43 protein-coding genes and 1 pseudogene (1 of these 44 cut by a window edge) are annotated in these 48,098 nt (G+C 69.0%); 29 read left to right on the top strand and 15 right to left on the bottom strand.

Annotated elements, in window-relative coordinates; genetic code table 11:
* The 3 genes from FM105_RS14450 to FM105_RS02360 form a co-directional block, all read left to right on the top strand.
* Nucleotides 1-15 carry the 3' portion of a hypothetical protein gene (locus FM105_RS14450; RefSeq protein ID WP_143275788.1) on the top strand. 234 nt of this gene lie to the left of the window's left edge, so the window shows 15 of its 249 coding nt (coding positions 235-249); its start codon lies off the left edge, out of view; it ends in the stop codon at nt 13-15.
* Nucleotides 16-70: 55 nt separating this feature from the next.
* Nucleotides 71-763: a hypothetical protein gene (locus FM105_RS02355; RefSeq protein ID WP_087004054.1), complete on the top strand. Its 693-nt coding sequence runs from the start codon at nt 71-73 to the stop codon at nt 761-763.
* Between the two features lie 248 nt (nt 764-1,011).
* Nucleotides 1,012-2,664, top strand: coding sequence for a hypothetical protein (locus FM105_RS02360; RefSeq protein WP_087004057.1), 1,653 nt, complete (start codon nt 1,012-1,014; stop codon nt 2,662-2,664).
* A 38-nt stretch (nt 2,665-2,702) separates the two neighbouring features.
* On the opposite strand, the gene FM105_RS02365 is transcribed toward FM105_RS02360, so the two are convergent.
* Both FM105_RS02365 and FM105_RS02370 read right to left on the bottom strand, forming a co-directional pair.
* On the bottom strand, nt 2,703-3,275 hold the full coding sequence (locus tag FM105_RS02365) for an adenine phosphoribosyltransferase (protein WP_087004322.1): 573 nt from the start codon (nt 3,273-3,275) through the stop codon (nt 2,703-2,705).
* 87 nt (nt 3,276-3,362) lie between these two features.
* A complete protein-coding gene (locus tag FM105_RS02370; protein ID WP_087004060.1) occupies nt 3,363-4,304 on the bottom strand; it encodes an SDR family oxidoreductase in 942 nt (313 codons plus the stop codon).
* 179 nt (nt 4,305-4,483) lie between these two features.
* On the opposite strand from FM105_RS02370, the gene FM105_RS02375 reads away from it, so the two are divergent.
* Nucleotides 4,484-5,479, top strand: coding sequence for an FkbM family methyltransferase (locus FM105_RS02375; protein ID WP_087004325.1), 996 nt, complete (start codon nt 4,484-4,486; stop codon nt 5,477-5,479).
* Between the two features lie 66 nt (nt 5,480-5,545).
* On the opposite strand, the gene FM105_RS02380 is transcribed toward FM105_RS02375, so the two are convergent.
* Nucleotides 5,546-5,980 (bottom strand): VOC family protein, encoded by a 435-nt coding sequence (locus FM105_RS02380; protein ID WP_087004062.1) that lies wholly within the window; start codon nt 5,978-5,980, stop codon nt 5,546-5,548.
* Between the two features lie 137 nt (nt 5,981-6,117).
* On the opposite strand from FM105_RS02380, the gene FM105_RS02385 reads away from it, so the two are divergent.
* From FM105_RS02385 to FM105_RS02400, 4 genes are all read left to right on the top strand, one after another.
* On the top strand, nt 6,118-7,041 hold the full coding sequence (locus FM105_RS02385) for a tryptophan 2,3-dioxygenase (RefSeq protein ID WP_087004065.1): 924 nt from the start codon (nt 6,118-6,120) through the stop codon (nt 7,039-7,041).
* A gap of 91 nt (nt 7,042-7,132) precedes the next feature.
* The gene (gene kynU, locus FM105_RS02390; protein ID WP_087004068.1) at nt 7,133-8,521 is read left to right on the top strand and encodes a kynureninase; all 1,389 of its coding nucleotides are present in this window, start codon (nt 7,133-7,135) and stop codon (nt 8,519-8,521) included.
* Nucleotides 8,514-9,401, top strand: coding sequence for a PaaX family transcriptional regulator (locus FM105_RS02395; RefSeq protein WP_179207020.1), 888 nt, complete (start codon nt 8,514-8,516; stop codon nt 9,399-9,401). Before kynU ends, FM105_RS02395 begins: the two co-directional genes overlap by 8 nt.
* Before the next feature lie 59 nt (nt 9,402-9,460).
* Nucleotides 9,461-10,294: an alpha/beta hydrolase gene (locus tag FM105_RS02400; RefSeq protein ID WP_087004074.1), complete on the top strand. Its 834-nt coding sequence runs from the start codon at nt 9,461-9,463 to the stop codon at nt 10,292-10,294.
* Nucleotides 10,295-10,416: 122 nt separating this feature from the next.
* On the opposite strand, the gene FM105_RS02405 is transcribed toward FM105_RS02400, so the two are convergent.
* From FM105_RS02405 to FM105_RS02425, 6 genes and pseudogenes are all read right to left on the bottom strand, one after another.
* The gene (locus FM105_RS02405) at nt 10,417-11,310 is read right to left on the bottom strand and encodes a class I SAM-dependent methyltransferase (RefSeq protein ID WP_087004077.1); all 894 of its coding nucleotides are present in this window, start codon (nt 11,308-11,310) and stop codon (nt 10,417-10,419) included.
* Entirely contained in the window at nt 11,307-12,461 is a 1,155-nt protein-coding gene (locus FM105_RS02410; protein WP_087004080.1) for an 8-oxoguanine DNA glycosylase OGG fold protein, read from the bottom strand. Before FM105_RS02410 ends, FM105_RS02405 begins: the two co-directional genes overlap by 4 nt.
* Before the next feature lie 143 nt (nt 12,462-12,604).
* The gene (locus tag FM105_RS02415) at nt 12,605-14,677 is read right to left on the bottom strand and encodes a DUF222 domain-containing protein (protein ID WP_087004328.1); all 2,073 of its coding nucleotides are present in this window, start codon (nt 14,675-14,677) and stop codon (nt 12,605-12,607) included.
* Between the two features lie 464 nt (nt 14,678-15,141).
* A complete protein-coding gene (locus tag FM105_RS14850) occupies nt 15,142-15,270 on the bottom strand; it encodes a hypothetical protein (RefSeq protein WP_256970161.1) in 129 nt (42 codons plus the stop codon).
* Nucleotides 15,271-15,595: 325 nt separating this feature from the next.
* On the bottom strand, nt 15,596-16,696 hold the full coding sequence (locus FM105_RS02420) for a mandelate racemase/muconate lactonizing enzyme family protein (protein WP_087004083.1): 1,101 nt from the start codon (nt 16,694-16,696) through the stop codon (nt 15,596-15,598).
* 118 nt (nt 16,697-16,814) lie between these two features.
* Nucleotides 16,815-17,000, bottom strand: a pseudogene (locus FM105_RS02425) (LysR family transcriptional regulator); the annotation flags it as partial.
* A 253-nt stretch (nt 17,001-17,253) separates the two neighbouring features.
* Here FM105_RS02425 and catC point away from each other — a divergent pair.
* The 9 genes from catC (at nt 17,254) to FM105_RS02470 (ending at nt 25,603) form a co-directional block, all read left to right on the top strand.
* On the top strand, nt 17,254-17,547 hold the full coding sequence (catC, locus tag FM105_RS02430; protein WP_087004086.1) for a muconolactone Delta-isomerase: 294 nt from the start codon (nt 17,254-17,256) through the stop codon (nt 17,545-17,547).
* Between the two features lie 63 nt (nt 17,548-17,610).
* A complete protein-coding gene (locus tag FM105_RS02435; protein ID WP_087004089.1) occupies nt 17,611-18,135 on the top strand; it encodes a mycothiol transferase in 525 nt (174 codons plus the stop codon).
* Nucleotides 18,136-18,285: 150 nt separating this feature from the next.
* On the top strand, nt 18,286-20,106 hold the full coding sequence (locus FM105_RS02440; RefSeq protein ID WP_087004092.1) for a sugar phosphate isomerase/epimerase and 4-hydroxyphenylpyruvate domain-containing protein: 1,821 nt from the start codon (nt 18,286-18,288) through the stop codon (nt 20,104-20,106).
* Between the two features lie 96 nt (nt 20,107-20,202).
* Nucleotides 20,203-20,745, top strand: coding sequence for a TRAP transporter small permease (locus tag FM105_RS02445; protein WP_179207021.1), 543 nt, complete (start codon nt 20,203-20,205; stop codon nt 20,743-20,745).
* Entirely contained in the window at nt 20,742-22,016 is a 1,275-nt protein-coding gene (locus FM105_RS02450; protein WP_087004098.1) for a TRAP transporter large permease, read from the top strand. Before FM105_RS02445 ends, FM105_RS02450 begins: the two co-directional genes overlap by 4 nt.
* Nucleotides 22,013-22,939, top strand: a complete 927-nt coding sequence (locus FM105_RS02455) for a shikimate dehydrogenase (protein WP_256970162.1) — start codon at nt 22,013-22,015, stop codon at nt 22,937-22,939. Before FM105_RS02450 ends, FM105_RS02455 begins: the two co-directional genes overlap by 4 nt.
* A 35-nt stretch (nt 22,940-22,974) precedes the next feature.
* Nucleotides 22,975-23,958 (top strand): DctP family TRAP transporter solute-binding subunit, encoded by a 984-nt coding sequence (locus FM105_RS02460; protein WP_218777888.1) that lies wholly within the window; start codon nt 22,975-22,977, stop codon nt 23,956-23,958.
* Complete coding sequence (locus FM105_RS02465) at nt 23,955-24,959, top strand: phosphotriesterase family protein (protein ID WP_179207022.1); 1,005 nt, start codon at nt 23,955-23,957, stop codon at nt 24,957-24,959. The genes FM105_RS02460 and FM105_RS02465 overlap by 4 nt, the downstream gene beginning before the upstream one ends.
* The gene (locus tag FM105_RS02470) at nt 24,956-25,603 is read left to right on the top strand and encodes a TetR/AcrR family transcriptional regulator (protein WP_087004107.1); all 648 of its coding nucleotides are present in this window, start codon (nt 24,956-24,958) and stop codon (nt 25,601-25,603) included. Before FM105_RS02465 ends, FM105_RS02470 begins: the two co-directional genes overlap by 4 nt.
* A gap of 91 nt (nt 25,604-25,694) precedes the next feature.
* Here FM105_RS02470 and FM105_RS02475 read toward each other — a convergent pair whose 3' ends face one another.
* Nucleotides 25,695-27,449, bottom strand: coding sequence for an L-aspartate oxidase (locus FM105_RS02475; protein WP_087004110.1), 1,755 nt, complete (start codon nt 27,447-27,449; stop codon nt 25,695-25,697).
* 273 nt (nt 27,450-27,722) lie between these two features.
* Between FM105_RS02475 and FM105_RS14630 the strand changes: the two genes are divergently transcribed.
* From FM105_RS14630 to FM105_RS02485, 3 genes are all read left to right on the top strand, one after another.
* A complete protein-coding gene (locus tag FM105_RS14630) occupies nt 27,723-27,896 on the top strand; it encodes a hypothetical protein (RefSeq protein WP_179207023.1) in 174 nt (57 codons plus the stop codon).
* Between the two features lie 87 nt (nt 27,897-27,983).
* Nucleotides 27,984-29,240 carry an MFS transporter gene (locus FM105_RS02480; RefSeq protein ID WP_087004113.1) on the top strand — a complete coding sequence of 419 codons (1,257 nt, stop codon included), beginning with the start codon at nt 27,984-27,986 and terminating at the stop codon, nt 29,238-29,240.
* A gap of 76 nt (nt 29,241-29,316) precedes the next feature.
* Entirely contained in the window at nt 29,317-30,774 is a 1,458-nt protein-coding gene (locus FM105_RS02485; RefSeq protein WP_087004116.1) for a benzaldehyde dehydrogenase, read from the top strand.
* A gap of 158 nt (nt 30,775-30,932) precedes the next feature.
* On the opposite strand, the gene FM105_RS02490 is transcribed toward FM105_RS02485, so the two are convergent.
* Nucleotides 30,933-31,709: an IclR family transcriptional regulator gene (locus tag FM105_RS02490; RefSeq protein ID WP_087004119.1), complete on the bottom strand. Its 777-nt coding sequence runs from the start codon at nt 31,707-31,709 to the stop codon at nt 30,933-30,935.
* 215 nt (nt 31,710-31,924) lie between these two features.
* On the opposite strand from FM105_RS02490, the gene FM105_RS02495 reads away from it, so the two are divergent.
* The 5 genes from FM105_RS02495 (at nt 31,925) to pcaDC (ending at nt 37,520) form a co-directional block, all read left to right on the top strand.
* Complete coding sequence (locus FM105_RS02495) at nt 31,925-33,133, top strand: 4-hydroxybenzoate 3-monooxygenase (protein WP_087004122.1); 1,209 nt, start codon at nt 31,925-31,927, stop codon at nt 33,131-33,133.
* 94 nt (nt 33,134-33,227) lie between these two features.
* On the top strand, nt 33,228-34,067 hold the full coding sequence (gene pcaH / locus FM105_RS02500) for a protocatechuate 3,4-dioxygenase subunit beta (RefSeq protein WP_087004127.1): 840 nt from the start codon (nt 33,228-33,230) through the stop codon (nt 34,065-34,067).
* Between the two features lies 1 nt (nt 34,068).
* Nucleotides 34,069-34,713: a protocatechuate 3,4-dioxygenase subunit alpha gene (gene pcaG / locus FM105_RS02505; RefSeq protein WP_087004129.1), complete on the top strand. Its 645-nt coding sequence runs from the start codon at nt 34,069-34,071 to the stop codon at nt 34,711-34,713.
* A 15-nt stretch (nt 34,714-34,728) separates the two neighbouring features.
* The gene (locus FM105_RS02510) at nt 34,729-36,156 is read left to right on the top strand and encodes a lyase family protein (protein ID WP_087004132.1); all 1,428 of its coding nucleotides are present in this window, start codon (nt 34,729-34,731) and stop codon (nt 36,154-36,156) included.
* Nucleotides 36,153-37,520, top strand: coding sequence for a bifunctional 3-oxoadipate enol-lactonase/4-carboxymuconolactone decarboxylase PcaDC (gene pcaDC, locus FM105_RS15070; protein WP_087004135.1), 1,368 nt, complete (start codon nt 36,153-36,155; stop codon nt 37,518-37,520). Before FM105_RS02510 ends, pcaDC begins: the two co-directional genes overlap by 4 nt.
* Nucleotides 37,521-37,654: 134 nt before the next feature.
* Here the strand turns inward: pcaDC and FM105_RS02520 are convergent, their stop codons facing one another.
* Nucleotides 37,655-38,797 carry an NAD(P)/FAD-dependent oxidoreductase gene (locus tag FM105_RS02520; RefSeq protein WP_179207024.1) on the bottom strand — a complete coding sequence of 381 codons (1,143 nt, stop codon included), beginning with the start codon at nt 38,795-38,797 and terminating at the stop codon, nt 37,655-37,657.
* Between the two features lie 204 nt (nt 38,798-39,001).
* Between FM105_RS02520 and FM105_RS02525 the strand changes: the two genes are divergently transcribed.
* Complete coding sequence (locus tag FM105_RS02525) at nt 39,002-39,766, top strand: helix-turn-helix domain-containing protein (RefSeq protein WP_087004141.1); 765 nt, start codon at nt 39,002-39,004, stop codon at nt 39,764-39,766.
* A gap of 185 nt (nt 39,767-39,951) precedes the next feature.
* Here the strand turns inward: FM105_RS02525 and FM105_RS02530 are convergent, their stop codons facing one another.
* Nucleotides 39,952-41,187, bottom strand: a complete 1,236-nt coding sequence (locus FM105_RS02530; RefSeq protein ID WP_087004334.1) for a pyridoxal phosphate-dependent aminotransferase — start codon at nt 41,185-41,187, stop codon at nt 39,952-39,954.
* Between the two features lie 188 nt (nt 41,188-41,375).
* Between FM105_RS02530 and FM105_RS02535 the strand changes: the two genes are divergently transcribed.
* Nucleotides 41,376-42,131, top strand: coding sequence for a trimeric intracellular cation channel family protein (locus FM105_RS02535; protein ID WP_087004144.1), 756 nt, complete (start codon nt 41,376-41,378; stop codon nt 42,129-42,131).
* 82 nt (nt 42,132-42,213) lie between these two features.
* Here FM105_RS02535 and FM105_RS02540 read toward each other — a convergent pair whose 3' ends face one another.
* A complete protein-coding gene (locus FM105_RS02540; protein WP_087004147.1) occupies nt 42,214-42,894 on the bottom strand; it encodes a hypothetical protein in 681 nt (226 codons plus the stop codon).
* A gap of 142 nt (nt 42,895-43,036) precedes the next feature.
* Between FM105_RS02540 and FM105_RS02545 the strand changes: the two genes are divergently transcribed.
* Together FM105_RS02545 and otsB are read left to right on the top strand one after the other, a co-directional pair.
* Nucleotides 43,037-43,648, top strand: coding sequence for a DUF308 domain-containing protein (locus tag FM105_RS02545; RefSeq protein WP_087004151.1), 612 nt, complete (start codon nt 43,037-43,039; stop codon nt 43,646-43,648).
* The gene (otsB, locus tag FM105_RS02550) at nt 43,645-46,335 is read left to right on the top strand and encodes a trehalose-phosphatase (RefSeq protein ID WP_087004154.1); all 2,691 of its coding nucleotides are present in this window, start codon (nt 43,645-43,647) and stop codon (nt 46,333-46,335) included. The genes FM105_RS02545 and otsB overlap by 4 nt, the downstream gene beginning before the upstream one ends.
* 98 nt (nt 46,336-46,433) lie before the next feature.
* Here the strand turns inward: otsB and FM105_RS02555 are convergent, their stop codons facing one another.
* Entirely contained in the window at nt 46,434-47,693 is a 1,260-nt protein-coding gene (locus FM105_RS02555; RefSeq protein ID WP_087004157.1) for a sensor histidine kinase, read from the bottom strand.
* Between the last annotated feature and the right edge of the window lie 405 nt (nt 47,694-48,098).

Raw genomic sequence — 48,098 nt, forward strand, 5'->3', positions numbered from 1 at the left:
CCTCGTCAGCCATGAGAGGCCATGCGCTCACAGCATCTGAAGGATGTCCGAGCGTGCTTATATTTCTCGTATGGACGAACACGGGCCGGCCGATCACGAGGTGTACGAGACTTATGAGTCGGAGGCGCCCGTGACTCTCGAGCCAGAAGACGTCCCGCCAGAGAGGCGACACGAATTCCGCTTCGATCCTGTCCTCACGATGTTCGACGGCCCGTGGATCGTGCGGCGGTCTCCCGGAATGGGGACTGCCGTGCGGTGCGCGGCGATCACATTCCTTCTCGCGATCATCGCGCTGATCGCCACCGACCGGACCATCGGCCCCGGGATACTCGACGGGAACATCGTCATGGGGACGCTCATCCTCGGGGCGCTCGCGACCGCGCTGCTGTGGGTACTGGCCGGCGGACTCATGCGGGGGCGCGCACTCCACGTCCCGTCCGGTCGCCGGTACGCGCGGGTCCAGGTCCGCGGATCGGGGGACCACGGGTTCGCCGCGCGAACGTTCACAGAGGTCGCGGCCGGAACGGCCACAGCCGCATCAGTGGTGGGCGACGGACGGATCGGCGCCGACATCGGCGTCGTCCATACCCGCGTCTATCAGTGCAGCAGGCCCGCCGAGGTCTGGGCAGCGGTCCATTTCGTCGCACCCGACGGCGTCATCACCGCCTGGCCGCCCGTGCCGATCACATTCGATGAGGCCATCGCGCTGACGCCGGCGAATAGTGGATCCACGGCAGTGGACGTGAGCGCGATCGGGGACTGACAGGGCGCGACGCCGGTCGGGTGTGCTGGCAGAAGGTGGGTCACGGCTCGGTAGCGCCGGGTGGTCGGGTGGCCCGGTGGCCCGTCAGCTGGATCGACCGATGGCCGGATGGCTGGATGGAGCTGGAGGGACCGGTGTACCGATGCGCCGCACAGCGGCACACATGCACCGGTCTAGAATTGCTCGCTGGGAACGCGTGGACATGCAGTCGCGTGGGCGTTTCCGCACCTGCGGAAGGCGAGGGGACCATGAAAGAGGAATCGACGGCAGCGGGGGATGCGTCCCCGCAGCTCGAACGGGTGCGTACGGTCGCAGTGCTCGGCAGCAGCGGTGGGAACCTCCGCAGCCATGGGGGCGACGATCCGCACCGGCTCCTCTCCGGTGTCGGGAGACAGGCCGCGGCAGCGGGATTCGAACTCGTGGACGTGCAGTTCGTCGCGGCCTCTGCGTCGATGGACGGCATCAGCGCGGACACGTCTGCGCAGCTCTGGACGGTCTCCGCCGACGGAGTGCCATTCGCCTACGTCGACGGCACTCTCGATGAGGTCAATACCGCAGTCCGCGAGCAGGACGCGATACTCGCCGAGCGGATCCGCGCCGGGGAGGTCGACGGGCTGATCATCATGAGCGCCGATCCCACCGATGTGAACGCGCAGGCACTCGCCGCTGCCGCCGAGGCCGGACTCCCTGTCGCGGGGACGGGCGGGAGCTCACTCGCGCAGGCGCAGCAGCTCGGCGTCCGGATGGTCACGGTGTCCGGAACGACGGGGACGACGAGCACGACGCGTGCGGTCGCCTACGTGTCTGGACTCGCCCGTCACTGGTCGGTGAAGTACAGGCCGGTCCTGGGAGGCTCATCGAGCGGCCCCGCGGGCGCAGACGGTCCAGGAGCTGAGGCCCCCGCATGGAGGCGGATCAGCATCCGCGGCATCATGGTCGGCTCGATCCCCGCGTTCATCGCACTCGCTCTGGTGCTCGCGGTCAGCCGCATCCCGGGCGCAGACTTCCTCGCCCCGGTCTTCGACCTCCTCCTCGCGTCGCTGCCTGTGGTCGTCTCCGTGGTCGCAGCGCGGCGGGTCAGCGGGCTCGACGAGGTCGGCGTCGTCGCAGGTGCTCTCGCCGGCATCCTCGCCCAGGAGGGAGGCATCCTCGGTGGTCTGGTGAGCGGCATCCTGGCAGGCCTCGTCGCTCCGACCATCATCCGCTGGACGCTCGCGAGAAGGTTCCCGGCGACGACGGCGAATATCGTGACAGGAGCTTTCGCGGGACTCGTGCCCGGCCTTCTCGTCTACTTCGCACTCGCACCGTTCACCAGTCTGCTGGGCGACTGGGTGAAGGCGGGCATCGAATCCGCCGTCGACTTCAGCCCCCTGCTGGCCGGTGCACTCGCCGGCCTCGCAATGTGGCCCGCGATCATCGGTGGCGTGTACCACTCGGTCATCCTGCCGCTCGTGCTGCTCGAGATGGGGGAGAAGGGGCACAGCTTCTTCGGCGCGATCGACATGGTCTCGCTCGTCATGGTGTCCTTCGGGATCACGCTCGCGAACGTCGTGCGGTCACGGACGTCGGGTGAGCGGGCGCTCGCCGGTTCAGGATCCGCCGTCAACGTCTTCTTCGGCACATTCGTCGAGGCGTCGTATCCGTTCATGTTCGGCGATAAGCGGGTGTTCGCGATCGCTCTCGTCGCAGCGACGGCCGGCGGCACGGTCGTCGGCATCACCGGCGCGGAAGCCTCCGCATACCTTCCGGCGTTCGTCGCTCCGTTCATCTCGACGACGACGTGGGGGATGGTGCTGGCGATGGCAGTGGCGTTCGCCATCGCATTCGCCGCGACGCTGGTTCTGAACATCGTGGTGACGCGGAAGCGGCAGGACGATGCGGTGGAGGCACCCCCGGTGTGAACGGTCGGCCCCGCTCCGTCAGACGGTGAAGAGTTCCGTCAGACAGTGAATACCGTGTGGCAGGCGGGGACGATCGTGCGACCCTTGAGCTCCTCCAGCTCGAGGATCACGGCCGATCCGACGACCGTTCCGCCCAGTCGTTCAACGACTGTGTGTGCGGCCCGCAGCGTACCGCCGGTCGCGAGCACATCGTCGACGAGGAGCACCCGTGCCCCGGTGAGATCGCCGGAGGACTCGACGGCGGCCTCGGCGTACTCCAGTCCGTACTCGACCGTCACCTGCGGGTTCGGAAGCTTCCCCGCCTTCCGGATCGGGAGCACGCCCGTACCGCTAGCGGCGGCGAGGCCGCCGGCCATGACGAACCCGCGGGCTTCGATCCCAGCGACGAGGTCGAACCCCGGCGCGCCGTCGTCCGCGCAGAACGGCTCTGCCATCGCGTCGAGGACCTCCCGATACACGCGCGGATCCGCGAGCAGCGGTGTCACGTCGCGGAACAGGACGCCCGGAGCGGGAAAGTCCGGAGTCGTGGAGATGAGTGCGGAGGCACGCTGAAGCCCTGCGGCATCGCCGTACTGGGTTGCCAGGCCGGGGGCCTGGATGGCGGGGGGCATCTGGGAGTGATCTGTCGGAGTCACGCGCACACTCTACGCGTCGTGCTCCGCACCCACTGCTGAGGCTTCGGAGCCACGAGATCGACGTCAGGTGATGGGCGTGCCGCCATTCACGTGCAGCACCTCGCCGATCACATAGCTGGACTCCGGAGATGTGAGGAACACATATGCCGGGGCGAGCTCCGTTGGCTGTCCTGCGCGTCCGATCGGCGTGTCCTTGCCGAAATGGGGGAGTGCGTCCTTCGGCTGTCCGTCGGAGACCTGCAGCGGTGTCCAGATAGGCCCTGGAGCCACGGCGTTCACCCGGATGCCCGTCTCCGCGAGCTGCTGCGCCAGACTCTTCGTGAAGTTGTCGATCGCGGCCTTCGTCGCGGCATAGTCCACGAGGTGCGGCGACGGCTTGTACGCCTGCACGGATGTCGAGTTCACGATCGTCGAACCGGGCGGCAGGTGGGGGATCGCCGCCTTCGACAGGCGGAAGATCGCACGCATGTTCGTGTCGAACGTGTTCTGCCACTGCTCATCCGACACATCTGTGATGTCCTTGACGGCGATCTGGCGTCCCGCGTTGTTCACGAGGGCGTCGAGGCCCCCGAGGGCATCCGCCGCGTCCGAGACGAGCGATTCGCAGTACTGGGCGTCCGACAGATCACCCGGGAAGAGGAACGCCCGGCGGTCGGCCTCCTCGATGAAGGCGCGGATCTCCTGGGCATCCTCCTCCTCATCGGGCAGATAGGACAGGGCGACATCGGCGCCTTCTCGGGCGAAGGCGATCGCGATGGCCGCACCGATCCCAGAATCCGCGCCGGTGATGAGAGCTCTGCGTCCCTCGAGGCGACCGGTGCCCCGATACGAATGCTGCCCACGGTCCGTCTGCGGGATCAGCTCCTGGTCGAGGCCGGGCTCGGGCTGATCCTGCCGCGGGGGAGTGATGTCGGGGAATCGCGTGACCGGGTTCTGGAACGTCAGCTGGTCGGTGGAGGTCGAGGATGTCTGCAGTGATGTCGTCGATGGTGTCGTGCGAGCCATGGTGAGCCTCCTCTGAGCGGCATCAAGCCGATGGCCACAACGCTTCCTCACGCAAGGTGACCTGTCAATGGGGTGCGGTCGCGCTGCCGGTCGTCCCCCACTGTGGACCTGCGCGACGCCGGTCACAGTCGACCGCATAGGCTGGTACGACGACGGGTTCCCGACGGAGGCGTGTGACCATGAGCGACAACACCGGCACTGGATCTGCATCTGCGGAGCATTCAGGCACGAAGGATTCTGGAACAGCTTCAGCGCTTGCCGATCGTGCGCGGCGTCAGAGCTGGTACGGGGCGAAGCAGCATGTGAAGGCGGTGCTGAGCCATCCGCTCTTCCACCCGATCCTTCGCGCCACTGCTCCGCGTCTCTCGCGGATCCGTGTGGGGCGGTTGCCTGCGCCGCGGGAGCTCATCGAGGTGACGGCCTCGGTGGAGGGCGCTGAGTTCATCATGCTGAGGCCCGACCGCTGCGAGATCGCGAAGGAGCTCTACTGGGGTGACGGTCGTCGGCCGGAAGCGGAGGACGCCTACGCGATCGACCTGATGGTCCGTCTGTCCGGCGACGCCCGCACGTTCTTCGACGTCGGCGCCTACACGGGTATCTTCTCCCTCGCGGCCCTCGCGGCTCACCCCGACCTGCGCGCCCATGCCTTCGACATGGTGCCCCCGGTCGTGCGGATGCTGCGGGCGAACATGGCGCGCAACGGCTTCGTGGGCCGGGTCGTCGTCCACCAGGCTGGAGTGGGCGATCCGGCGCTGACGGCCCGCATGCCATCGGTGGACAGCGGCTCCGCTCTGCCGTCGTTCCTGTCCTCGGACATGGAGTTCGACGACGGGGAGGACGTGGGATTCCTGGCACTCGACTCGCTGACGGATGAGGTCGAAGGGCCTGTCGTCATGAAGGTGGATGTCGAAGGCGGCGAGCCCGATGTCTTCGCGCACGGAAGCGGGTTCCTCGCAGCGCATCAGCCGGACATCCTGTGCGAGGTGCTCCCGGACGCGGACGGGAATCGGCTCGAGGAACTCCTGAGAGTCCACGGATACCGCTACTTCCACGTCGGCGCAGACAGCATCCGGGAGCGTCCCGGCATCGTTCCGGACGATTCCGTCCGCGACTGGCTGTTCACGGTGCGGACTCCCGCGGAGCTGCGGCGGATCGGCGTGACTGTGCTGGACTGATGGCTGTGCTGCGCCGGCTCGACTGAAGACTGTGCTGGGCTGCTGGACTGCTGGGCAGTCGAACCGTCAGGACTCCGGGTCGATGGCGCTGATGTTCATCTGCCAGTTGATGCCGAAACGGTCTCGGAACGCTCCATAGGTGTCTCCCCACATCTGCTTCTGCAGGGGGACCTGCACGGTACCGCCCTCTGACAGCGCGTCGAACGCACTGCGGATGCGCTGCTCGTCATCGCCCATGATCGCGAGAGTGACGTTGTTGCCGGTGGTGAGCGGTTCGGGCGACATCCCTTCGACGTCATCGGAGACATACAGGCGGATGAGGTCGGTGACCTCGAGCGAGCCGTGCATGATCGCACCCGAGACGGGATGGTCCGGTGGGACGGCTCCTGCATCGCCGAACGTGGCGAACTGCGGCTCAGTGCCCAGCGCGGCACCGTAGAACTCGAACGCTTCACGTGCGTTTCCGGGGAAGCGGAGATAGGGGTGGAGTGCGGCGGGCATGGGATGCTCCGTTCGTCGAATACGCGGCAGGCGGATCAGCCTCGGCGATGAGACCAGTAAACCATCGGGAACGGACACCCAACAGGGTCATTGCAGATTCCGTCCGACCGGCGGATAAGTGCAATACGCTGGATGCCATGGACAGTGCCGCTCAGCAGCCCACCGATCAGGACACGACTGCCGCTCGCAATGAGCGGGATATCGAGGAGGGGATCCAGAAGGATTTCCGCAGACGGATGTCGTACGGGTCCTACCTCGACCTCGACCGTCTGCTCGCAGCGCAGCATCCGGTGAGTGAACCCGAGCATCACGACGAGCTGCTGTTCATCATCCAGCACCAGACCACGGAGCTGTGGTTCAAACTGGTGATCCACGAGCTCGAATCAGCCTGCGCCCTCATCGCCGAGGACAGACTCCAGCCGGCGCTCAAACGCATCGCACGCGTCAAGCACATCCAGCGGACCCTGACAGAGCAGTGGTCTGTGCTCGCGACCCTCACACCGTCCGAGTATGTCGAGTTCCGTCAGTTCCTCGGCAGCTCCTCTGGCTTCCAGTCCTGGCAGTACCGGGCCGTCGAGTTCATGCTGGGCAACAAGAACCGCGGCATGCTCGAGGTCTTCGACGCGGATCCGCACGCTCGCGCCGTCCTCACGGAGAAGCTCGAGGCGCCCAGTCTGTACGACGAGTTCCTCCGCTTTCTGGCCCGCCACGGGTACGCGATCCCACCGCACCTGCTCGATCGCAGCGTGAGCGTCGCGCATACATTCGACGACGGGCTCGTCTCCGTGTTCGCGGGGATCTATGACGCACCGGACGCGCAGTGGACGGTCCACGAGACATGCGAGGAGCTCGTCGACCTGGAGGAGAACTTCCAGCTCTGGCGGTATCGCCACCTCCGGACGGTCCAGCGCATCATCGGAGGGAAGCGAGGCACCGGAGGATCCAGCGGAGTGGGCTTCCTGCAGAAGGCACTCGACCTCACCTTCTTCCCCGAACTGTTCGCGGTGCGCACTGAGATCGGCAGCGCGGGCGTCGGATCGTCGCCACCGCACACCCCGTAGATCGCTCACCTTCCGAGCACTCGCGGACCTCTGACAAGACTTCCGATCTCTGCACGTCCGACTTCTGTGTGAGAACCCAAGGAGCATGACCATGACGGACAACCACGGAGTCACCAACAACGCCGGACGCGATACCGGCCGCAGTGCCGAACACAGCGCCGGCGGCAGTGCCGACAGCAACAACAGCGCCGGCCGCGGCGCCGACTGCAGCCCTGACCGCGGTGGCGACCGTCTCGAGGCTCGCGCCGGATCGCTCGACGCCCATGACCCTCTGAGCGCCCATCGCGGCGCGTTCGCAACCGCACCGGGCGTCGTGTCGTATCTTGATGGCAACTCGTTGGGCCGACCGACCGCTGATGCTGCAGAACGGCTGAGGTCGTTCACCGCGGACCAGTGGGGAGGACGCCTCATCCGCGGCTGGGATGAGGGCTGGTTCGAGAAGCCCCTCACGCTCGGCGACCGGCTGGGCGCCGCGACGCTGGGTGCGGGTCCCGGGCAGAGATTCATCGGTGAGTCGACCACCGTGGTCCTCTACAAACTCATCCACGCCGCACTAGACATGCGGCCGGACCGCACGGAGATCATCGCCGACTCTGCGAACTTCCCCACGGACCGCTATCTGATCCACGGCATCGCTGAGGATCGCGGTCTCACTGTCCGCTGGCTGGATCCGACGGAGGTCGAGGCACAGCCGGGCGACGCGTCCGTCACCGGGATCCGACCGGATCAGGTCGCGGCCCTCGCGACCGACTCGACAGCGCTCGTTCTGCTCAGCCACATCGACTACCGCACGGGATACATCGCAGACCTGCCCGCCATCACGGACATCGCGCACCGCGCAGGCGCGCTCGTCGTCTGGGATCTCTGCCACTCGGTGGGAGCTCTGCCGCTCGAACTGGACGATCACGATGTCGATTTCGCCGCCGGCTGCACCTACAAGTACCTGAACGGCGGCCCCGGGGCTCCCGCGTTCGGATATGTGGCATCCCGCCACATCCCCTCTGCAACGCACCCGATCCGCGGATGGATGGGCGTCGCGAACGCGTTCGAGATGGGCCCGTCGTACGAGCCGCACCCGGGTATCCGACGATTCGTGAGCGGCACGCCTGCCGTGCTCGGGATGGTGCCGCTGGAATCCATGCTCGATCTGGTCGAAGGCGTGGGGATGGAGGCGATCCGGGCGAAATCGACTGCTCTCACGGACTTCGTCATCGAGCTCTACGATGAGCTGCTCGCTCCGCTCGGCGTCCAGCTCGGGTCGCCCAGAGACGGATCAGTGCGCGGTGGCCACGTGACGATCCACCATGACCTGTGCGAGGCGGCGCTGCCCGCTCTGTGGGAGCGCGGAATCATCCCCGATTTCCGGAGACCCAACGGCCTGCGGCTGGGGCCGTCGCCGCTCTCGACGGGCTTCACGGAGGTGTACGAGGGCGTCCTCGGCATCCGGGATGCACTGCTGGAGGCAGGTGCGAGTGGATGACGGGGGCCCCGGCGGGCCCGTAGGCTCCGTGCACGGACTCGACGACTTCGACGCGCGGCCCGGCAGCATCACGTCACTGCTGAGGACGTTCGTGGGTCTCCACGTCCGGAAGCTCGGCGGGTGGATCGCAGTCGCGGATCTCGTCGGTCTCCTGCGGGAAGCGGGGCTCACCGCTACAGGGGTGCGATCCGCGGTCTCGCGGGCGAAGGCGAAGGGCCTGCTCACTGCGGAAGTCCGCGGTGGGACTCCCGGCTATGTCCTTCCGGAGGGTGCGTCGCGGATGCTGGAACGACGCGACGCGGCGATCTTCTCCCGTCATCGGCATGCGGTGGAGGACGGCTGGTGCCTGCTGTCGTATTCGGTGCCCGAGGGAATGCGACCTGCCCGCTACAGACTCCGCCGCCTCCTCACCCAGCTGGGGTGTGGAACCGTGGCAGACGGGCTCTGCATCGCACCGCATCGGCGTGCGCGCGGTCTCGAGTCCCACCTCGAGGACGCCGGCCTGCGCCGCTGGGTCACCGTATTCGACGCGGCGGACCTGAGGACCAGCGAGGACCTCGCTGCCGCGTGTGCGCTCTGGTGGGACCTCGACGCGACGGCGACCCTGCACAGGGACTTCCTCGAGCGGTTCTCAGAGGGCGCCGCCGCGCGAGGAACGGATGCACCCTCCGGTCGCGACGATTTCGTCACGCAGCTGAGGGTCGTCGATACGTGGCGTCCCATTCCGTACCTGGATCCGGGACTCGCACTCGAGGCGCTGCCGTCGGACTGGCCGGGTGACGCAGCGGCTGACCTCTTCGCGGAGATCGATGCACGCGTGTCCGGTCCCGCCGCTGAGTATGTCGCTCGCGCAGTGACCGTGTCGTCGACGGGCGAGTGAGCAGGGAGACTGTCAGAGGTGAGCGCGCCACGAACTCGCAGGCGCGACGAGATCTGGGTATGAGAGCCGAGGACGAGGAGTTCGACACGATGACGACCGAAGAGATGACTGCCGACAGCGGCACCGCCCACCCGAACCCGGAGGAGACCCATTTCGGGCGGATGCTGGCCGCCGAGGCCGAGGCCGGAGCTCGAGTCGCATACGGGAACCTGCCCGATCAGTTCTTCGAATGGTTCGGGGATCCGCACACCGCCGGAACCGTCGTGGTCCTCATCCATGGCGGGTATTTCCGTGAGCGGACCACCCTGGCACACGCGCGTCCCATGGCGCATGCGCTCGTGAAGCGGGGTGAGCGGGCAGACCGCGGTGTGGCCGTCGCGCTCATCGAGTACCGGCGTGCCGGCGGCGCGGGTGGCCACCCCCGGACACTGGAGGATGTGGAGACCGCGATCGCCCACATCGCGGAAGGCGTCGACGGTGCTGGGGTGGTGATTGCCGGTCATTCCGCGGGAGGCAGCCTCACGCTCTCGTGGGCGACGCGTCAGTCGGAGGCCGGGCCGCAGGTGCGGGTCCGGCCGCTTGCCCCTGTCACCGATCTCGTCGCCGAGGCCCGTGACGCGCTGGGTGACGGCGCAGTCGTGGACTACATGGGTGCGTCACCGGCGGATGACCTGTCCCGCTACCTCGCGGAGGATCCTCGGTCGCGAGCCGCTCTCATCCCCGCACGTCTGGACGTGCGTCTCATCCACGGGACTGAGGACGCGACCGTCGACATCGCGTTCTCGCGGGGGTTCCCCGCAGCGAGGCTCGAACTGGAGGGGGCAGACCACTTCGACCTCGTCGATCCGCATTCGCCGCATTTCGACACGGTCGTATCAGCACTGCTGGACTGACTGCACCGGAGCGGGGGCCGGGAATGGCCCCGGTGCTGACCTCGGCTCCTGTCCGCGGGCCTTAGTCCGCGGGCCGCAGTCCGCAGTCTGCGGCTGCAGTCCACAGTCCGAGGCTCCAGTCTTCAGTTGCGGACCGCGACCGCCATCTCGGTCGTGGGGCTCTCGCGGAGCCTGCGCGCGAGGGCCCGCTCCACGGGGTACAGCGCGGCGCCCGTGACGTTGCCTGTGACCTCAGTGAGCGTGGCGGCACGGAGGATTCCGCCCCACAGCTTCCGCCACAGCCATGGTGCGTCCACCTGTGCGTTCATGAGGACCAGGTGCGGGATGCGGTGCTCGATGGAGAGCTCCGCATCCCCGAGTGCCTCAGAGATCCATTCGAGGCTGCGGTTCGTCTGGTGGGCTGTCCGATCCTGTGCGCGGTGGAGGAAATTCTCCGTGAACACGAACCGGCCTCCGGGCCTGAGGAGCCGGGAGATGTTCTGGAGAGCGGCGCGGTACTTGTCGTCGTCCGTGATGTGGAAGAGGACGTCCATGCACGACACGACGTCGAAGCTGCCGGGTTCGAACGGGCCGGTGCCGCTGGTGATGTCGAGCTGCTCGATGCGGCTGTCCGGGAAGTGCCCGCGCAGGTTGCGCACGGCCGACGCAGTGAGGTCGCTGCCGACGACTTCAGCAGGCCGCAAGCGGTCCCACCAGCGCAGATACAGGCCGGTGCCGGAACCCACGTCAAGGATCCGCGAGGACCGGCGCACTCCCGTCCGTCCGGCTTCGCGGAGGAAGACCTCTTCCCGCGCCTTGTACATCCACGAGTTGAAGGACAGGCCGAGGGCCTTGTAGCCGACGCCGCTCTCCGTCCAATCCTCGTCGAGGCGGTTCTCCCAGAACTCCGAGTGATCGTCGAGAGCGCGTTCCTCTGCTGCGGGCTTCGCTGTTTCGTGCTGGTCCGTCACGCTCGTCCTCACATTGGGCTGGGCCCACCTCCACGTCGTGGAGGTGGGGGCTCTGTCGCGCTTCATCCTATGGCGAGTTCCTCTGTGACGCGTGAGTCCTGCTCGCCGTCATCGCGGATGAGTCGATAGATCCGATCGCTGACATCGACTGCTCGCAGACCGTACGGCTCACCCCATGCGCTGAGCAGGTCGATGTATCTGCTGTAGTCGTCGGTGCGCCCTGCGCGCAGCCGCAGGAGGTCTCCCTCGGGGGTCGTGGGTGTCCGCCTGACGCGGTCTGTGTGAGCGCCATCTGCATGGGCGCGATCTGCGAAAGGGCCATCGGCGTGAGTGCCAGCTGTGTGAGATCCGCCTGCGTCGCGTCTGGCTTCGTCCGCACCGAGGAAGAGGCAGTGATCCGTGCACTCCGGTGAGGAGGCGTCCGCGTGCCACTTCCTGTGGATGACCGCGGCCTTCTGTGCTTCGTCCTGCGCGAGGCAGTCCTCATCCACGATGCGTGCGTGGGTGTTGAGCCATGCAGTCGCCTGGCTGTCGAGCATAGGTGCAGGTGGATGGGTCGACGTGGACTCCTGACTCAGAGCCAGGGTCCCGATGTGCAACCACTTCGTGAAGAACGAGGGGCCCAGGCCGTAGATTCGTCCGCAGTCGACGCCCACCAGGAGATCCGCGTCGGTGCCCTGGTGGCTCTTCACCTTGTGCGTGCAGTCATTGAGGTAGCTGAACCCTTCGACGGCGCCGTCCCGCATGGCGACCTCGAGTGACGTGCGCAGAGCAGTGCGGACGCGGGGGTTCTCCTCTCTGCCCTCCGGTCGGCTGCTGGCGGTGAGGATGCGGGCGACGCGATAGCCGGCATAACCGGCTCGTTCTCCGTATGCCCACGCCATCGTGGCGGTGAATGCGCCGACAGGGTCATCCGGCCAGTGGGAGGAGAACGCGGCGATGGCGCTGTCGCGGTTCATCCACGCGGGCAGCCCGGCGATCGCGTCCGAGGCGTGTGGAATTTCACCGAACTTCCGGATCCATGATGCTTTGGGGACCGTGAACCTCTTCTGCGGCGTGAGCGGTGCGGCCATGAGCTCTTCCAGCGGTTCTGGAGGTGCGGGGAAGGCCAGGGGCGAGTTCGATGCGGCGCTGGCAGTGCCGTCGGATTCGGGTCCGGTGCTGCGGGCATCCGCAGCTGTGTCGCTGGTGCTGCCGGGCTCGTGGGACGTGGTCATCGTCGCTCCTCTGCGGGGTGATGGTGATCGGTGGGTGATGGTGAATGCCCAGCGGTGCCGGGCTGTCCGGTTCTGTGCACGTACGAGAACGGCATGCGCGGGGGTGAAGCGACCGTCGTCGTTCTGCGGTGACGCGCCCTGGCTCAGGGGTCGAGTGGAAGTTCTGGCGGGAGGTTCACGAGGGCTACCCGGAAGCGAGAGTGGAAGAGGGGCCTCTGCCGGGGATCCACCGATGCAGGTGGAACCCAGGCTGGGAGCCCTCGGAGGAAGACGGACTCCCAGCCCGATCGTTCGAACCATCTGTGGTGGAACGGACAGACGAGGGTGAGGTTGTCGATCTCCGTCGCGCCGCCCTGTGCGAACGCGAGGATATGGTGCGCCTCGCACCATTCGGCGGGAGCATCGCAGTCAGGGAACGTGCAGCCCTGATCTCGCGCTGCGAGGACCGCCATCTGACTGCGTGTGGCGAACCGTCCCTGCGAGCGGACTTCGATGGTCCGTCCACCACCGTCGACGACGTGGACGAACATCTGCGCCGCGTTCGACCAGGTGCTGAGCTGGTGCAGGCTGAGCGGGCTGCCGGCGTGGGTCGAGACCACGTTGTCAGGCTGGATGAGGTCCTCTGGCCTCGCAGTGACGACCAGCGCGTGGTCCGCTCCGTGCAGTACCCGTTCACGTGCGACGGACCGCAGGAGGAACGCGAGTCTGTCGTGCCGGGCCAGACCCGGGGTGCTCGCCTCATCGTCTCGGAACACGACGTGATGAGGCTGCCCATCCACGAAGACACCGCCAGGTTCCCCGGCGCTCACCGGACGACTGTCTGGTTGCGTCTGCGTGTCCGGCGTGTCCGGCATCATCGGTGTGGCAGGTGTGCCCGGCGGGTCTGAGGCTTCTGATGGGGCCGGCAAGTGTTCTGCGGGAACGGGTTCAGTGGGAGAGGGTTCAGGGGTGGTGGGTCCTGTCGGCGCGCGGCCGAGGACCTTCTCCCACAGCACGGTGCTCGCGGTGCCTGACTCTGAATCGCGCGCCTGCTGAAGGAGGCCCTGCACTGCTTCGGAGACTCGTTCGCTGAGATGAACCGGCCATCCGCGAGTATTGAGGTAGAAGCCGGGTTCGTCCTCGAGGAACGCCCCCGTCTTCCCGTCCAGCTCGATCGTCGCGTCGGCATGGACAGTCAGCCGAGTGCTGTCCCACACGGCTTCACGGGGGATCGGTGGGATCACCTGGTCAGCAGCAGCTGGAATCGGAGGCTCGGTGTACTCGGGATCCGCGCAATCCTCGGAATCTGCGCGGCCCCGGGAATCCGCGGAACCCTCGGTGCACCCGGGTGCTGCCTCTGGGACGGGACCCGGCGTCGCACAGGGATCGGCTTCGCGCTCGCCGGGGTCCTGGGGTGCTTCTGCGTTGCACGCACTGTGTGGCCGAATCGCGACGGGAACGTCTGCGTCCTTCATGCGCCCGTAGAGCAGTGCGTGCAACGTGGTGCCCGTGGGGCAGTCGAGAAGTCCGCGCAGCCGCCAGTCGCCGTTGCGCTGCTGGGTGAGGGTGACCGTGTACGCCAGGGGGTTGGTTTCGTATCGCGGGAGCTTGCCGTCAGGATCGATGTGCTGGACGATCCTCTGGCAGAGCGTGGAGAAGTCCTTGGGGCGGACAGTGGGCGCCAGTTCCACGAGCGTCTTCTCCACCTTGTCCGAGTAGAGGGAGCGCACGGTGGGTGGGAGGTCTCCGACTGCCTTGCAGAGGGCGCTCGCCTCGTCTGCGGAGATCCGTCCGTCCGCGTAGTTCTCCGCGATCGCGGGACGGACGGCAGCCTGCGCTTCGCCGACCGCAGAGACGCGTCCGGCGAGCTGTTGGCTCAGGTCAGTCCGGCGACGTGCTTCCCGGGTGGAGATGCGGAATTCGCCCGCGAGCAGACTTTCGGTGGTCCGATAGCCGTGCGCGGCGCTGTCGCCGATGCGCTGATAGTGGGCGAGCAGGTCTGTGCTCAGCGCCTGCACCAGCCGTCCCGCGACTTCCAAAGACCGGAGGGCGGCGAGGGTCTCCCTGGCGCCGAGTGATCGGTGGGAGGCAGACCGCTCGCGGACATCGTGAACAGTGTCGAGCAGTTCTGTGAACTGCGGAGCGCGTTCGGTCAGCAGTGAGCCATCCGCATCCGAAAAGGGAACGCGGAAGCCGGGCTCTTCGACAGGGCGGTCCGGTTCCTTCGCGTTTGTCATGACGTCCACCCCCTCGCTTCATTGCGATTCTTCGAATGCGTTCGATGTATTGTTCGAACAGTCTATTCGATCGAGACGCTATAGTCGAGAGTGGATGTGCATTCAGTCGACCTGTGGGGTGCGATTCGCGCCGAGGGCGCCCTCGGCGGCCGGACGTGGGTCATCGGTGCTGTTGAGGGCATGCGGACTGCCGGTCACAGGTGGAGCAGGTTCGGCTGACTACCGGTACCGGACATGTGGATTCGACATCGCTGGCTCGTGGTCGCAGTCTGCTGGCTGCACGCCGCGAGACGCGAAGAGCGGGCTGCACCACACGTATTCGTGCGGAACAGCCCGCTCTCCGGCTGCATCTCCGGCGGCAGAACGCGCGCAGCCGGTCAGGCCTCAGTGCTGATCAGCCCCAGTCCCGACCAGCCTCAGCCCCGACCAGCCCCAGCCCCGACCAGCCTCAGTCCAAGCGCCTGTCAGGCCTCCGGGTGGCTTTGCTCCGGCACTCCCATCTCACGCGACCGCCACGACCTCGCCTGCTGTCTCACCGACTGCAGGTCGTCGGAATCGGTCGCGAGCACGACCTCGGTGGGTGTGACGAACACGCGTACCTCCTGTACGTCGACGTACCCGGTCCTCCCCGCCACCGTGCGGCGGCGCGGGTCCGAACGACCTGCGTCTGTCGATCGGCGACCTCTGCGCTCAGCCTAACGACTGCGTTGAGAGGCGGGAAGAGCCGAATATGTCTTGATTGGAACGAATGGGATATCAGGCCAGGTCCTTGGGCCTGTCTGACTCGGCGGTGCTGCCGGATCGACCGGCACCACCAGCCGACTTGCCAGCCGACTTGCCGGCTGGCCCGCCAACCGGCACAGCCAGCCGACCTGCCAACCGACCCAGTGGCCCCGGTCATGCCGATGGCCGGCGACCTCAGTTCTGCCGGTAGTGGGCCAGCTTGTCCTCATCGATGCCCGCGCCCACGCCCGGCTCGTCCCGGACGAAGATCCTGCCGTCGGTGATCGTGATCGGGTCGGCGAGCAGGTCGTCTGACATGTCGAGGAAGTTCGACAGCTCGCCGGCGCGCGCGGACGTCGCGCGGTGCGCGGCGCCGAACGTCACCGTCGCGATCGACCCCACCTGGGTGTCGATCTGGTTGCCCATCGTGACGTCGACGCCCAGTCCCGTGCAGAGGCCGAGGATCTCCTTCGCCTCGGTGAAGCCCGACCGTGCCGTCTTGATGCAGATCGCCGTGCAGCCGCCGGACAGCAGTTCGCGTGAGGCGTCGCCGGCGGTGGGCACGGACTCATCGCCGACGACGGGGATCGGAGACTGCTCGACCAGGCGACGGCGCCCCATGGCCTCCTTCGCGTCGTTGGGCTCCTCGAGGAGGGTCAGGCCCAGGCCGTCGGTGCGGCGCAGCACCTCCATCGCCTCGTTCGCGGTCCAGCCGCGGTTCGCGTCGAGGTAGATCTCGACGTCGTCGCCCAGGCCGGCGCGCAGCACTTCGCAGGCTTCGATGTCGAGGCCCAGCGGGCGGCGACCGACCTTGAGCTTGAACGTCGTGATCCCGTACTCCTCGCCGAACCGCAGGGCTTCGTCGAGCAGTTCCTGCGCGGGCTTGAACCCGAGCATGTGGCTCACGCGCATCGAGTCCGTCCAGCCGCCCAGCAGCTTGTGGACAGGTGTGCCGAGGGACGTGCCGGCGATGTCCCACAGCGCGATGTCGACCGCGCCCTTCGCCACCTGGTTGTGGATCGTCCGCTGCATGACCGCGTGGATCTTCTCGCGGTCGAGGGGGTCCATCCCGATGATGTGCGGTGCGAACACGTTCTCGACGACCTCGACGATGGAGGTCTGGGTCTCGCCGTACGTGTAGGGCCGAGGCGGTGCGTCGGCAGTGCCCACGACCCCCTCATCGGTGTGGATGCGGATGAGGACGTGGTCGGCCGTGTGCACCTCGCCCGAGGCGAACTTCAGCGGGTGCGTGTACGGGATCGCGTACGGGACGGCTTCGAGGGCGGTGATCTTCATGGGGCCTCCGTGGGCTCGGGATCGGATGCGGTGGTCGGGTGAGGGGCGGCCGCCGAGGCGGTGGCTGGGCCGCCGGCCGCGGCCTCGGTCGTGGTGGGCCGGGAGCGGGCCGAGGCCGGCGGCCCGCCTCCGTGAGGTCCACGCGGCGGGTGGTCCGCTCGAACAGCCGGGTCCCCAGCTCCGCTTCGAGCTGCTTGATCTGCTGCGACAGGGGCGGCTGCGCCATATGGAGCTTCTCCGCTGCGCGTCCGAAGTGGCGCTCCTCGGCGACGGCGAGGAAGTAGCGCAGGTGCCGCAGTTCCATGGGGCCTCCTCGTCGGTGTGTCGCCATGTCGCCGTGTCGTCGGTGCTTCGCCGTGCTGGGATCTGGGGCTCAGCGTACGGGCGACCGCCAGCGGTGGGAAGGACTGGTTTCCGCTCGAATGAGAGCTTCTGGGTCTCAGTCCATCGGAAAGGGATACTTCAGCCTCTTGATGTGGGAGCCTACTGTGAGCACACCTGGCATGACCTGCAGACCGATGGCATGACATGCAGTACCGATCGGAAGGACTGAGACGATGCTGTTCCTCGCACGGATGGATGTGGCGTTCCCGGAGAGCATGGACGCGGAGACCCGCGCGGATTTCCAGGCTCGGGAGAAGGAGTACTCCAGTGATCTGCAGCGCCGCGGGATCATGAAGGGGATCTGGCGGGTGGTCGGCGAGTACGCGAACCACTCGATCTACGAGGTCGACTCGAACGACCAGCTCCACGAGGTCTTCGCCGGGTTCCCGATGTTCCCCTACATGAAGGTGCAGGTCACCCCGCTGGCGAAGCACCCCAACGCGACGACGGACGACTTCTTCGGCTGAGTGCGGCTTCTGCCCGGGACGCACCCGCGTCCGGAAAGCTGCCGCGTCTGGGATGCTGTGAGCATGGATGATGCGCCCACCCCAGCAGGCACCTCGGCGGCGGTTCCGAGCGACGGCCCGGCGGGCAGCGCTCCGACGGTCGCCGCGTACCTCGCGGTCGCCGACGAGGCGTTCGACGGGATCGAGGCGGTCCTCGCCCTGCTCGACGACGACTCGGTGAACCGGACTCCGCTGCCGGGCACCGTGAACACGGTGTTCGCCCTGATGACCCACGTGCACGGGATGGCCTGCTACTGGGGCGGCTCGCTGATCGCGGGGGAGCGGAACCCGCGCGACCGCGCGTCGGAGTTCCGCTCCCGCGGCACCGTCGCCGAGGCCCGGGACCTCCTCGACGATCTGCGCACCCGCCTGCCCGGCTGGGTCGACATCGCGTGCACCGAGGGGGTCCGCGACCCGCACGCCGCGGGCACGAGCCGCAGCGACGCCGCGGACGTCACCGCGGAATGGGCTCTGCAGCACCTCTTCCACGAGATCGCCCAGCACTCGGGTCACATGGAGATCTGCCGCGATCTCGTCCTCGCCGACTGACGCATCCGGAGCCCCCGTCTGAAGAGGGGACGCCCTCCTGCCAAGCCTCCTCGTCCTGTTCTGCCAAGCTCTCCCGCCCTGTCCTGTCCCGCTTCTGCGACTGCCCTCTCACCCTTGTTCCCACAATGTACGATCTGGTACGTTAATTGCATGAGAACGTCGGTGGCGACGGTCTGCCTGTCCGGTGGCCTGGTGGAGAAGCTCCATGCCTGCGCATCCGCGGGCTTCGACGGTGTGGAGATCATGGACGCCGATCTCGTGGCCGCATATGAGTCTCCCGAGGAGATCCGCACCCTCTGCGAGCGCCTGGGCCTGAGCATCGACATGTATCAGCCGTTCCGTGACGTGGAGGGCGTCGACGAGGACACGTTCGCCGACAACCTGCGGCGTGCCGAAGCCAAGTTCGATGTCATGGAGCGCCTCGGCACCGATCTCATCCTCCTGTGCAGCAACGCCGGCACCGCCACGATCGACGACGATGATCTGGCCGCCGACCAGCTCGGCCGGCTCGCCGACCTCGCGGCGCAGCGCGGGATCCGCATCGCCTACGAGGCGCTGGCGTGGGGACGGTTCGTCGATGACTACCGGCATGCATGGCGCATCGTGCAGCGAGCCGACCGCCCCAACCTCGGCGTCTGCCTCGACAGCTTCCACATCCTCAGCCGCGGACACGACCCCGCGGCGATCGAGGAGATCCCCGGCGAGAAGATCTTCTTCCTGCAGCTGGCCGACGCCCCCGCGCTCGACATGGACGTCCTGCAGTGGAGCCGCCACCATCGCCTGTTCCCCGGCGAGGGCGACTTCGACCTCACCGGGTTCCTGGGCCACGTGCTGCGGGCCGGATATGCGGGCCCGCTCTCGCTGGAGGTCTTCAACGACACCTTCCGCCAGACCGCGGTGTTCCGCACCGCAGCCCATGCGCGCCGATCCCTGACCTGGCTCGCGGACCGCACGGCACTCGCGGAGCGCCGCGACGCCGGCCGCCTCCTGGACGCGCAGCACGCGCACGGCGTCGACTTCGTCGAGATCTCCGGCGACGATCTGCACGACCTCGACCAGCTGCTCGATCAGCTCGGGTTCGCATTCCGCGGTCGTCACCGCTCGAAGCCGGTGCGACTGTGGACCGCCGGCGGTGCGCGCATCATCCTGAATGAGCAGCTGCGCCTGGAGTCCCCGCGGCTCACCGGGTTCGGCCTCACGGTCGACGATGCGGCGCAGGCCTCACGGCGCGCGGGATCGCTCGGTGCGGACCCCGTCTATCGCCGCACGTATCGCGATGAGGTCGAACTGCGCGCCGTCGCATCCCCCGATGGCACCGAGGTGTACTGGAACGACGACGATCCGGAGACGGGGTGGGTCTCCGAGTTCGAGGGCGGGACCGCCGTCGCCGCCTTCACCGGCGACATCGACCACATCAACCTGAGCTGGGCGTGGCAGGACTTCGATGAGGCCGTGCTCTTCATGCGCAGCGTCGTCGCCCTGGACGCCGAACCCGTCGCCGAGGTGCCGGGTCCGCGCGGGCTGGTGCGCAGCCAGGTGATGCGCTCACCGGATCGCGTCGTGCGACTGCCGATGAACCTCGCGCCGCCGACCGCGCCCGTTCCCCACAGGCACATCGCCGTGCGCGTCGAGGATGCTGTGGCAGTGGCGCGCGCGGCGCACGCGAAGGGCCTCGGATTCCTTCCCGTGCCGCACAACTACTACGACGACCTGCAGGCGCGGTTCGCGCTCGATGCCGATCTGTTCGAGACGCTGCAGAGCCTCGACCTGCTCTACGACCGCGATGCGGGCGGGGAGTTCATCCACTTCTACACGCCGACCCACGGCGGGGTGTTCCTCGAGATCGTCGAGCGGCGCGGCGGGTACGACGGCTACGGCGCCCCTAACGCTCCGGTGCGGCTGTCGGCTCAGCGACAGGTCAGCACATGGACGGACGCGCACGGATCCGGCACACCTGCAGAGCGCACATGAGCCGGCCGTCTCATAATCGGGGCCGAGCTTGATCTCCGAATGTACTATCCGGTACGTTCGTCCCCACTCACTTCACAGGACCGACAAGGACGTCGCATGACAGACTCCCCGGCGCATCGCACGAAGCCGTTCTGGCAACCGCTCGTGCGCGTGCTCACCGCCATCGAGGTCGCGATCGGCGTCCTCTGCATCCTCGCGATCCTGGTGCTCGTCTTCTTCCAGGCCGTGCAGCGCTACCTGCCGATCGAACAGGTGGCCTGGACGGGTGAGGTGTCGCGCTTCGCGCTGGTCTGGCTCACCTTCTCCGCCGCTGGCATCCTCATCACGACACGGGGACACATCGCCCTGGAGATCGTCGATGCGGCCCGCAGCCGGCTGTTCGTGCGCATCGTGCAGTCCGGCGCGATGCTCATCGTGGCCGCGGTCGCGATCATGCTCGTCGTCGAGGCCCTCGCACTGATCGACTCGCAGGGCATCCTGAAGTCCGCCGTCCTGCGGATCCCCATGTCGTGGGTCTACATCCCCGTCCTGATCGGCGTCGTCTCGACTGCGATCCGGTCGCTCATCCAGGCCGTGCAGATCGCGGTGACCGGACCGGTCTTCTCCGAGTTCGACGACGACGCGGAGGTCGCCCCATGATGCTCGTGCTGCTCGTCGTCGCGATCGCGGTGCTGCTCGTCCTCCGCGTCCCCGTCGCCTTCGCCTTCCTCGGCCCGTCGATCGTCTACATGTGGGCGAACGGCAATTCGACCGGCAACGCGCTGCGTGAGGTGTTCAACGCGGCGGACAGCTTCCCGCTGCTCGCTGTGCCGCTCTTCGTCCTGCTCGGCTCACTCGCCAACCGTGCGGGCATCGCCGACAGTCTCTTCCGCTTCGCCCTCGCCGTCCTGGCGCGTGTGCGCGGGTCGCTCGGCTACGTCTCGATCGGGACGAGCGTCGGCTTCAGCTGGATGAGCGGCTCGGCCGTCGCAGACGCCGCCGCGCTCGGCAAGGTGCAGATCCCCGCGATGATCCGCGAGGGATACGGACGGCGCTTCGCGACGGGAGTGTCGGCATCCTCGTCGCTCATCGCACCCGTCATGCCGCCGTCGATCCCCGCCGTCATCTATTCGGGTCTCGCCGCCGTGTCGACGGGCGCGCTGTTCGCCGCCTCGGTCATCCCGGCGATCGCGATGGCCATCGGGCTGTGCATCGTCGTGGCGGTGCTCGTCTCGCGCAACCCGAGGATCCAGAAGGGCGAGTTCGACAAGGCGGAGGTGCTCGCCTCGATCAGAGGCGTCATCCTGCCGATGTTCACACCGGTCATCATCCTCGGCGGCATCCTCGGTGGTCTCTTCACGCCGACGGAGGCCGCAGCCGTCGCCGTCGCCTACATCATCCTCGTGGGCGTGATGCGCCGCTCGCTGACGTGGAGGGGGTTCCTCGAGGCGGTCAAGGAATCGGCCGTCACCACCGCGTCGATCATGATCATCGTCGCGTCGGCGTCGCTGCTGGGCTACATCCTCGCGCGTGAGCGCGTGCCGCAGATCATGACCGAGGCGATGTTCTCGATCAGCGACAGTCCCACGGTCTTCCTGTTCCTCGTCGTCCTCCTGTGCCTCGTGCTCGGCACCGTGATCGACGCGACTGCGCTCCTCGTGCTGATCGTGCCGATCCTCGTGCCGATCGCGAACACGTACGGCGTCGATCCCATCACTCTCGGCGTGATCACGATCATCGCGCTCATGATCGGCCTGCTGACACCGCCCGTGGGCACTGTGCTGTTCGTGACCGCCTCGGTCTCCCGCTCGCGCATCGGCGACGTCTTCCGCGGGACGCTTCCGTTCACCATCCCGTTCCTCATCGTCGTCGCGCTCGCGATCGCCTTCCCGGAGATGATCACGTGGATGCCGGAGGTGTTCGGCCTGTGACCGCAGCACCGTCTCTGAGAGCATCGCGTCGCGCCGTGCTCGTGGGCCTCATCGGCCAGGGCGTGACACCGTCACTCACTCCGCCCATGCACGAGCTGGAGGGCGCGCGGCACGGCATGCACTACGTCTACCGCACGATCGAGACCGGGCGGTGCTCCCCGGAGAACCTCGCGCAGCTGCTGTGGGCGGCGCGCACGATGGGGTTCGACGGGCTCAACGTCACGCATCCGCTCAAGCAGGCGATCGTTCCGCTTCTCGACGAACTCGACACCAGTGCGTGCCGCGTCGGGGCCTGCAACACCGTGGTCTTCGACGGCGAGCGCGCGATCGGCCACAACACGGACGTCACCGGATTCGGCTCTGCATTCGACGTGTCCTTCGGAGACTCCCCTCGCGAGCGCGTCGTGATCGTCGGCGCGGGGGGTGCGGGATCTGCCGTGGCGAATGCGCTGGCCGAACGAGACATCGCTGAACTCGTGCTGGTCGACGTCGCCCGCGACCGTGCCCAGGAGTTGGCGGAGCAGGTCGCAGCGCTCACGCGGGGGTCCGTGCGAGGGGCATCGACTGATGCGCTGCCGGAGCTGCTCGCAGAGGCCGACGGCGTCGTGAACGCCACGCCGTTCGGCATGGCGGCACACCCTGGAATGGCCTTCGACCCTGTGCTTCTGCCCGAGGGCGCGTGGGTCGGCGACATCGTCTACCGCCCCACCGACACCGCTCTGCTCATGGCAGCGCGGGCACGGGGTCTGAAGACGATGTCCGGTCTCGGCATGGCGATGGGCCAGGCGGCCGACGCCTTCGAGATCTTCACCGGCGAACCCGCGGATCGGGACGCCATGACGCAGGACCTGAAGGAACTGGTCGTCGCTGAAGCGGCGTCGACCCCCGGCATGACCGGAAACCGAGGAGAGGAACACCCGTGATGAATGCACGAACCAGGCGAGCAGCGTGGGTCGCTATGGTCGCCGCACCGGCGCTGGTGCTGACCGGCTGCGGCGGCGGCGAGGCAGAGGGCGACGGCGGCCAAGGCGGCGATGTCGAGCTCACCTTCGCGACCAGCTACAACGAGGACCAGCCCCAGCACACCTGTGGGGCGACCGTCATCAAGGAGCAGATTGAGAGCGCTGACGTGGGGATCTCGGTCGAGATCTACCCCTCGAGCCAGCTCGGCGGCGACGCGGAGCGCATCGCGGCCGTGGCATCCGGCGACATCGACCTGGACATCCAGGGCGCCTCTGCGCTGGGCGCCGTGTACGAGCCCGTCTCAGTGCTCGACGCGGCCTACGCGTTCGACGATGCCGACCACCTCGCAGCCTTCGCCGCGAGCGACGAGGGCCAGCAGGTCTTCACCGACTTCGCAGACGAGACCGGTGTGAACACGCTCGGCGTGTGGTCGGCCGGCGCCCGGCACTTCACCGCGAACAAGCCGATCCTCTCCCCGGAGGATCTCGAGGGTCAGCGCATCCGCTTCCCCGGATCGCCGCAGTACCTCCTCAATGCCCAGGCGCTCGGTGCGAGCGCGACCGAAGTGGCGTACGAGGAGCTCTACCTCGCCCTGCAGCAGGGCACGGTCGACGGCCAGGAGAACCCGATCACCAACATCGCCTCGCAGAACATGCAGGAGGTGCAGAGCGATCTCAGCCTGACGGAGCACCAGCTGAACACGAACCTCGTGCTCATCGGGGAGGTCTGGGAGGAGTTCGACGCCGATCAGCAGCAGGTCGTCACCGATGCGGTCGCCATGGCGGTCGACGAGGTCACGGCCTGCGTCGACGAAGAGGACGCTGCCACGATCGAGGAGTGGGAGGCCGGCGACGAGTGGACCGTGCACCGCGACGTCGACGTGGACGCGTTCCGTGAGCAGGCTGTCAGCTGGTTCGAGGAGAACCTGGACGACGAGACGCTCTCCGTCTTCGAATCGATCCGCGCCACGGCCTCTTGAGGTCGGCGTCGTCCGCGCGCACCGTCCCGACCTTCACGGGCGACCTCGCGGCGGACGACCTCGGCCAGACGCTGCTGCACGAGCACCTGTTCGTGCAGCAGCCCGAGGTCGACCGCGCCCTGCCGGATGACGGGTGGGAGGAGGACCGAGGAGTGCGCGACGCAATCGCCCACCTCGACCTCCTCCACGACAGGGGGGTGAGCACGGTCGTCGATCTGACGGTGCCCGGGCTGGGGCGCGATGCGGCTCTGGTGGCACGAGTCGCCTCGCGCACGCGCATGCGGGTCGTCGCGGCGACCGGCTGGTACACGCATGACGTGCTGCCGACCTTCTTCCGCCTCAACGGTCCGGGTCGGCTGGTCGACGGCCCGGACCGGCTCGCCGAACTGTTCGTCGGAGACGTCACGCAGGGGATCCAGGGCACCGGCGTGCGCGCGGGGGCGCTCAAGGTCGTCTCCGACGTCGACGGCATGACCGACGACGTGCACCGCGTGTTCGCGGCCGCCGCCCTCGCGCACCGGGAGACCGGAGTGCCCGTATTCACGCACTCGCATGCGCCTTCGCGCGGGGGCCTCGAGCAGCAGGACGTGCTCGAACGGGCTGGTGTCGGGCTCGACCGCGTGGTCATCGGACACGCCGGTGACTCCGATGACCTCGACTACCTGCAGGAGCTCGCCGCCCGGGGATCCTTCCTGGGCTTCGACCGCTTCGGCATGGAGCACATGGCGACGGACGCGCAGAGGATCGAGATGCTGCTCGCGCTCCTGGAGAGGGGCCTCGCCCCGCAGATCGTCCTGTCGCACGACGCCGCGATCTACAGCCGCGTCACTCCACCCTCGTGGCGACGCGAGCACACGCCGCACTGGACCATGCACCATCTGCACGATCGGATCCTCCCCCTGCTGCGGCAGAAGGGGGTCGGTGACGGTGAGATCCGTACGATGTTGAGAGACAACCCCCGCCGCGTACTGGTGGGACCAGGGAACGAGGGCCAGCGATGACCACGAACGACTCCGAGGACGTGCCGGCGCGTCAGCGGGATGCCGAGCGCACGAAGCGCGAGCTGCTCGAGGTGGCGACCACGGTGTTCGCCGAGGTCGGCTTCGCGGGTGCGCGCGTGGACGAGATCGCTGCCCGCACCAGCACGACGAAGCGGATGATCTACTACTACTTCGGCGGCAAGGAGCAGTTGTACACCGCAGTGCTCGAGAAGGCCTACCGCGGGATCCGCACGGCCGAGCGTGAGATCGATGTGGCCGAACTGGGCCCCGCTGACGCGCTGCGGGCACTGGCCGAGGCGACGTACGACCACCACGTGCAGCACAGCGACTTCATCCGGCTCGTGATGATCGAGAACATCCACCACGCGCAGTTCCTCAAGAGGATCGACACCCTGGGCGAACTCGGTCAGCCCGCCGTCGACGTGCTCGAGCAGATCATCGCCCGCGGGCGCGCCGAGGGCGTCTTCCGCGACGACATCGAACCGTTCGACCTGCACATGCTCATCAGCTCATACTGCGTGTTCCAGGTGGCGAACCAGCACACCTTCGGCCATCTCTTCCAGCGCCGGCTGCTCGAGGAGCCGATGGCGAGCCGGGCCCGCGCGATGATCGGCGACATCGTGGTGCGCTGGGCCGCGGCTTAGCCGGGTCGCGGTTCAGCCGGGCTGTGGCCCCGGCCAGGCTGTGGCTCAGCCGGGCTGTGGCCCAGCCGGTTCGCGCCCCGGCCGGCAGGCCTCACTCCACGAGCTTGCCGTCCTGGGATACGTCCCGCATGAGGGCCGCGATCTCTGCGGGGGCCTCGGCGAGGGGCTCCCGCTCCACACGGCCGGGACCGGCCCACACGAGGTTCACCCGCATCGCGGGGTCCTGGTCCGGGAAGTCCGCACGGTTGTGGCAGCCGCGGGTCTCGCGACGCTCCAGTGCGCACTCGAGCGTCGCCCGTGCCGCGAGCAGCGACGACTTCAGGTCGAACGCGTGCGCGAGGTCCTGATAGCCGGCTTGGTCGGGGTGCACCCCGATGTCCGCGCTGCGGGCCTCGATCGCGGTGAGCTCGTCGAGCCCCCTCCGCAGGCCCGCCTCATCGCGGACGACCCCGCAGTGCTCGGTCATCGTGTCGCGCACCGCCCGCTGGAGGGCGCGGATGTTCTCCGTGCCGTCGGCGGTGAGTAAGTCGGCGAGCTCCGCGCGGGCGGCGGCCACCGCCTCGGGCGACCTGGTCTGCACGACGATGCCGCGATGGTGGCGGGCGGCGGCCTCGCCGGTGATCCGGCCGAACACCAGCAGCTCGATGAGCGAGTTGCCGCCCAGGCGGTTCGCCCCGTGCAGGCCGGACGCCGCCTCGCCGATCGCGAAGAGGCCGGGCACGTCGGTGCTGTGGTCCTCGGGACGCACCCACACGCCGCCCATCGAGTAGTGGGCAGTGGGCGCGATCTCGATCGGCTCCCGCGTGATGTCGAGCATCTGCAGCTCCATGAGCGTCTGGTAGACGCGGGGCAGGCGCTCCATGATCTGCTGCCGCGGCAGGTGCGACACGTCCAGCCATACACCGCCGTTCGCCGTGCCCCGGCCCTCCTTGATCTCCGTGTACGAGGCGAGCGCGACGCGGTCGCGAGTCGACAGCTCCATGCGCTCCGGGTCGTACGTGGACATGAAGCGCTCGCCCAGGGAGTTGCGGAGGATGCCGCCCTCACCGCGCGCGGCCTCCGAGACGAGGGTGCCGGCGTCGGCCTCCGGTTCGAGGATGCCGGACGGGTGGAACTGGACGAGCTCCGCATCGCGGATCCGACCGCCGGCCCCATGTGCGAGCCGGAACGAGTCGCCCGTGTTCTCGTTGCGACGCGATGAGGTGCGGCGCCAGATCCGGTTGTGGCCGCCGCACGCCAGGATCACGGCGTCGGCGTAGATCAGATAGCGCTCACCCGTGTGCTCGTGGAAGCCGTAGGCGCCGAAGACCGCACCCTCGTCGTTCGTGAGCACCCTGGTGATGTAGACGTGCTCGAGGATCGGCACGCCCGTCTGCTCCGCGCGGCGCACGAGTGTCTTCTGGATCTCCAGGCCGGTGTAGTCGCCGGAGAAGGCGGTGCGCCGCCAGGTGTGGGCGCCGAAGAAGCGCTGGGAGATCCGGCCGTCCTCCTCGCGGGCGAACTGCATGCCGAAACGGTCCAGGTCCTCGATCCCGCGGGCTGCGCCCTGTGTGACGATCTCGACGGTGCGCGGGTCGGCCAGCCCATAGCTTTCCTGGAGCGTGTCCGCGGCGTGCTGCTGCCAGGAGTCCTGCGCATCGAGTGTGCCCAGCGCTGCGTTGATGCCGCCTGCCGCGAGCGTGGTGTGGGCGTCGTCGCGGGGCCGCTTCCCGACTGCGAGGACGTCGACTCCCTGCTCGCGCAGCTCGATCGCCGCCCGCAGTCCGGATCCTCCCGTCCCCACGACGAGGACGGAGGTGGAGATCTGGCGTTCGCGGGGCTGGGTGTGCGTGGTCGTCTCCGTCATGGGGAGCCTCCCTGAGAGGGTCGTCGGCGGAGCCGCCGGATGGTGTGCGGCTCGCTGGACTCGACGGTACGGGCGCACGTCGCATCGAGGCAAGGGTCGCCTAAGTCGCTGAGTCGATCTGTCTCACTGTCTGGATGTGAGATGAGACAGGGTGGTGTGACCTGCAGGGATGATGACTACGGACTGTAGTGGCTGTGGGGTGTGGACGGGGCGTCGCGAGGTGGCGGGCAGGGCGTCGCGAGGTGGCGGGCGCTCCGTCACCAGGTGGCTGCGGTGAAATCGTGCAGATCCGCTTCGATCTTCGTGGCCTTCGGTGCGGCGGCACTCGTCGCCGCCGTGCTGCAGATCGTGGTGCTGCGTCGGGCGGCTTCGACGCAGGCAGTTCCCGCTGCTCCTGACGCAGCGGTCCGATCGCGCGGGGAGGTGCGCGAAGAGGTGCGCAGCTGATTGCGCAGAGGGACGCGGATGGCACAGACTCTGTGGGTTCGGTCTCATGGTGCGGCCTCGAGTCCGCAGCACACTCGAAGGAGAGCTATGCATACGTCGTCGCGCGGCTGGATCGTGGTCCTCTGCTGGCTCACGGTCATGTTCGAGGGCTTCGACATCGTCGCACTCGGCGCCACCATCCCCATCCTCACGAATCCTGAGATCGGACACATGGGGGTCACCGCCGCGGATATGACGTTCGTGTCGACGATCTCGCTGGTGGGCGTGGCGATCGGTGCAGTCTGCATCGGCCCGATCGCCGACCGCCGCGGACGCAGGCTGCCGCTCATGGGCTGCGTGGCCCTGTTCTCCCTCTTCACGCTCCTCTTCCCGCTCATGCCGAACGTCGCACTCATGGGCGCAGCCCGGCTGGTCGCCGGATTCGGACTGGGCGCGTGCATGCCGATCGCCGTGACGATGATGCAGGAGTCCGCGCCCCAGGGTCGGAAGGCGAACGCGTCGACCGTGACGATGACCGGCTATCACGCGGGCGCCGTGCTGGCGTCGCTCGCCGCCCTCGTCTTCCACGAGCACTGGCACTGGCTCTTCTACCTGGGCGGCGGCCTGGGCCTGCTCGCGCTCATCCCGATGTGGCTGAAGCTCCCCGAGACCGCACCGCCGGCGATCGTCGGAGCGGCGGCGACTGCGAACGCGAGCCCCGCGGCGTCCGGTCCGAAGCTGGGCGTCCGCGACCTCTTCCGGGACGGTCGGTCACGCATCACCGTGGGCCTGTGGGTCGCGACCTTCATGGGCCTCATGCTGGTGTACGGCCTCAACACCTGGCTGCCGAAGATCATGGAACTCGCCGGATACAACGTGTCCAGCTCGCTCGTCATGCTGTTCGTGCTCAATGCGGGCGGGATCATCGGGCTGCTGGTGGGCGGCCGTGTGGCGGACGCCCGCGGGATCAAGGGGACGATCCTCGTGTGGTTCGGCGTCTCCGCGATCCTGCTGGCAGCGCTCAGCATCCGGATCGCGGATCAGTTCGTGCTCAACGCGGTCATCCTCGTCACAGGCCTCTTCGTGTTCTCCTCGCAGGTGCTCGTGTACGCGTTCGTCGGCTACCTGTACCCGAAGACGCTGGTCGCCACGGGGATGGGCTTCACCTCCGGGGTCGGCCGGCTGGGTGCGATCCTCGGACCCCTGGCCACGGGTGTGCTCGTCACACTGAGCCTCGCCTACCCGGGCGGCTTCTACATGTTCGCGATCGCTGCGGTCATCGGGTTCCTCGCCGTGCTGGCGATCCCCAAGCCGCGGGCATCGACGTCGAAGGAGCTCCACGCCCTCGAGCAGACGGAGGCGTGACGTGGAGCGCGAGGATGGTGGAACCAGAGTGCTTGACTGGGGAACGCTTGACGGAGGAACGAGGAAGGATCCGACCATGACACTCATGGACACAGCAGTATGGGACGGACGCATCAGCTCGAACGGCTGGGTGGCAGGATCCGCCGGCGCACAGGACGTCATGGAGCCGGCCACGGGGCAGGCGCTCGCGACTGTGGGGCTCGCGACGGGCGAGGACGTGCTGCGGGCAGCGACCTCGGCGGCCCGTGCCCAGAAGGAGTGGGCGGCGCGGACACCGGAGGAGCGCACGGCCGTGCTGCGCCGCGCCGGTCAGCTGTTCGAGGACCATGCGGAGGAGATCCAGCAGTGGATCATCCGTGAGGCCGGCTCGATTCCCCCGAAGGCGGGTCTGGAGACCCACATCGCGGCGAACGAGTGCTTCGACGCGGCCGCTCTGCCCCACCACCCGTTGGGCGACGTGCTCGCGACGAACGAGGACCGCTGGTCGCTCGCCCGCCAGCGCCCCGTGGGCGTCGTCTCCGTCATCGCACCGTTCAACTTCCCGCTGATCCTGTCGATCCGGGCAGTGGCGCCCGCGCTCGCCCTGGGCAATGCCGTGCTGCTCAAGCCGGACCCGCGCACCGCGGTCTGCGGAGGCGTCGCGCTGGCCCGCGTCTTCGAGGAGGCCGGCCTTCCCGAGGGCCTCCTCCACCTGCTGCCGGGCGGAGCGGACGTCGGCGAGGCGGTCGTCGCCGCGCCAGAGGTCTCCACCGTCGCGTTCACGGGCTCCACCGGTGCCGGACGCGCGATCGGCGAGACGTGCGGTCGGATGCTCAAGCGCGCTCACCTGGAGCTGGGCGGCAACAACGCGCTGCTCGTGCTGCCCGGTGCGGACGTGGACGCGGCAGTGTCCGCGGCCGCCTTCGGATCCTTCATGCACGCGGGGCAGATCTGCATGACGACGGGGCGCCACCTCGTCCACTCGTCGCTCTACGACGAGTACGTGGCGAAGCTCGCGGCCAAGGCCGACGGACTGCCGATGGGCGACCCGCACACGGAGCAGGTAGCCGTCGGACCGATCATCGACGACACGCAGGCGCAGCGCATCGAGGACATCATCACGGCAGCGGCGGACGCCGGTGCCACGGTCGCGGCCGGCGGCACCCGGGACGCCCGGTTCATCCGTCCCACCGTGCTCACCGGACTCGACCGCGACAACCGGGCGTGGGCGGACGAGATCTTCGGACCGGTCGCCCCCGTCATGTCCTACGACACGATCGACGAGGCCGTCGAGCTCGCGAATGCGAACGAGTACGGACTGTCTATCGGCGTGCTCGGCGATGTGGGCACCGCGATGGACATCGCCGACCGCCTGGAGTCCGGCAAGATCCACATCAACGAGCAGACGGTCTCCGATGAGTCGCAGGCGCCCTTCGGCGGTGTGAAGTCGTCCGGCAACGGATCCCGCGTGGGCGGGGCGAAGGCGAACATCGACGCGTTCACGGAGACCCAGTGGGTCACGATGCGCTCGACGATCGCCCCGTACCCCTTCTGAGACCGCCGAGGTCCCGGTCTTCGAGACTCGGTCGCTCCGGCCGGTGCCGGGCTGGGCTTCCGACGCGCCCGAGGTCCCGGTCACCGGAATGGTCCGGTGACCGGGACCTCGGGCGCGGTCAGTATTCGACCGCGGCAGTCAGTCCTCGGCCTCCGCGGTCAGTCTTCGGCCTCGGCGGCCTGTGCTCTCCGCAGCGCCAGCCGGATCGCGCGGGCACCGGCGGCCAGGGCCTCGTGGATGCGCTGGTCTGGCGGGGCCGTCTCCGTGTCGACGACGGCGCCCAGCGCGGCGACGACCTCGCCCGTGGGTCCGGCGATGGGGACGGCGCAGCTGGTGGAGCTTGCGACCATGTGGCCCGGCAGCCGTGCGAAGCCCGTGCGGCGGGCCTCGTCGAGCACTCCGCGCAGCACGACGGGATCGGTGATCGTCGAGGACGTCATGCGGGCGAGGTCGCGGCGCAGGTAGGACTCGCGCACGTGCTCCGGCTGCTGGGCCAGCAGGATGAGGCCCGCGGCGGACGCGTGCGTGGGCAGGCGGCCGCCCACGTGCGCGATGTTCGGGCCCGCCTGGGGCGCGGACACCCGCTCGAGGAACAGCACGTCGGACTCCCGCATGATCGCGAGCTGCACGTGCTGTCCGATCTGCGCGTTCACCGCGAGCATGTGCGGGCGCGCGATGCGTCCCATCGACATCGTGTCCGATGCGCGGTTGGCGAGCTCCCACATCCCCACTCCCACGCGGATCCGGCCGTCGGGATCGCGGTGGAGGAGGTCGTGGCCGATCATGTCGTCGACGAGCCGGTAGGCGGTCGACGTCGGCAGATCGGCGCGGGCGGCGAGTGAGGAGAGCGTGAGATCCGGGTGCTGCGGGTCGAACGCGGACAGCACGCGCACGATGCGGTCCAGCACGGAATCACCGCTGGGGGAGTTCGCCATGCCTCCACACTACGGCGAGGCGCGCCGCGATTCTTGTTCAATGGGAAGAGGTGCGACGAGTGCGGAGTGAACTGGAACACTGTGAGGAGCTGTGGGCCGGGAGCCCCGACCGTCTCACGCGGAGCTCCACGGCTACTCGACACGACCCGCTCTCGACCCGACTGGCCCCTCGATACGAAGGCCCCTCGACACGACCCCACCCCTCAGGAGGAGCATTGGCGCCCCCACCGGAAGAGCTCCGCACCACCGTCGCCATCGTGGGCGCGGGACCGGCCGGTCTCGCGCTCGCCCACCTGCTGCACACGGTCGGCATCGACAGCATCGTGGTCGACAACCGCGACCGGGAGACGATCGCCACGACGCACCGCGCGGGCATCCTCGAGCAGGGATCCGTGGAGCTCCTCGCTGACACCGGGGCCGTTACCCGTGTGCACACGCACGGCCATGAGCACGAGGGCACCGTCTTCCGCGTGGACGGGGTGGACCACCGGATCGACTTCCAGGGGCTCGTGGGCGCCTCCGTCTGGCTGTACCCGCAGAACGAGGTGTTCGTCGATCTGGCGCAGACGCGCGATGCCGCGGGCGGCACCGTGTTCTACGGCGTCAGCGACACGAGCCCGGCCGCCTTCGACACGGATCGCCCGCACGTCGACTTCACGGATGCGGACGGCACGCCGCGGCGGATCGTCTGCGACTGGCTCGTGGGCGCGGACGGATCCCGCAGCGTCTGCCGGAACGCGATCCCGGAGGCCGAGCGACAGCGCTTCTCCCTCGAGTACCCCTTCGCCTGGTTCGGGATCCTCTGCGAAGCCCCGCCCAGTGCGCCGGAGCTCATCTACTCCCGCTCCGAGCGCGGCTTCGCGCTCATCTCGCAGCGCAGCGACACCGTCCAGCGGATGTACTTCCAGTGCAGCCCGGATGAGGACGCCTCCGCCTGGTCGGACGACCGGATCTTCGCGGAGCTGCAGGCGCGGGTCGACGGCCCGGACGGCTTCGAGCTCACCACCGGTCCCGTCTTCGAGCGGACGGTCCTCCCGTTCCGGTCGTACGTGTCCGAACCGATGCGCTCCGGTCGCCTGCTGCTCGCGGGCGATGCCGCCCACACCGTGCCGCCGACGGGCGCGAAGGGCCTCAACCTGGCGCTCCAGGACGTCCGCGTGCTCTTCGAAGCGCTGCGCGACGCTGTGCTGTCCGGTGACGAATCCGGTGTCGACGGCTACTCCGACCGCGCGCTGCAGCGCGTGTGGAAAGCGCAGAACTTCTCCTACTGGGTGACGTCCCTCATGCACCGGGACCCGCAGGCCGGCGACTTCGAGACCCGTCGCCGGGCGGGCGAGCTGCGCGGCCTGCTGGAGTCCGATCACGGCAGGGCCTACCTCGCGGAGGCGTACACCGGCTGGCCGCGCGAGAGCAGGCTGACATGACGCAGCGAACGACAGAACCACAGACGCAGGGACTGACAGTCGAAGCGAACCACAGATCACGGACACACAGCGCCGACTCGGAGAGGAGTGCGACATGAGCGCGGAGACCACGCGACAGGATGCAGTCCAGGCCCAGGGCCAGCCGGAGACACAGGGCCCGGATGACGCCGCGGCGACGCAGCGCCAGATGACCGCGGAGATCGAGGGCATCCACGGGGAGTACACGGGGCAGAGGGACAGCGGCGGGCGGGAGGAGTCGCAGCCGCGACTCGACTTCCCGCCCTACCGGTCCTCGATCCTCCGCCACCCCACGAAGGACCTGTTCCACACGGATCCGGAGACGATCGAGACCTTCTCGCCCGCTTTCGGCCACCGGGACGTGGGCGAGCTCGAATCGGATCTCACGATCCAGGCGAACGGCGAGCCGATCGGCGAGCGCATCCGCGTGCGCGGTCGCGTGGTCGACGGCGACGGTCGCCCGGTCGCAGGTCAGCTGGTCGAGGTCTGGCAGGCGAACGCCGCCGGGCGGTACATCCACAAGCGCGATCAGCACCCGGCCCCCATCGACCCGAACTTCACGGGCGTGGGCCGCACGCTCACGGGGCCGGACGGCTCGTACGACTTCATCACGATCAAGCCGGCGCCGTACCCGTGGAAGAACCACCGCAACGCGTGGCGGCCCGCGCACATCCACTTCAGCCTGTTCGGCACGGACTTCACGCAGCGGAAGATCACGCAGATGTACTTCCCGTCCGACCCGCTGTTCGCGCTCGATCCGATCTACCAGTCGATCACGGATCAGAAGGCCCGCGATCGGCTGGTCGCGCAGTATGACCACGATGTGTCGGAGCACGAGTTCCTGCTGGGCTACCGGTGGGACATCGTCGTGAGCGGCAGCGCACGCACCTGGACGGAGGACGAGGGCGATGAGTGACATGACGAGCAGCACCGCAGCGGGCACCGCGGACCGGGCCGCGGCCTCGGGCCGGTACACCGGGGCCGACCTCACCACCGGAGACCTCGTCCCCACGCCGGCGCAGACGATCGGGCCGTTCTACGGGTTCGCCCTGGAGTACGAGCACGGGAACGAACTGGTGCCCGTGGGCAGTGCGCGAGCGGTGCGCCTGCACGGCACGGTGACCGACGGTGCAGGCACCCCGGTCCCCGATGCGCTGCTGGAGATCTGGCAGGCCGATGAGTCCGGAGCGATCCCGGATGTCGAGGGATCGCTCCTGCGTGACGGCTTCACCTTCACCGGCTTCGGCCGCGAGGGCACGGACGGGTCGGGGAACTTCACCTTCTCGACGGTCGACCCGGGGCCCACCCAGCCCGGATCGGCCCCCTTCATCTCGCTGTGCGTCTTCGCGCGAGGCCTGCTCAACCGCCTCTTCACCCGCATCTACCTGCCGGAGGACGAGGCGGCGCTCGCGGCCGACCCGCTCCTGTCCCAGCTTCCCGCGGACCGCCGGAAGACGCTCATCGCGACCCGCGAGGAGGACGGGAGCCTCCGCTTCGACGTCCGCCTCCAGGGCGACGACGAGACCGTGTTCCTGAAGTTCCCGAGGAACGATGACTTCTGAGGCAGGCTTGAGGGTATGACCGCAAGCGATCGTCCTCAGCCCGCCGGGACCTCGGCGGCGTCCGCAGACGATGCCACGATGCTGCTGTTCGCACCGGGCACCGCACCGGACGCCGCAGCGGTGGGCGACCGCGCGCTGCTGGGCGCGCTCGTGGAGGCCGAGGCCGGCTGGGTCGGCGCGCAGGCGGACCTCGGACTCGTGTCGCAGGAGACCGCCGCCGAGGTCGTGGCCGCCCTGGGCGCGCCCGCGGACTACCCGGTGGCGGACATCGCTGCGGACGCGGCCTCGGGCGGGAACCCCGTCATCCCGTTCCTGGCCCACGCGCGGCAGAAGGTCGCCGGGCTGCCGGGCGCCGATGCGCTTCACAGAGGGCTCACCAGCCAGGACGTGATGGATACGGCGATGGTGCTCGTCCTCGGCCGGACGATCGCGGTGGTCAGCGCGCGGCTCGAAGCCGTGATCAGCGGGTTTTCGGCGCTGTCACGGTCGTACCGCAGCACGCCGTGCCTCGCCCACACCCTCACGCAGGCGGCGCTGCCCACGACCGCGGGGCTGCGGTTCGCGCACTGGACGCGCAGCGTCGCGGATGCTCGCGAGGAGCTGGCACGTGTGGTCCCGACCGTCCAGCTGGGCGGCGCCGCGGGCACGCGCGCCGCGCTCGGCGAGATCCGTGCCGAAAATGAAGCTGGACTCAGCGGGACTGACTTCGAGGCGGCATGGGCGGCCCGGCTGGGTCTTGCCGCGGCCGGGTACCCCTGGCACGTCGACCGGCTGCGGGTGCTCGGCTGGGCACAGGCGCTCGCGGGCGTGAGCCTCGCCGGGCAGCGGGTGGCCCGCGACGTGCTCACCGGCGCCCGGACGGAGGTCGGCGAACTGCGGGAGGCAGGCGGCGGGGGCTCGTCCGCGATGCCGCAGAAGTCGAACCCCACGGTGTCCGTCCTGCTGTCGCGGACCGGGCAGGAAGCACCGGGACTGCTCGCGACCGTCGCGCAGGCGGTGGGGCAGGCCGTGGATGAGCGCCCGGACGGGGCGTGGCACGCGGAGTGGACCGCGCTCGCCCGCCTGCAGCTCGGAGCGCTCACGAGCGCTCGCCTGCTCGGGGACCTCGCCGACCGGCTCGAGGTGGACGCCGGTGCGATGCGCCGGAACCTCGAGGCGGCCGGTCCCGGGGTCGTGTCCGAGCGACTCGTCCACGCCCTGGCGCCGGATGTGACGAAGACGCAGATCACAGAGGCCCTGGGCGCGGCGGCGGACGCGGGCGACGCGCGCGAACGGCTGGCGGCTGTGGTGCCCGCTGCCCGGCGGAGCGACCTCGGCGCACTGCTCGACCCGGCCGCGTACACGGGCGAGGCGACCGCTCTCGTGGATCGGATCCTCGCCACCCTCACCACCCTTGACCCCGACAGTTCCGCGGAAGACCCTTCGAAAGGATCGGACTCATGACGACTCTCACCGCCACGCACCTGCCGACGGGAGGTGCCGCTGACGCAGCCGCCGGCTCCCGCGTCCTCGTGGTCCTGCCGTCCCTGGGGACCGCCGTGCAGCCGCTGTGGCAGTACGCGACGGCGCAGCTGCCCAGCGACTGGACCGTGGTGGGCATCGACCTGCCCGGCCACGGACGATCAGCCCCCGTCGCGGCGCGCGCGGGCATCGCCCTGACGATGGAGGAGCTCGCGGAGCAGGTGCTGGAGTCCGTGCGGTCCGTCCTGCCGGACGTGGGGTCATTCGCTGTCGCAGGCGATTCCGTGGGCGGTGCGATCGCGCTGCAGCTGGCACTGTCGCATCCGGAGACCGTGGACGCGGCGGGCGTGTTCTGCTCCGGCGCGAAGATCGGGACGGCGGAAGCCTGGGAGGAGCGCGCCGCCTTCGTGGAGGAGGCGGGGACGCCCACGATGGTCGAGGGGTCCGCACAGCGCTGGTTCGCGCCGGGCTTCATCGAGGCGCAGCCCGTCGTGTCGACGGAGCTGCTGCATTCCCTGCAGGGGACCGACCGATTTTCGTACGCGGCGGTGTGCCGTGCGCTCGCGGCGTTCGACGTGCGGGATCGGCTGGGCGACGTGCGCGTCCCGATCCTGGCGGTCGCCGGTGAGCACGATCAGCCGACTCCGCCCGCGAGCCTGCAGGCGATCGCCGATGGCGTGCCGCACGGGCGGTTCGAGGTCGTCGCCGATGCCGCCCACCTCGTCCCGGCAGAGGCCCCCGAGGTCGCGGCCGAGCTGCTGCACGGGTTCCTCCTGGGAGCCGGGTCGGCGGTCCAGGGGAGCGGTGAGGGTTCCCCGGCGGGGGCCTCGGCGGGGGGAGCGGCCGCAACGGTCGGGCCGGTCGAGTCGGTCGCGACTCCCGGAGCCGGAGAGGCAGCTGGTACTGGCGAGGCGGCGGGGACAGCCGCGCCTGGTGTCACTGACGCCGGCCTGCCGGACCTGACGCGTTCCCAGGTGCACGAGGCCGGCACGGCGGTACGCCGCGAGGTCCTCTCCGACGAGCACGTCGACCGGGCGAACGCGTCGATCACGGAGTTCACGCAGGACTTCCAGGACTTCATCTCGCGGTACGCGTGGGGTGAGATCTGGACGCGGCCGGGCATCGACCGGCGGATGCGCTCTGCGGTGACGCTCACGGCGATGGTCGCGGGCGGCCACCAGGAGGAGCTCGCGATGCACGTGCGCGCAGCGGTCCGCAACGGGCTCACGCGCGACGAGATCAAGGAGATCCTCCTGCAGAGCGCGGTCTACTGCTCCGTTCCGAGCGCGAACACGGCCTTCAAGATCGCGGGTCAGGTGCTCGCGGACCTCGACGCGGAGAGGTGAAGCCGGACGAACCCCGCGAGTGAGTGCTAGGTGGTCCATCTGATCGATGAGTGGGACCACCTAGCACTCACTCGATTCTGAGCGGAGCCCCCGTGGAAGGTGGGGCTTCGGCTTGGTCGAGCCCGTCGTCAGCCTCAGTGCTGGGCGCTGAACTCCTCCTCCACGAGCGCCATGTTCGCCTGGGCGCCCGCCGTGACCCCGTCAGCCATCGCGCCGGCGACCATCATGCCGACGTTCGTGACGTTGCCGGCCGCGAAGACACCGGGGACGTTCGTCGCCTTCTGCATGTCGACGGGCACGAACTGACCCATCACGTTCTCCTCGACTGCCAGTCCGAGCGCATCGACGAGCACGGAGTCGATCCGCATGCGCGTTCCCACGAGGATCGAGTCGAGGGCGACCGGCGCCTCCAGTCCGGCGACGACGGCACCTGTGAGGCGCCGCTGCTCGTGGGCATCATCACCGCGGGAGCCAGCATCGCGGTACTCACCGCGGCGGGAGTCGTCGGCGCGGGAGCTGGCCTCGTCCGCGTCGGCCGCGTGATCGCTGAGGACCTCTCGCACCGCACCCTCGATGACCCGCACACCGCGCGATGCGAGGACAGCTCGGTCATCGGCGCTGGGGGCCGGCTGGTCGTGCAGCAGCACCGTGACGTCATCCGACCACTGCCGGATGAGCTTCGCCTGGTGCAGCCACATCGGACCGGTCGCCAGCACACCGATCCGGCCGCCGCGGACCTCGTACCCGTGGCAGTACGGGCAGTGGACGACGTCCTGCCCCCAATGGTCAGCCAGGCCGGGGATGTCCGGCAGCGTGTCGACGGCGCCGGAGGCGAGCACGATCCGGCGAGCGCGGACTGTCGAGGGGTCGCGGGACTCAGGGGCAGCGGCCTCGGCGGCGGGCGCCTCTTCTGCAGGGCGCAGTCCGGGTGAGGGGACCCGGGGGTCTGCGGCCACCGCCGCGATCGTGACTGCGAAGCCGTCTGCAGGGGAACCGCTCACATCGGTCACGGTCCCGTCGATGAGCTGGGCGCCGTAGGAGGCGGCCTCCGCGCGGCCCTTCTCCACGAGCTCCAGCGGATCGATGCCCTCATTGCCGAGCAGGTTGTGCGCGCCTGCGGCCGGTGCGTTCCGCGGCGACCCGGCGTCGACGACGAGGACGCTGCGCAGCGCCCTGCCCAGCGTGAGCGCGGCGCTGAGGCCTGCGACGCCGCCGCCGATCACGACGACGTCATAGGTGGGGACGTCATAGGTGGGAGTGTGCGGGGTCTGAGTCATGGTGCGCTCCTTCAGGTGGGGATGCATGCACTCTGGACCCGGGAGGGCTCGGGCGACGATAATCGTTGCTGAATCGGCAAGATGATGTGTCGGTATGTCCGCAAGACTGCCAGTGGGTCAGACGGCAGGCCGGCCAATGGGCAAGACGGCAAGTAGGGAAGCACGCAAGCCGCCTCGACGGCGAGGCGACGAGAGGGGACGCGTATGGATGCGGTCGACCGCGAGTCTGAGATCGCGACCGGGCGCGGCGCCGTGCGCGGGCCCGGGACAGTCCGAGAGCCTGCGCAGAGTGAGGTGGGGGAGGTCGTGGAGTCCGTGGGGCCTCGGCTGCGGGAGCGACGGACGGCCCGCGGGCTGTCACTCACCGCGCTGAGCGAGCGGACCGGGATCTCCGTGAGCACGCTGTCCAGGCTGGAGACGGGCGCGCGGATACCCGGTCTCGAGCACCTGGTCGCGCTCGCCCGCGCCCACCACGTGAGCCTCGATGCGCTCGTGGGGACGCGCTTCTCGTGGGATCCGCGGCTGCGGTACGACACGTACGAGGACTCGGGGCGGACTGTCATGCCCATCGCCCCGGCCGCAGGAGGGCTGTGGGTCGAGCACGCGATCATCAGGCCGCCGGCGTCGGGGATCGCGGAGCCTGCGGTCCACGTGCACGGGCACGAGGGGGAGGTCGGCGGTCATGGTGCTCACGGGGGTGGGCGCGGGGGTGGGCGCGGGCGAGCGCACGTCTTCGAGCCCGAGGCGCTCCAGACCCATCGCGGCTACGTGTGGCTGCTCGTGCTGGCGGGATCGCTGCGGCTTCTCGTGGGTGCCCACGACCTCGTGCTCGATCCCGGCGAGGCCGCGGAGTTCGACACCCGTGTGCCCCACTGGCTCGGGCCCGCGGTGGATCAGCCGGCCGAGGTCCTCAACGTCCATGGCCCGGAAGGTCAGCGCATCCGCGTGCGGGCGCGGCCCAAGCAGTGAGGGCGCGCCCAGGGGAGTGCACGGGGCGACCTGACCCAGACGGGGCGACGCGACCCAGATGGGGCGCCGCGACCCACCAACTTTGATCAGACCGCATAGGAAAGAAGCTGTGCGGCCTGATGAAAGCTGGTGGGTCGTCGGACCAGGGTGGTGGGTGCCTAGATCCGGCCGCACCGCCCGCTCGCTCAGGCCGCGGTGTCGGCCTGCTGCTCGTAGCCGTTCAGGAATTCGCCCAGGCGGTCCAGCGCCTCGTCGAGTACCTCCATGCTCGGCAGGGTCACCAGCCGGAAGTGGTCCGGCCTGTCCCAGTTGAACGCGGTGCCGTGGGACACGAGGATCTTCTGCTCCCGCAGCAGATCGAGCGCGAAGCGCTGATCGTCGACGATCCCGAACTTCTCCACATCGAGCTTCGCGAAGAGGTAGAGCGCGCCATCGGCCGGCTGGGCACTCACCCCGTCGATCTCGTTGAGCTTCCGCGCGGACAGCTCCATCTGCGCGCCCAGCCGGCCGGTGGGCAGGACGAGGTCCTCGATGGTCTGGTGCCCGCCCAGCGCGGCCTGGATCGCATGCTGTGCGGGGACGTTCGAGCACATCCGCATGTTCGCGAGCAGGCGGATCCCCTCGACGTAGCTGCTCGCCCGCTGGAGCGGTCCGGTGATCGCGAGCCAGCCCGACCGGTAGCCGGCGATCCGATAGGCCTTCGACAGGCCGGAGAACGTGAGGCACAGGACATCGTCGCCGGTGAGCGTCGCGAGGTTGATCATCTCCGCGTCGCCGTAGGTGATCTTCTCGTAGATCTCATCCGCGAACATGAGGAGGTCGTGCTCCCGGGCGAGCTCCACGAGGCCCTCGAGCGTCTCCTTCGAGTACACCGCGCCCGTGGGGTTGTTCGGGTTGATGACGACGATCCCGCGCGTGCGCGGAGTGATCTTCGCGGCGATGTCCTCGAGATCGGGCATCCAGCCCGCGTCCTCCGCGCACCGGTAGTGGACCGGGGTGCCGCCGGACAGCGCGACCGAGGCCGTCCACAGCGGGTAGTCCGGCATCGGCACAAGGATCTCATCTCCCGGATCGCACAGCGCCTGCATGGCGAGCGTGATGAGCTCGCTGACGCCGTTGCCCAGGTACACGTCATCCGCGTCGAGCGAGCGGATCCCCTTCGTCTCGTAGTACTGGACGACCGCGCGCCGCGCAGACAGGATGCCGCGCGAATCGCTGTACCCCTGCGCCTCCGGCAGGTGCTTGATCATGTCGACGAGGATGGCGTCCGGCGCCTCGAACCCGAACGGCGCAGGATTGCCGATGTTGAGCTTCAGGATGCGGTTTCCCGCCGCCTCCATGCGATCGGCCTCTTCGAGGACCGGTCCCCTGATGTCGTAGAGGACGTTGGCGAGTTTGGAGGACTGCGAGAACACGTTCATCCCTTCGAGGAGGATCACTGGTCGCCGAGGCCGTGCCCCGGTCTGAGGCCCACAGTACGACCGACGGACTCCGGTTGTCGCACTCCGTAAGGTATGAACTGCCCTCCATTGCGCTGATCCAGTGCCCTTCCATTGGTATGCGGGACGATTTCGCGGCAGCGGTGCAGGTCCGCGGCTAGTCTGGTGACGTGGAACCGCTCATGCTCTCCCTCGACCTTCTGGGGGTGCTCGCCTTCGCCGTGTCGGGCAACCTGCTCGCCGCCCGGAAGAACATCGACATCATGGGCAGCCTGGTGCTCGGCCTGTGCGCGGGACTGGGCGGCGGCATGATGCGGGACGTCATCCTGGGGCGCGTCCCGAATTCCCTCCAGGAGCCGATCTACCTCATCCCTCCCGTCGTCACCGCGCTCACCGTCTATCTGTTGGGCCAGCGTGCGCTCCACGCCCGCGTCCCCATCGTCGCCTTCGACGCCCTGGGCCTGGGCGTCTTCGCGACGACGGGCACCACCATCGCGATGGATGCGGGGCTGCCGTTCGCCTCTGCGATCCTCCTGGGCGTGCTCACCGCAGTGGGCGGCGGGATGATCCGCGACGTCCTCGCCAACGAGATCCCGGCGGTCTTCAACGGGTCCGATCTCTACATCATCCCCGCGATCGTCGGTGCCGGTCTCACGGCGCTGCTCTGGGGCATCGGATGGTTCGAGTCGTGGGTCGCGCTCGTCATCGCGGCGCTGGTCTTCCTAGTCCGGATGCTCGCGTGGCACCTCGAATGGCGGGTCCCGTCCCCCATGCGCGGCTGGTCGTACTCCGGTGCGCGCAGCGTTCTTCCCCGCCGCGGTCGACTGTTCGCCTTCCGGCGTCCCTCAGGACGCGACCGCGGCGTGTTCGCCCCGCGCCGCTCGCGGAAGACCGCTGAGCCGGACAAGCGCGACGGTGAGGACTGACGCGCGTGAAGCTGCTCAGACCATGAGGACTGACCGCGCATGCGGCCACCCAGTTCACGAGGGCTGACGCGCATGAGCACGCTCAGACGGTGACGAGGAGCAGGCCCGCCAGCCCGCCCACCAGCAGCGCGATGCGCGACGACCACCGTGTGCGCTGCACCATCTGACGCAGCCGGCGGCGGGCGGAGAATGCGGTGTCGAGGTCGACGCCCGGCGCGAACGCCCGCGAGTCCGCCTGCGTGTCCAGGACGGCGCGGCGCGGGGCGGACGGATCGAGGCGCACGGGCAGGACGCTTCGCTTCCGCACGCTCCCCGCGTCCACGGGATCGAGCGTCCAGTGGACGTCCGTCGAGAACATGCGCCCGGTCGACGTGCGGATCAGCAGTGTCGCGTCGAGACCCGCCCGCGGGCCGGGAGTGGGGTCCGAGGCCCTCATCACCTTGGCGATCGCCGGCGCTCCGGTGCGGCGGATGTGGGCTGCGGTCCGCCGATCGATCTCGAGGCGCGCCGCGGGCCGCATCCCCGCCAGCAGCAGCGCGCCGGCGGCCACCGCGAGGCCCCACGGCCACAGAGCCAGGGTGGCGGCGACGAGGGGAGAGGCCTGCGCCGCATCCGGCAGGCCCATGACGCCGAGGGTCAGGAGGCTCACGAGCTCGCCAGCCACCATCCCGACGCCCAGGCCCAGGCACCACCAGAGGGCCGTGCGACCGACGGGGGTCGCACGGCCCTCTGCGATCGGCACGATGGTGCCCTCGTGAGCCATAACCGAACGCTAGATCGTTCGAATGCCGTGAGGGTGTCCGGAAAGTGAACGCGCGCGAGCCTCCGGCTGGTGGTTTGCCGGGCTTCAGCCGGTCTGCCGGGCCTCAGCCCACACCCAGCGGGTCATCGCTAGACTTGGCCCAGTGACTTCGACCTCGGCTTCTCCTCACCTGCGTCCGCTCGGCACCTGGATGGCCGCCCGCGGCGCTCTCGCGATCGTCTTCGGGATCGTCACCGTGTTCTGGCCGCGTGAGCAGATCGGCTCACCCGCGAACCTCAACATCTCGGTGTCCACCGTCGACGCGATCCTGCTCGCCTACCTCGTCCTCAGCGGACTCCTCGTCCTGTTGCAGGGCCTCGCGACGCGCACGGACGCGCGCATGGCGCTGCTGGGACAGGCCGTCGTCGTGATCCCGGGCGTCGCGTTCCTGCTCCTCGCGGACGTGCCCGGTGAGCTGCGCGCCGCGATCGCGGTGTGGGCGGTCCTCCACGGGATCCTCGAGCTGTGGATCTGGCGGCAGAACCGGGACGAGCGCATGAGCTCCGACTTCCTCATCGCCGGCGGCATCCACGTCATCCTGGGCGTCATCCTGCTCGCGGGGACGGACATGAATGCGCTCAGCGTCATGGGCTTCGCCGGGGCCGCGGCGATGATCCACGGCGTGTTCTACATGGTGGGCGGCTACTCCCGCCGCTCCCGCACGCAGGGCGGCGCTGCGGATGAGGCTGAGGACGTGGAGGTCGACGAAGCATGACCCTTCCGACGACCTCACCCGGCACGCTCCAGTCCGCAGCCCCCGCCGGCGCCGCGCGCAGCGACGGACTCCTCATCGACCTCGCGGAGGCGGCCCGGACACTCGGAGACGACATCTTCTCCCGTCTGGTCGCCCTGTCGCGCAGCCCGCAGCTGCTGGTCGCGACCGACTACGACGGGACGATCGCGCCCCTGGTCGACCGTCCCACCCGCGCGTTCCCGCTGGACCTCAACGTCGCGACGATGCGCGCCCTGTCGACGATGCCGTCGACGCAGTCCGCGGTCATCTCCGGCCGCTCCCTGCGTGATCTCGCTGCGATGTCGCGGCTGCCCCGCGAAGTGCACCTCGTGGGTTCGCACGGCGGCGAGTTCGGCATCGATGAGTTCGACGACATCGCACCTCAGACGCAGGAGCGGCTCACCGCCCTGCGCTCGGCGCTGCTCGACCTGAGCCGCGAGCATCCGGACCTCCTCCTCGAGTTCAAGCCGCTGGGTGCCGCCGTGCACCTCCGCGGCCGTCCGCCCGCACAGCGCGAGGCGGTCACCGCGTGGGTCCAGGAGACCTGCGCGCGGGTGGGGATCGAACCGGTCCGGGGCCGCGATGTCTTCGACCTCACCGTCATCCCCGGTTCCAAGGGCGATGCGCTCGAGGCGCTGCGTGCGCGGCTCGGAGCGGACACGGTCCTCTACATCGGCGACGACGTCGCGGACGAGGCCGCGCTCGCGACGCTGCGCGACGGCGACCTCGGTCTGCGTGTGGGCGCGGACGGCGACACGCAGGCGCACTCCCGCATCGCCGATCCCGGCACCGTGGGGATCGCACTCGCCGCGCTCTACGAGCTGAGGCGGTCGTGGCTCTTCGGCCGCTCGTCCACCCCCATCGAGCGGCACAGCCTCCTGGGCAACGGCCATTCGACCGCGCTCGTCGACCCGAACGGACGCGTCTGCTGGATGCCGCACCCGCTGCCGCACTCCGCGAGCGTGTTCTCCGAGATCCTCGGCTCCTCCTCCGCCGGCTACTTCTCCGTCGGCCCCGCCGCACAGGCGGCAGACATGGAGAACCGTGCCGACGCCGCCCGCACGCGGCCGCTGACCCAGCGCTACCGGGACGACACCATGACGGTGGTGACCCGGTGGGCGGGCCTCGAGGTCTCCGACTACCTGGCACCCGTGCCCGATGACTCGCAGGACACCGTCCTGATCCGCGTGCTCACCGGCACCGCGCCCACGGAGATCCGCTTCGCCCCGCGCCTGGACTACGGCGCGGCACCCACCTCGCTCGAGGCGGAGCCGGGCATCGTCCGCGTCGACAACACCAGCGAGCCCATGGCTCTGCACGCGCCCGGCGTCGACTTCGAGATCGTCGAGGAGCGTGGGTCCCACACTGCAGTCGCACGCGTGGTCCCGGCTGATCTGCCCGGCGGCGAGCTGGTGCTGGCCTTCGCCTGCGGCGGAGCCTCCGACTTCCTCGACTCCGTGCTCGCCGGCGATGAGCGCCGCGTGCGCGCACTCGCAGAGGGCTTCTGGGAGAACTGGGCGCGCTCGCTCGCGCTGCCGGAGCAGATGCGCGAGGGCGTCGTCCGGTCCGCGCTCACGCTGCGCGCCCTCTGTCACGCACCCACCGGCGGCGTGCTCGCGGCCCCCACCACGTCTCTGCCGGAGGGGATCGGCGGCGTCCGCAACTGGGACTACCGCTACACCTGGCTGCGCGACGGCTCCATGACCGTGCGCGCGCTCCTCGATCTGGGATCGACCGCAGAGGCCGAGGGCTTCGTCCACTGGCTGCGGGGCATCCTCGCCGAGGCCCCGGGGCCGGAGTTCCTCCACCCCCTGTACGCGGTGGACGGGTCCGCACTCACGTCCGAGGCGGTGCTCGAGCACCTGCCGGGCTACGCCGGCTCCCGCCCCGTGCGCGTGGGCAACGCCGCCGAGCACCAGGTGCAGCTGGACGTCTTCGGCCCCGTCGCCGAGCTGCTGCGGGACATCGTCACCGCTCGTGGCGCGATCGACGATGCGGAGTGGGAGCTGCTCGTCGCGATGGGCACCGCCGTCGAGGCCCGCTGGCACGAGGAGGACCACGGCATCTGGGAGGCGCGCCGCCCGCCCAAGCACAACGTGTACACGAAGGTGATGTGCTGGGTGACCCTCGATCGCGCGATCGACGTGGCGGACAGGTTCGGGCTGACCCTGCCCGGCGCGTGGCGGGGCCTGCGCGAGCAGATCGCGGAGGAGGTCACCGACCGCGGCTGGAGCGAGACCGCCCAGTCCTACACCGTGGCCTACGACGACGACGACCTCGACGCCGCCAGCCTGTTCGTCGGCCTGTCCGGGATGCTCGCGGCGGACGACCCGCGGTTCCTCGCCACTGTGGACGCGGTCGAGCGCGAGCTGCGGGAGGGACCCACGGTCTTCCGCTACCGCTACGACGACGGTCTGCCGGGGCTGGAGGGCGGTTTCCACATCTGCACGACGTGGCTCATCGAGGCGTTCCTGCTCACGGGCCGCATCGACGAGGCCCGGTCGCTCTTCCGACAGCTGGACAAGCTCCGCGGTCCCACGGGCCTGCTCGCAGAGGAATACGATCCGCTCGCCGAACAGCACCTCGGCAACCACCCGCAGGCGTACTCGCACCTGGGGTACATCCGCGTGGTGCGGCTCGCTGCGGAACTGGGCTGCTCCCTGGAATGACCTGACGACCGGACGACCCGCGCCCGAGGCGGTGGCTGAGTCGTCGGACCGCCGCCCGAGCGCGCGGGGCCCGGGGAGCGTGCGGGGCCGGGGGCGCGTCAGCCCGCCGGGACCTCGGGCGCGGGGGCCTGCGGGAAGCGGACGGTCGTGTGGGCCCCGCCGTTCGGGCCGTTCGCGAACTCGATCGTCATGCCCAGCAGGCGGGCCTGACCCTGGGCGATGACGAGGCCCAGCCCCATCCCGCCGCCGCCGGCGGACACGAACCGCGTGGGCCCGGTCGCGACGATGTCCGGCGGGTAGCCGGGTCCCGAATCCCTGATGACGACGGCATCCGGCCGTGTCTCGACCTCGATGGGGTCCGCGCCGTGCTTGACGGCGTTCACGAGCAGGTTCGTGATGATCCGCTCGAAGCGCCGCTGATCCGTGACGATCCGGGTGTCGCCCGCGCCGTAGGCGATGTCGACCGGATGGCCGGCCAGGGTGCCGGAGCCCTCGAGTGTGGTCATGAGCGAGTGCATGCTCGCGTCGACGGAGATCGGCCCCATCATCGTCTCCGCGCGGCCCGCGTCCAGGCGCGAGACCTCCAGGAGGTCCTCTACGAGCACCTGCATGCGCGTGACGCGCTCCTTCACGAGTTCGGCCGGGCGGGACTCCTCCTCGAGCAGATTCGCGGCGTTCACGAGGCCGGTGAGCGGCGTGCGCATCTCGTGGGCGAGGTCCGCTGTGAAGCGCTGCTCGGACTCGATCTTCTCCGTGAGCCGCTCGACGGCGAAGTCGACTGCCAGTGCGAAGTCCGCGACCTCGTCGTTGCCGTAGTCGATGACGTCCGACACGCGGTCCGTGGTCTCCCCGTGCGCGATCCGCCGTGCCGCCTGGGCGCCCACGGTGAGTCTGCGGGAGATCTGGCCGGCGGCGAACGTGGCGATCCCGCCGATCAGCAGGGCGGAGCCGAGCATACCCAGCAGCACTGCCCGGTCGATGCCGGCGAGCAGCCTCTCCGACTCCGCCGTCGACTGGCGCACGGAGATCACGGCGGTGTGCGAGCCCACCTGGATCGGCGCCGCCGCCCACATGTAGTCCTGGTCGTCCGCACTGCTGAGAGTCGTCACGGACTGCCCGCGCAGAGCGGACTCGCGTGCATCCGCCGGCAGACCCGGGTCGTCGATCATCGTGTTGAGCGCGAGCACGCCGGTGTCGGCGTACACGGTGACGGCCTGGTTGAGCTGCTCCGTCGCGTTCGCCCGTTGGCGCTCCCCCTCCGCGCGGGCCGCGGACTGGCGGACGACGACGCCGCAGGTGAGGGCGGCGATGACGACGGAGGTGATGACGAGGAGGACGATCTTCCAGCGCAGCGACATGAGTGGGGGCGACCGTCAGCCGGCGAACCGGTAGCCGAAGCCGCGGACCGTCTCGATCCGGGTTGAGCCGATCTTCTTCCGCAGCCGCTGGATGTGGACGTCGACGACCCTCGAATCGCCCGCCCACTGATAGCCCCAGACGGTATAGGCCATCTTCTCGCGGGAGTACACGTTGCCCGGCTCCTCCGTCAGCAGCATGAGGATCCGCAGCTCGGTGGGGGTCAGGTGGACCTCCTCGTCGTCGATCTCGACGGTGAGGCGGCCGGTGTCGATCGTGAGCGATCCCAGCTGCAGACGACGCACGGCGGGCACCGAGGACGCCGGTTCCGGAACGGCCGTCTGCTGCCCGGGGTCGGGGAGCTGTCTGTTATACTCATCTGACGCTGCCGACGAAGGCTTAGGTGT

This window comes from Brevibacterium yomogidense (assembly GCF_900163715.1).
Taxonomy (GTDB): domain Bacteria; phylum Actinomycetota; class Actinomycetes; order Actinomycetales; family Brevibacteriaceae; genus Brevibacterium; species Brevibacterium yomogidense_A.

Excerpts from the sequence above, each read along its gene's own strand:
- FM105_RS02540 (WP_087004147.1), bottom strand. The coding sequence starts at position 42,894 with ATGGCTCACGAGGGCACCATCGTGCCGATCGCAGAGGGCCGTGCGACC.
- FM105_RS02525 (WP_087004141.1), top strand. The coding sequence starts at position 39,002 with ATGGATGCGGTCGACCGCGAGTCTGAGATCGCGACCGGGCGCGGCGCC.
- FM105_RS02530 (WP_087004334.1), bottom strand. The coding sequence starts at position 41,187 with ATGAACGTGTTCTCGCAGTCCTCCAAACTCGCCAACGTCCTCTACGAC.
- FM105_RS02520 (WP_179207024.1), bottom strand. The coding sequence starts at position 38,797 with ATGACTCAGACCCCGCACACTCCCACCTATGACGTCCCCACCTATGAC.
- FM105_RS02510 (WP_087004132.1), top strand. The coding sequence starts at position 34,729 with ATGACCGCAAGCGATCGTCCTCAGCCCGCCGGGACCTCGGCGGCGTCC.
- pcaDC (WP_087004135.1), top strand. The coding sequence starts at position 36,153 with ATGACGACTCTCACCGCCACGCACCTGCCGACGGGAGGTGCCGCTGAC.
- FM105_RS02355 (WP_087004054.1), top strand. The coding sequence starts at position 71 with ATGGACGAACACGGGCCGGCCGATCACGAGGTGTACGAGACTTATGAG.
- FM105_RS02415 (WP_087004328.1), bottom strand. The coding sequence starts at position 14,677 with ATGACAAACGCGAAGGAACCGGACCGCCCTGTCGAAGAGCCCGGCTTC.
- FM105_RS02440 (WP_087004092.1), top strand. The coding sequence starts at position 18,286 with ATGAGAACGTCGGTGGCGACGGTCTGCCTGTCCGGTGGCCTGGTGGAG.
- FM105_RS02480 (WP_087004113.1), top strand. The coding sequence starts at position 27,984 with ATGCATACGTCGTCGCGCGGCTGGATCGTGGTCCTCTGCTGGCTCACG.
- FM105_RS02400 (WP_087004074.1), top strand. The coding sequence starts at position 9,461 with ATGAGAGCCGAGGACGAGGAGTTCGACACGATGACGACCGAAGAGATG.
- FM105_RS02375 (WP_087004325.1), top strand. The coding sequence starts at position 4,484 with ATGAGCGACAACACCGGCACTGGATCTGCATCTGCGGAGCATTCAGGC.
- FM105_RS02365 (WP_087004322.1), bottom strand. The coding sequence starts at position 3,275 with ATGCCCCCCGCCATCCAGGCCCCCGGCCTGGCAACCCAGTACGGCGAT.
- kynU (WP_087004068.1), top strand. The coding sequence starts at position 7,133 with ATGACGGACAACCACGGAGTCACCAACAACGCCGGACGCGATACCGGC.
- FM105_RS02385 (WP_087004065.1), top strand. The coding sequence starts at position 6,118 with ATGGACAGTGCCGCTCAGCAGCCCACCGATCAGGACACGACTGCCGCT.
- otsB (WP_087004154.1), top strand. The coding sequence starts at position 43,645 with ATGACCCTTCCGACGACCTCACCCGGCACGCTCCAGTCCGCAGCCCCC.
- FM105_RS02445 (WP_179207021.1), top strand. The coding sequence starts at position 20,203 with ATGACAGACTCCCCGGCGCATCGCACGAAGCCGTTCTGGCAACCGCTC.
- FM105_RS02555 (WP_087004157.1), bottom strand. The coding sequence starts at position 47,693 with ATGTCGCTGCGCTGGAAGATCGTCCTCCTCGTCATCACCTCCGTCGTC.
- FM105_RS02410 (WP_087004080.1), bottom strand. The coding sequence starts at position 12,461 with ATGACCACGTCCCACGAGCCCGGCAGCACCAGCGACACAGCTGCGGAT.
- FM105_RS02370 (WP_087004060.1), bottom strand. The coding sequence starts at position 4,304 with ATGGCTCGCACGACACCATCGACGACATCACTGCAGACATCCTCGACC.
- catC (WP_087004086.1), top strand. The coding sequence starts at position 17,254 with ATGCTGTTCCTCGCACGGATGGATGTGGCGTTCCCGGAGAGCATGGAC.
- FM105_RS02475 (WP_087004110.1), bottom strand. The coding sequence starts at position 27,449 with ATGACGGAGACGACCACGCACACCCAGCCCCGCGAACGCCAGATCTCC.
- FM105_RS02360 (WP_087004057.1), top strand. The coding sequence starts at position 1,012 with ATGAAAGAGGAATCGACGGCAGCGGGGGATGCGTCCCCGCAGCTCGAA.
- FM105_RS02450 (WP_087004098.1), top strand. The coding sequence starts at position 20,742 with ATGATGCTCGTGCTGCTCGTCGTCGCGATCGCGGTGCTGCTCGTCCTC.
- FM105_RS02460 (WP_218777888.1), top strand. The coding sequence starts at position 22,975 with ATGGTCGCCGCACCGGCGCTGGTGCTGACCGGCTGCGGCGGCGGCGAG.
- FM105_RS02485 (WP_087004116.1), top strand. The coding sequence starts at position 29,317 with ATGACACTCATGGACACAGCAGTATGGGACGGACGCATCAGCTCGAAC.
- FM105_RS02435 (WP_087004089.1), top strand. The coding sequence starts at position 17,611 with ATGGATGATGCGCCCACCCCAGCAGGCACCTCGGCGGCGGTTCCGAGC.
- FM105_RS02470 (WP_087004107.1), top strand. The coding sequence starts at position 24,956 with ATGACCACGAACGACTCCGAGGACGTGCCGGCGCGTCAGCGGGATGCC.
- FM105_RS02420 (WP_087004083.1), bottom strand. The coding sequence starts at position 16,696 with ATGAAGATCACCGCCCTCGAAGCCGTCCCGTACGCGATCCCGTACACG.
- FM105_RS02380 (WP_087004062.1), bottom strand. The coding sequence starts at position 5,980 with ATGCCCGCCGCACTCCACCCCTATCTCCGCTTCCCCGGAAACGCACGT.
- pcaG (WP_087004129.1), top strand. The coding sequence starts at position 34,069 with ATGACGAGCAGCACCGCAGCGGGCACCGCGGACCGGGCCGCGGCCTCG.
- FM105_RS02490 (WP_087004119.1), bottom strand. The coding sequence starts at position 31,709 with ATGGCGAACTCCCCCAGCGGTGATTCCGTGCTGGACCGCATCGTGCGC.
- FM105_RS02405 (WP_087004077.1), bottom strand. The coding sequence starts at position 11,310 with ATGAAGCGCGACAGAGCCCCCACCTCCACGACGTGGAGGTGGGCCCAG.
- pcaH (WP_087004127.1), top strand. The coding sequence starts at position 33,228 with ATGAGCGCGGAGACCACGCGACAGGATGCAGTCCAGGCCCAGGGCCAG.